The 57,671-nt window shown below is 37.6% G+C and carries 52 protein-coding genes (2 of these 52 only partly in view); 27 read left to right on the top strand and 25 right to left on the bottom strand.

Annotation, left to right across the window (positions count from 1 at the left end; translation table 11 throughout):
- The 3 genes in view from egtB to QGN23_RS09990 are tightly spaced (each overlapping or abutting the next) and all read left to right on the top strand, a layout consistent with a single transcriptional unit that may run on beyond the window.
- A protein-coding gene (egtB, locus tag QGN23_RS10000; RefSeq protein ID WP_282904171.1) for an ergothioneine biosynthesis protein EgtB crosses the window boundary here: on the top strand, positions 1–488 show its final stretch. The gene continues 664 nt to the left of window position 1, outside the view; the window shows 488 of its 1,152 coding nt (coding positions 665–1,152); its start codon lies beyond the left edge, outside the window; it ends in the stop codon at positions 486–488.
- On the top strand, positions 485–1,438 hold the full coding sequence (gene egtD / locus QGN23_RS09995; protein WP_282904170.1) for an L-histidine N(alpha)-methyltransferase: 954 nt from the start codon (positions 485–487) through the stop codon (positions 1,436–1,438). Before egtB ends, egtD begins: the two co-directional genes overlap by 4 nt.
- On the top strand, positions 1,435–2,097 hold the full coding sequence (locus QGN23_RS09990; protein ID WP_282904169.1) for an aspartate/glutamate racemase family protein: 663 nt from the start codon (positions 1,435–1,437) through the stop codon (positions 2,095–2,097). Before egtD ends, QGN23_RS09990 begins: the two co-directional genes overlap by 4 nt.
- Positions 2,098–2,173: 76 nt before the next feature.
- On the opposite strand, the gene QGN23_RS09985 is transcribed toward QGN23_RS09990, so the two are convergent.
- Both QGN23_RS09985 and surE read right to left on the bottom strand, forming a co-directional pair.
- Entirely contained in the window at positions 2,174–3,214 is a 1,041-nt protein-coding gene (locus tag QGN23_RS09985) for a GMP reductase (RefSeq protein WP_282904168.1), read from the bottom strand.
- 57 nt (positions 3,215–3,271) lie between these two features.
- Positions 3,272–4,036 carry a 5'/3'-nucleotidase SurE gene (gene surE, locus QGN23_RS09980; protein ID WP_282904167.1) on the bottom strand — a complete coding sequence of 255 codons (765 nt, stop codon included), beginning with the start codon at positions 4,034–4,036 and terminating at the stop codon, positions 3,272–3,274.
- A gap of 218 nt (positions 4,037–4,254) precedes the next feature.
- On the opposite strand from surE, the gene QGN23_RS09975 reads away from it, so the two are divergent.
- The 7 genes from QGN23_RS09975 to QGN23_RS09945 all read left to right on the top strand — a co-directional run bounded on the left by QGN23_RS09975 (position 4,255) and on the right by QGN23_RS09945 (position 13,386).
- Positions 4,255–6,537, top strand: a complete 2,283-nt coding sequence (locus tag QGN23_RS09975; protein WP_282904166.1) for a DUF5686 family protein — start codon at positions 4,255–4,257, stop codon at positions 6,535–6,537.
- Between the two features lie 160 nt (positions 6,538–6,697).
- Positions 6,698–8,818, top strand: a complete 2,121-nt coding sequence (locus QGN23_RS09970) for a carboxy terminal-processing peptidase (RefSeq protein WP_282904165.1) — start codon at positions 6,698–6,700, stop codon at positions 8,816–8,818.
- 143 nt (positions 8,819–8,961) lie between these two features.
- Positions 8,962–10,275, top strand: coding sequence for a 2TM domain-containing protein (locus QGN23_RS09965; protein ID WP_282904164.1), 1,314 nt, complete (start codon positions 8,962–8,964; stop codon positions 10,273–10,275).
- Between the two features lie 99 nt (positions 10,276–10,374).
- A complete protein-coding gene (locus QGN23_RS09960) occupies positions 10,375–10,647 on the top strand; it encodes a 2TM domain-containing protein (RefSeq protein WP_282904163.1) in 273 nt (90 codons plus the stop codon).
- Between the two features lie 18 nt (positions 10,648–10,665).
- Positions 10,666–11,226 carry a methyltransferase family protein gene (locus QGN23_RS09955; RefSeq protein ID WP_282904162.1) on the top strand — a complete coding sequence of 187 codons (561 nt, stop codon included), beginning with the start codon at positions 10,666–10,668 and terminating at the stop codon, positions 11,224–11,226.
- 9 nt (positions 11,227–11,235) lie between these two features.
- Entirely contained in the window at positions 11,236–11,979 is a 744-nt protein-coding gene (locus tag QGN23_RS09950; protein WP_282904161.1) for a LytR/AlgR family response regulator transcription factor, read from the top strand.
- Between the two features lie 111 nt (positions 11,980–12,090).
- Positions 12,091–13,386 carry a DEAD/DEAH box helicase gene (locus QGN23_RS09945; protein ID WP_282904160.1) on the top strand — a complete coding sequence of 432 codons (1,296 nt, stop codon included), beginning with the start codon at positions 12,091–12,093 and terminating at the stop codon, positions 13,384–13,386.
- 202 nt (positions 13,387–13,588) lie between these two features.
- On the opposite strand, the gene QGN23_RS09940 is transcribed toward QGN23_RS09945, so the two are convergent.
- The 3 genes from QGN23_RS09940 to mnmA all read right to left on the bottom strand — a co-directional run bounded on the left by QGN23_RS09940 (position 13,589) and on the right by mnmA (position 15,587).
- Positions 13,589–13,888, bottom strand: coding sequence for a type II toxin-antitoxin system RelE/ParE family toxin (locus tag QGN23_RS09940; protein WP_282904159.1), 300 nt, complete (start codon positions 13,886–13,888; stop codon positions 13,589–13,591).
- Positions 13,881–14,129 carry a type II toxin-antitoxin system ParD family antitoxin gene (locus tag QGN23_RS09935; protein WP_282904158.1) on the bottom strand — a complete coding sequence of 83 codons (249 nt, stop codon included), beginning with the start codon at positions 14,127–14,129 and terminating at the stop codon, positions 13,881–13,883. Before QGN23_RS09935 ends, QGN23_RS09940 begins: the two co-directional genes overlap by 8 nt.
- A gap of 270 nt (positions 14,130–14,399) precedes the next feature.
- Complete coding sequence (mnmA, locus tag QGN23_RS09930; protein WP_282904157.1) at positions 14,400–15,587, bottom strand: tRNA 2-thiouridine(34) synthase MnmA; 1,188 nt, start codon at positions 15,585–15,587, stop codon at positions 14,400–14,402.
- A gap of 306 nt (positions 15,588–15,893) precedes the next feature.
- Here mnmA and QGN23_RS09925 point away from each other — a divergent pair, with 306 nt between their 5' ends.
- Positions 15,894–16,433 (top strand): hypothetical protein, encoded by a 540-nt coding sequence (locus QGN23_RS09925; protein ID WP_282904156.1) that lies wholly within the window; start codon positions 15,894–15,896, stop codon positions 16,431–16,433.
- A 296-nt stretch (positions 16,434–16,729) separates the two neighbouring features.
- Here the strand turns inward: QGN23_RS09925 and QGN23_RS09920 are convergent, their stop codons facing one another.
- The gene (locus tag QGN23_RS09920; protein WP_282904155.1) at positions 16,730–18,844 is read right to left on the bottom strand and encodes a prolyl oligopeptidase family serine peptidase; all 2,115 of its coding nucleotides are present in this window, start codon (positions 18,842–18,844) and stop codon (positions 16,730–16,732) included.
- A gap of 323 nt (positions 18,845–19,167) precedes the next feature.
- Here QGN23_RS09920 and QGN23_RS09915 point away from each other — a divergent pair, with 323 nt between their 5' ends.
- The 8 genes from QGN23_RS09915 to QGN23_RS09880 all read left to right on the top strand — a co-directional run bounded on the left by QGN23_RS09915 (position 19,168) and on the right by QGN23_RS09880 (position 27,081).
- Positions 19,168–19,362, top strand: coding sequence for a hypothetical protein (locus QGN23_RS09915; protein ID WP_282904154.1), 195 nt, complete (start codon positions 19,168–19,170; stop codon positions 19,360–19,362).
- Between the two features lie 323 nt (positions 19,363–19,685).
- On the top strand, positions 19,686–21,089 hold the full coding sequence (locus QGN23_RS09910; RefSeq protein WP_282904153.1) for a nucleoside recognition domain-containing protein: 1,404 nt from the start codon (positions 19,686–19,688) through the stop codon (positions 21,087–21,089).
- Positions 21,090–21,190: 101 nt separating this feature from the next.
- A complete protein-coding gene (locus QGN23_RS09905; RefSeq protein WP_282904152.1) occupies positions 21,191–21,562 on the top strand; it encodes a four helix bundle protein in 372 nt (123 codons plus the stop codon).
- 82 nt (positions 21,563–21,644) lie between these two features.
- Entirely contained in the window at positions 21,645–22,031 is a 387-nt protein-coding gene (locus tag QGN23_RS09900; RefSeq protein WP_282904151.1) for a hypothetical protein, read from the top strand.
- 6 nt (positions 22,032–22,037) lie between these two features.
- A complete protein-coding gene (locus tag QGN23_RS09895; protein WP_282904150.1) occupies positions 22,038–23,825 on the top strand; it encodes a MutS-related protein in 1,788 nt (595 codons plus the stop codon).
- Between the two features lie 156 nt (positions 23,826–23,981).
- Positions 23,982–25,331, top strand: a complete 1,350-nt coding sequence (locus QGN23_RS09890; RefSeq protein WP_282904149.1) for a TolC family protein — start codon at positions 23,982–23,984, stop codon at positions 25,329–25,331.
- A 74-nt stretch (positions 25,332–25,405) separates the two neighbouring features.
- Complete coding sequence (locus tag QGN23_RS09885; RefSeq protein WP_282904148.1) at positions 25,406–25,996, top strand: SprT-like domain-containing protein; 591 nt, start codon at positions 25,406–25,408, stop codon at positions 25,994–25,996.
- 2 nt (positions 25,997–25,998) lie between these two features.
- The gene (locus QGN23_RS09880; RefSeq protein WP_282904147.1) at positions 25,999–27,081 is read left to right on the top strand and encodes a mannose-1-phosphate guanylyltransferase; all 1,083 of its coding nucleotides are present in this window, start codon (positions 25,999–26,001) and stop codon (positions 27,079–27,081) included.
- Positions 27,082–27,133: 52 nt separating this feature from the next.
- On the opposite strand, the gene QGN23_RS09875 is transcribed toward QGN23_RS09880, so the two are convergent.
- From QGN23_RS09875 to QGN23_RS09860, 4 genes are read right to left on the bottom strand one after another with little or no spacing between them, the layout of a single operon-like run.
- Complete coding sequence (locus QGN23_RS09875; RefSeq protein ID WP_282906387.1) at positions 27,134–28,096, bottom strand: glycosyltransferase family 9 protein; 963 nt, start codon at positions 28,094–28,096, stop codon at positions 27,134–27,136.
- On the bottom strand, positions 28,096–28,515 hold the full coding sequence (locus QGN23_RS09870; protein WP_282904146.1) for a SufE family protein: 420 nt from the start codon (positions 28,513–28,515) through the stop codon (positions 28,096–28,098). Before QGN23_RS09870 ends, QGN23_RS09875 begins: the two co-directional genes overlap by 1 nt.
- 38 nt (positions 28,516–28,553) lie before the next feature.
- On the bottom strand, positions 28,554–29,651 hold the full coding sequence (locus QGN23_RS09865) for a glycosyltransferase (protein WP_282904145.1): 1,098 nt from the start codon (positions 29,649–29,651) through the stop codon (positions 28,554–28,556).
- A 9-nt stretch (positions 29,652–29,660) separates the two neighbouring features.
- Positions 29,661–29,879, bottom strand: a complete 219-nt coding sequence (locus QGN23_RS09860) for a uroporphyrinogen decarboxylase (RefSeq protein WP_282904144.1) — start codon at positions 29,877–29,879, stop codon at positions 29,661–29,663.
- Between the two features lie 159 nt (positions 29,880–30,038).
- On the opposite strand from QGN23_RS09860, the gene QGN23_RS09855 reads away from it, so the two are divergent.
- Positions 30,039–32,558, top strand: coding sequence for an ATP-dependent Clp protease ATP-binding subunit (locus QGN23_RS09855; protein ID WP_282904143.1), 2,520 nt, complete (start codon positions 30,039–30,041; stop codon positions 32,556–32,558).
- A gap of 84 nt (positions 32,559–32,642) precedes the next feature.
- Here QGN23_RS09855 and QGN23_RS09850 read toward each other — a convergent pair whose 3' ends face one another.
- Entirely contained in the window at positions 32,643–33,146 is a 504-nt protein-coding gene (locus QGN23_RS09850; RefSeq protein WP_282904142.1) for a superoxide dismutase family protein, read from the bottom strand.
- Positions 33,147–33,181: 35 nt separating this feature from the next.
- Here QGN23_RS09850 and QGN23_RS09845 point away from each other — a divergent pair, with 35 nt between their 5' ends.
- The 7 genes from QGN23_RS09845 (at position 33,182) to QGN23_RS09815 (ending at position 40,617) form a co-directional block, all read left to right on the top strand.
- Positions 33,182–35,518: a TonB-dependent receptor gene (locus QGN23_RS09845; protein WP_317622301.1), complete on the top strand. Its 2,337-nt coding sequence runs from the start codon at positions 33,182–33,184 to the stop codon at positions 35,516–35,518.
- 108 nt (positions 35,519–35,626) lie between these two features.
- On the top strand, positions 35,627–36,268 hold the full coding sequence (locus QGN23_RS09840) for a hypothetical protein (RefSeq protein WP_282904141.1): 642 nt from the start codon (positions 35,627–35,629) through the stop codon (positions 36,266–36,268).
- A gap of 204 nt (positions 36,269–36,472) precedes the next feature.
- Positions 36,473–38,233, top strand: coding sequence for a DNA mismatch repair endonuclease MutL (gene mutL, locus QGN23_RS09835; RefSeq protein ID WP_282904140.1), 1,761 nt, complete (start codon positions 36,473–36,475; stop codon positions 38,231–38,233).
- A gap of 3 nt (positions 38,234–38,236) precedes the next feature.
- Positions 38,237–38,878 (top strand): rhomboid family intramembrane serine protease, encoded by a 642-nt coding sequence (locus QGN23_RS09830; RefSeq protein WP_282904139.1) that lies wholly within the window; start codon positions 38,237–38,239, stop codon positions 38,876–38,878.
- A 10-nt stretch (positions 38,879–38,888) separates the two neighbouring features.
- Positions 38,889–39,869, top strand: a complete 981-nt coding sequence (locus QGN23_RS09825) for an endonuclease/exonuclease/phosphatase family protein (RefSeq protein ID WP_282904138.1) — start codon at positions 38,889–38,891, stop codon at positions 39,867–39,869.
- Between the two features lie 4 nt (positions 39,870–39,873).
- Complete coding sequence (locus tag QGN23_RS09820) at positions 39,874–40,233, top strand: hypothetical protein (protein WP_282904137.1); 360 nt, start codon at positions 39,874–39,876, stop codon at positions 40,231–40,233.
- 39 nt (positions 40,234–40,272) lie between these two features.
- Positions 40,273–40,617: a hypothetical protein gene (locus QGN23_RS09815; RefSeq protein ID WP_282904136.1), complete on the top strand. Its 345-nt coding sequence runs from the start codon at positions 40,273–40,275 to the stop codon at positions 40,615–40,617.
- A gap of 30 nt (positions 40,618–40,647) precedes the next feature.
- Here QGN23_RS09815 and QGN23_RS09810 read toward each other — a convergent pair whose 3' ends face one another.
- The 14 genes from QGN23_RS09810 to QGN23_RS09745 form a co-directional block, all read right to left on the bottom strand.
- Positions 40,648–42,162: a GH3 auxin-responsive promoter family protein gene (locus QGN23_RS09810; protein ID WP_282904135.1), complete on the bottom strand. Its 1,515-nt coding sequence runs from the start codon at positions 42,160–42,162 to the stop codon at positions 40,648–40,650.
- A gap of 101 nt (positions 42,163–42,263) precedes the next feature.
- Positions 42,264–42,674 (bottom strand): BrxA/BrxB family bacilliredoxin, encoded by a 411-nt coding sequence (locus tag QGN23_RS09805; RefSeq protein WP_282904134.1) that lies wholly within the window; start codon positions 42,672–42,674, stop codon positions 42,264–42,266.
- Between the two features lie 206 nt (positions 42,675–42,880).
- Positions 42,881–43,327, bottom strand: coding sequence for a GatB/YqeY domain-containing protein (locus QGN23_RS09800; RefSeq protein WP_282904133.1), 447 nt, complete (start codon positions 43,325–43,327; stop codon positions 42,881–42,883).
- Positions 43,328–43,433: 106 nt separating this feature from the next.
- Positions 43,434–45,272 carry a cell division protein FtsZ gene (ftsZ, locus tag QGN23_RS09795; RefSeq protein ID WP_282904132.1) on the bottom strand — a complete coding sequence of 613 codons (1,839 nt, stop codon included), beginning with the start codon at positions 45,270–45,272 and terminating at the stop codon, positions 43,434–43,436.
- Positions 45,273–45,289: 17 nt separating this feature from the next.
- Positions 45,290–46,663 (bottom strand): cell division protein FtsA, encoded by a 1,374-nt coding sequence (ftsA, locus tag QGN23_RS09790; protein ID WP_282904131.1) that lies wholly within the window; start codon positions 46,661–46,663, stop codon positions 45,290–45,292.
- A 113-nt stretch (positions 46,664–46,776) separates the two neighbouring features.
- Positions 46,777–47,613: a cell division protein FtsQ/DivIB gene (locus QGN23_RS09785; RefSeq protein WP_282904130.1), complete on the bottom strand. Its 837-nt coding sequence runs from the start codon at positions 47,611–47,613 to the stop codon at positions 46,777–46,779.
- On the bottom strand, positions 47,613–48,971 hold the full coding sequence (murC, locus tag QGN23_RS09780; RefSeq protein ID WP_282904129.1) for a UDP-N-acetylmuramate--L-alanine ligase: 1,359 nt from the start codon (positions 48,969–48,971) through the stop codon (positions 47,613–47,615). Before murC ends, QGN23_RS09785 begins: the two co-directional genes overlap by 1 nt.
- A 1-nt stretch (position 48,972) precedes the next feature.
- Positions 48,973–50,061: an undecaprenyldiphospho-muramoylpentapeptide beta-N-acetylglucosaminyltransferase gene (murG, locus tag QGN23_RS09775; RefSeq protein ID WP_282906385.1), complete on the bottom strand. Its 1,089-nt coding sequence runs from the start codon at positions 50,059–50,061 to the stop codon at positions 48,973–48,975.
- An 81-nt stretch (positions 50,062–50,142) separates the two neighbouring features.
- Positions 50,143–51,366: an FtsW/RodA/SpoVE family cell cycle protein gene (locus tag QGN23_RS09770; protein WP_282904128.1), complete on the bottom strand. Its 1,224-nt coding sequence runs from the start codon at positions 51,364–51,366 to the stop codon at positions 50,143–50,145.
- Positions 51,367–51,378: 12 nt separating this feature from the next.
- Complete coding sequence (murD, locus tag QGN23_RS09765) at positions 51,379–52,716, bottom strand: UDP-N-acetylmuramoyl-L-alanine--D-glutamate ligase (RefSeq protein WP_282904127.1); 1,338 nt, start codon at positions 52,714–52,716, stop codon at positions 51,379–51,381.
- Between the two features lie 71 nt (positions 52,717–52,787).
- Entirely contained in the window at positions 52,788–54,029 is a 1,242-nt protein-coding gene (gene mraY / locus QGN23_RS09760) for a phospho-N-acetylmuramoyl-pentapeptide-transferase (protein ID WP_282904126.1), read from the bottom strand.
- 28 nt (positions 54,030–54,057) lie between these two features.
- On the bottom strand, positions 54,058–55,518 hold the full coding sequence (locus tag QGN23_RS09755) for a UDP-N-acetylmuramoyl-L-alanyl-D-glutamate--2,6-diaminopimelate ligase (protein ID WP_282904125.1): 1,461 nt from the start codon (positions 55,516–55,518) through the stop codon (positions 54,058–54,060).
- Between the two features lie 67 nt (positions 55,519–55,585).
- Positions 55,586–57,577 carry a penicillin-binding transpeptidase domain-containing protein gene (locus QGN23_RS09750; protein WP_282904124.1) on the bottom strand — a complete coding sequence of 664 codons (1,992 nt, stop codon included), beginning with the start codon at positions 57,575–57,577 and terminating at the stop codon, positions 55,586–55,588.
- Positions 57,561–57,671 carry the 3' end of an FtsL-like putative cell division protein gene (locus QGN23_RS09745; protein ID WP_282904123.1) on the bottom strand. Its footprint extends 255 nt past the window's final position, so the window shows 111 of its 366 coding nt (coding positions 256–366); its start codon lies beyond the right edge, outside the window; it ends in the stop codon at positions 57,561–57,563. Before QGN23_RS09745 ends, QGN23_RS09750 begins: the two co-directional genes overlap by 17 nt.

Genomic DNA, 57,671 nt, shown 5'->3' with positions numbered 1-57,671 from the left:
TGGAAGCCGGCGGGTATGAAAACTTTAGATTCTGGCTCGATGAAGGTTGGTCTTGGGTGAACGAAAATCAAGTAAAATCGCCACTTTACTGGAAACAAATTGAAGGAAAATGGTTTTCGTACACTTTAGAAGGATTAAAACCCATTGAGCCCAATCATATTTTGGCGCACATTTCTTTCTACGAAGCTCAAGCTTTCGCAACCTGGAAAGACCTCAGATTACCGACCGAATTTGAATGGGAAGCTGCCGAAGACCAGCTGGATTGGGGAAAACGCTGGGAATGGACGTATTCTGCTTACCTTCCTTACCCTAATTTCCGGATTGCAGAAGGAGCGGTCGGCGAATACAACGGCAAATTTATGGTCAGTCAAATGGTTTTGCGGGGAGCTTCAACGGCAACACCCAAAGGTCATGAAAGGAAAACCTACAGAAACTTTTTTCACCCAAAACACCGTTGGCAAGTCACCGGAATAAGATTAGCAAAATGAAAAAAAACGACCCATTTTTAAGAGATATTAAGGCTGGTCTCAGCCAAAATCCCAAATACATTTCTTCGCATTATTTCTACGATAAAGCAGGAGATGAGCTTTTCCAGCAAATTATGGAAATGCCGGAATATTATCTGACCAGTGCTGAAATGGAGATTTTCAGTCAACAAAGCGAGGCCATCATCCAGTCTTTTGAAATCAGTAATACTGAAGAATTTGAATTGATCGAATTGGGAGCCGGCGACGGAAAGAAAACACAATACCTGTTGAAAACGTTACTCGACAAGAACTTTAAGTTTAAATATATTCCGGTTGATATTTCGAAAAACAGCCTTTCTGTAATTACCGAAAGAATGCAGAACTTATTTCCCAACTTAAAATCTGATCCAAAGCAAGGTGATTATTTTCAGGTTTTAGACCAGCTTTTTTCGTCGGATAAACCGAAAGTCATTTTATTTATCGGGTCCAGTTTAGGGAACATGCCGGACGGAATTGCAGCTCAATTTTTACACAAGATTGCAGCTCATTTAAAAAATAATGAAAAACTGCTTCTGGGATTAGATCTTTTAAAATCAAAAGACATCGTTCTCCCAGCGTATAATGACGCTTCCGGAATTACCAGCGCCTTTAATTTAAATTTATTAAAAAGAATTAATAAAGAACTGGGTGCCGATTTTGATCTCGAAAATTTTGAACATGCTCCCGAATATACTGAAAAAGAAGGTATTGCAAAAAGTTATTTGAGAAGCAAAAAAAAGCATTCTGTTTACATCAAAGAACTGGAACAGTCTTTTGACTTTGAAGAAAATGAAACGATTCACACCGAGATTTCCCGAAAATACACCGATGAAATTTTACAGAATTTACTCAAGGATTCCGGATTGGAAATCACCCGCAAATTTTTGGATTCAAAGCGTTTTTTTGCGGATTATATTCTTACTAAAAAATGAAAGCAGATCTGGCCCGTCGTGGAATTTTAGGATTAGGTTCAGCTTCCACCGAATATTATCTTAACCAAATACACCGGAAATACCGGGAATGTAATTCTAAGTTTTCAACATGTCCGTTGCTGTTGTATCAAATTGATTTTCAGGAGATAAACCCGTTTTTGCCTAATAATTTTAAAGTCTTGATTCCGAAACTGAAAATTATCCTGAGGGAGATTTCAGATCTTGGAATTACAAAATTGCTGATTCCAAATATCACGCTGCACGAAACACTGGATCAAATAAAAAGCCCTTTTGAAATCTGTCATCCTGTGCAGTTAACTTTGGATTATCTAACTCAAAACAGAATTTCGAAGATTTTCCTCTTTGGAACTTTATATACTGTGAATTCTGAATATTTAGCGAAGAAATTTTCTGAAAAAGGAATTGTTATTTTAAAACCCACCTCAGAAGATCAAATTTGGATGGATGATTTCAGAAAAGAAGTTTACCAAAATACAGCATCTTCCGCACAGCAGTCATTTTTTAAAAATTTAATAAAAAAATATTCGGCTCAAAATCCTGTTGTAATCGCATGTACAGAGCTGTCGATTTTCGCTTTAAAAAATGAAAAAGCTTGCATCGATATGGCTGAATTGCAGATTGAAAAATGGTTGGAATAAAAAACCGTTCTTCTTTCAAAAAAAAATAATGCCCTGAAAAATCAGAGCATTATCGATTATAATTCAATTCCGTATTTTAACTTCCAAAAACCTGATTTTCCTGTTCTGCTACCCGGATAAAAGTCGTTCTTTTTGAAAGTTCCCGCAATTGAGAAGCACCAACATAAGTACAGGTTGACCGCACGCCGCCTAAAATATCTTTCACGGTTTCAGCAACGGCGCCTTTGTATGTAACTTTCACGGTTTTTCCTTCAGAAGCACGGTATTCTGCAACGCCGCCAGAATGTTTATCCATCGCAGTTTGGGAACTCATTCCGTAAAAAAGGCGGTATTTCTTGCCGTTTTCTTCTACGATTTCACCACCACTTTCGTCGTGTCCGGCAAACATTCCGCCCAACATCACGAAATCTGCGCCGCCGCCGAAGGCTTTTGCCACATCGCCTGGAACTTTACAGCCGCCATCCGAAATGATATGTCCGCCAAGTCCATGAGCGGCATCCGCACATTCTACAATCGCAGAAAGTTGTGGATAACCAACACCGGTTTTTATTCTCGTCGTACAAACCGAACCGGGCCCGATCCCGACTTTGATGATATCGGCACCCGCCAGGATCAGTTCTTCTACCATTTCACCGGTCACTACATTTCCTGCGATGATTGTTTTATCAGGAAAAATCTGACGCATTTTTTTTACAAAGCTGACGAAATGTTCAGAGTACCCATTGGCCACATCAATGCATAAAAAATTAATCTTTGGATGTGCCTGCACAATTTGCTGGATTTTTTCCTCATCCGCTTTGCTAATTCCTGTGCTCAAAGCGATATAATCGTAAATGGAATCTTCTTGGTTTTCAAGAAAATCCGACCATTCACTTAAAGTATAATGTTTGTGAATCGCAGTGATAATTTGATCTTTTGCCAGTGCTTCTGCCATTTCAAAAGTTCCAACGGTATCCATATTGGCTGCAATAATGGGAACACCGGTCCATTTTTTCTGTGAGTTTCTGAAGGTGAATATTCTTTCTAAACTTACTTGTGACCGGGATTTAAGAGTCGACCTTTTCGGACGGATCATCACGTCTTTAAATCCTAATTTGAGTTCGGTTTCTATGCGCATTTTTTAAATTTTAAAAATTAAAGAAAGGATAAGAGTTTAAGAATAATACTGCTGATATTATTCCAATATATTCCGCAAGTGCAGCAAATGTTCATGAGCAGTCATATCAAATTTTACGGGAACGATGGAGATATAACCATCAGCCAGAGCTGTTTCATCAGCATCATGACCATCATCCATATTGTTGAAATAACCGGTGAGCCAGAAATATTTTTTGCCATGTGGATTAATTCTTTCATCGAAATTTTCTTCCCATTTGGCATTGGCTTGGCGGCAGACTTTTAATCCTTTTATTTCTTCTTTCGCTAATTTAGGAATATTGACGTTGAGAACAATTCCTTTCGGCAAAGGATTTTCTAATACTTTTTTCACAATATTCTGAATGTGTTCTTTGGCATGGGAGAAATCTGCATCCCAGGAAAAATCCAGGAGAGAGAAACCAATTGCCTGCAAACCTTCTACACCTGCTTCTACCGCGGCACTCATTGTCCCGGAATAGATCACATTGATGGATGAGTTCGCGCCGTGATTGATTCCTGAAACCACAAGGTCGGGTCTTCTGGTCAAAATTTTATCCAGTGCAAACTTTACACAATCCACCGGCGTTCCGCTTAGGGAATAATCTTTCTGCGGACCTTCTAAATTGATTTCTTCAAAAGTTAAAGTTGAGTCGATGGTGATGGCATGACCTTTTCCGGATTGTGGCGAATTGGGAGCAACCACGATGACCTCGCCAATTTCGTTCATAAATTTCACAAGATTTCTAATTCCGGGAGCGGTAATTCCGTCGTCATTGGTGACTAATATTAAGGGTTTTTCCATGAATGTAAGATGATTTTCTACAAAAATAATTCTTTAAAAAGACAATCCGGGCATTCTTAATAAAGTTTAATATTTTTTGGCACTGTAATAGAAGTAAAGCTTTGAATACTACTTTTTTTATTAAGAAGTTGGAGATTACAGGACAACGTGAATTTTTATATTACTTTTGCCAGTTGTCTGAGACGTAAATTTTAAACGATTTTTGACCGCATTTATTTATGAAATATTTTAGAATTATTTTTCTGCTTCTTATTTTAGCTTCTGTATTTGCATTTTCTCAGGTGAGAGAAACCAATATCGATGAAGTGCAAATTAAAGTTTCTAAGAAAATTAAAAAGAAAGATAATCCGGCATACGCTATTTTACAGGAAGTCTGGAAACGGAAGAAAAGCAACGGCCTATCTCAGTTCCATGATTATCAGTACGAAGAATATGAGAAAATCGAGCTGGATCTCGCCAATCTGGATTCTACTTTTACCCGGAAAAAGATCTTCAACAAAGTCGGTTTTATTTTTAAATACGCAGATACTTTAGATCAGGCCAATCAACTGTCATTGCCGGTTTACTTTAATGAAACCCTTTATAAAAATTACGGAAGAAACGAACCTGACAGAAAAGAAAAGCGGGAAATTTTGGCCAATAAAACATCGGGACTTTCGAGCAGTGATGCGATGGCCAATACGGCGAAAAATCTTTATAAAGAAATCGATATTTATGATAATGTCCTCAATTTCTTCAACATCGGATTTACCAGCCCCATTGCCACAGATGGTTTTTCGGCGTACGATTATCAGCTTTTAGGCGAAGAAAGTATCAACGGTAATGATTGTTACCGGATTACCTATTCACCCAAAAGAAAAGATGTATTGTCGATGTACGGCGTACTATATATTTCAAAAGAAAATTATGCGGTCGTAAAAGCGACTTTAAAATCAACAAAAAGCATTAATGTAAACTTTGTAAACAGTTTTTATTACGATTTAGAATTTGACAATCCGAATGATGCTGTTTTTTTACCAAAGAAAAAGTACCAGGAAATTCAAATGTCGGTTTTCGGCAAGAAAGAAAATTCGAAAAGTATTACTGCTAAGAAAACGGTGATTTTCTCTGATTATCTTTTTAACCAAAAATTGAGCGACACGGTTTTTGAGACTAAAGCAACTTCTTTAACGGATGCGGAATATATCAAAGACGAAGCTTATTGGAAGGAAAACAGGAAAGAAGAATTATCAAAGTCTGAAGCGAATGTTTATGCCATGATGGATGAACTTCAGGATGTTCCTCAGTTTAAAAAAGCAGTCAAAATATACGAAGTCGTTTCATCCGGTTATTACAATGCTTTTAAAGCGATCGATTTTGGAGATATTTATTCCATAATCGGATTTAATGAAGTGGAAGGTTTCCGGTTGCGAGTCGGTGCAAGAACGTATTTTTCTGCGAATGACACTTGGCGGGCAGCTTTTTATACCGCGTATGGATTTAAGGATCATCAGCTAAAATACGGACTCGAATTTAGAAAAATGTTTAACCGCGATAATCGGTTTACATTGGGTGTTGGAACCCGTCGGGATATTTTACAGTTAGGAGCGCAACTGACTGGTGACGAAGGAATCATGACGCGTTCTTTCGCTTCGTCAGGAGTTTTGAGTTCCGGCGATAATTTTTATTTAAGTTCTGTAAATCAGGTAAGTGCGTTTGCGGCAATCGATCCTTTTAAAAATTTTACCGTCCGATTAGATGCCACAAACCAGACGACGAAATCGGCACTTCCGGAAAAGTTTTCTTTAGATTTTTATAAAAATAGTCAGCGGTATTCTGAACTGAATGATTCGAAGTTAGTGTTAAGTGTTACTGCGAGACCTGGCGCAGTATTTTCACAATATGGTGTTGACCGTTATGAACACAGCACTTTGGCGCCAACGGTTATGTTGAAATATACGCAGGGGTTGGAAGGAGTTCTCGGTTCAGATTTTAATTACAGCAAACTGCAGCTCTACTATTTTCAACCGATTCTTTTAAAAAGCTTCGGAAGATTAATGCTGAATGTAGAGGCCGGCAAAAACTTTAATAAACTGCCGTTGGCTTTGCAGAATATTATTCCCGGAAACCAGTCTTATAACCTGATGCCCAATACTTTTGCCTTGCTGAATTACTACGAGTTTGTGGCGGATCAATATGTAACTTTTCAGGCAGAACATCATTTTAACGGAAAAATCCTGTCTTATATTCCTTTGATTAAAAAATTAAAATTAAGAGAAGTTGCTTTTTACAGAACTGCGATGGGAAGCTTAATGGAACGTTCTGTTCTAATGAATGCAGGAAATCAGAATCTGTCAGCGCCGGAAGAAAAACCGTATTATGAATATGGTTTTGGAATCGAAAATATCGGGTTTGGAAACGTTCGGATTCTAAGAGTAGATTTCAACTGGCGGGGAAACTATCTCGAAAATCCAGACGCTAAAAAATTCGGAATTAAGTTTGGCTTCCAATTTTATTTCTGAAAAAATGCTTTTTTTTGGTATAAAAATGAATGAATTCTGTAAATTGTTTTAAAAATCTTACTTTATATTAAATAAGGTATTAATTTTGATACATTGAAAAATCCTGTAACAATTATGGATTAGTTTCAACAAATTATATATTACATTATTTAACAACTATATGTTCAAAAAATTTAACCTCAATAGATTACTGCTTTTCATTCCGTTGACGAGTCTGGTGTTTTGTTTTAACACCCCGAAAAATGACGACGAGAAAATGTCGACCATTATGATCAGCGTGAAAAACACGCTCAGTTATTTGCACTATTCGCCAAAACCTATTAATGATGCTTATTCACAGGAAGTTTATAAGCATTATTTTGAAATGGTAGATAACTCAAAAAGATACTTTCTGCAGTCAGATATGGCAGAATTTGCGCAGCATACTACAAAACTCGATGATTATCTTAACCAGGGAGATCTAAGGTTTTATAAATTAACCATCGATCGGCTGTATCAGAGAGTTGATGAAATAGATAAGATCACTCAGGATATTTTAAGCAAACCGATAAATTTAGATGAAGATGAAACGCTTGTTTTAGAACCGAAGAAAAAGAATAATCCTGCCAACCAAGCCGAACTTGCTGCAGAGTGGAAGAAATATATCAAATATAATATTCTGCAGGAAATGGAATCTTTAACAGCAAAAGAAGAAATGCAGAAGGAGAAAAAAGATTCTGTGCAGAAATTTAATTTGAAAGATACCATTAAACTTGAAATTTTAACTCCGGAAGCTAAAAGAATTAAAGCCACCGAAGAAGTAAAAGATCTGGTAACAGACACTTTCCGTAGGTTTAAGAAGAGAAATAAAATGGACTGGTTTACGGTTTATATGAACGCGTATACCGAAGTTTTTGACCCCCATACCAATTATTATTCACCGAAAAATAAAGAAGATTTCGATACCCAGTTTAAAGGGAAAGTCATCGGGATTGGTGCTGTTATTCAGGAGAAGAAAGGATTTTTATATTTAGGTGAATTGACCATCGGTGCACCTGCCTGGAAATCGAAACAGCTTTCAGCGGGAGATAAAATCTTAAAAGTAAGATCCAGCCCCGATCAGGATGCCGTGAGTGTCGTGGGAATGCTGGTAGATGAAGCGGTAAGATTAATTCGTGGTAAAGAAGGAACTAAGGTGGTTTTGACCGTGGAAAAGAAAGATAAGTCAATCAAAGAAGTAACCATGACCCGCGAAGAAGTAGCCATTGAGGATACTTTTGCCAGAAGTATTGTTGTGAATGCGCCGGATGGTAAAAAATATGGGTTTATTAATCTGCCAAGTTTCAACGCCGATTTTGAAGACTCGAAAGGAAGAAATGCTTCTGATGATATAAAAAATGAACTTGTTAAATTAAAAGCCCAAAATGTTCAGGGAATCGTTCTTGATCTCAGAAATAATGGCGGCGGAAGTTTAACTGAAGTCGGCGATATCATGGGCTTGTTTATGAACACCGGCGCTTATGTTCAGGTGAAAGACGGTAACGGAAAAATTCAAACGCTTAAAAACAAATCAAATGCTCCGGTTTGGACCGGTCCACTGGTGATTATGCAAAATGAACTTTCTGCGTCAGCATCGGAGATTTTGGCCGGAGCAATGCAGGATTACGGTCGTGGATTAATCCTCGGTTCGCCGCAGTCTTTCGGAAAAGGAACGGTTCAGACTTTTGTTGATCTGAACAGATTCCTGAATACGACCGATGATTTCGGATCTTTAAAACTGACCATTCAAAAATTTTATAGAATTTCTGGAGAATCCAACCAGAGAAAAGGAATCGTTTCTGATATTCAAATGAAAGATTTCTATACTTATGCGGAGATTGGTGAGCGCTACGACGAGTATGCGTTGGCCTGGGATAAAATTCCTGCCGCAGAATATCAGCCTGTCAACTATTTCTCAGTAACCGCTTTAAAAAAAGGAGTTGAAGAAAGATTGAAAAACAACAAAACCTACCAATTGATACAGGAATCTGCACAATGGAAAGAAAATCTGGATAAAGAGGAAACGATTTCACTGAATCAAAAGAAATTCAATGAAGTCATGCAGACCAGAAAATCACAGATCAAAAAGTTTAGAGGTTTAGAAAAATTCAATAATGGATTGAAATTTAGCTTAAATCCAGATGAAGCAATTCGTGAAAAAACCGACGAAGCTTTCACCAAAAAAACAGAAAACTGGACTAAGAATCTTCAGCGGGATTTATACCTTCAGGAAGCGATCAACGTGATTTCAGAAATGAAATAGATTGCTAAAATTAATGATACAGCAACCATCGGATTATCCGGTGGTTGTTTTTTTTGCCCTTCAGTGACCAAAATTTACCGTTCAGCAAAACAATATTTTATTTACCTTTAATCACGCATACATTTGTACCAACAATTTAGATCATGAACAGAAAGAGTTTAATCACGATATCCTGGATTACGTTTTTTATCGGAACGCTCACTTTTGTGTTTTTTACCCGTGAAAAAACGCCGGAACTTTATCTTTTAAACATTGTGATTGCAGCTATATACAGCTTTACAATCTCTATCGGAAACGGCTTGGTTAATGATTTTCTGAACAGAAAATACTCTTGGGTGGAAGATACCCGCACGAGAACTGTTCTGGGAATTTTAGGAACACTGCTGGTGAATGTCGTCTTGGTTCTTTTCTGTAATTATGTAAATTTTATTATTTTTCAGAAACAAAATACGTCTGAATTTTTCTCAGGAACAATGGGTTTTGTGAATTGGTTTACCATTAATATCGCCTTGCTGATTTCTGCAGTTTTACATGCAAAAGGATTTATAGAAGCCTGGAAAAGTTCGACCAGACAGGAAGTCGTACAGCAGAAACTCATCGCAAAATCTGCCAATGCTCAGTTTGAAAGTTTAAAGAATCAGCTTGATCCTCATTTTTTATTTAATTCTTTAAATGTATTAAGTGCTTTAATTGACGAGAATTCTGAGCAGGCACAGCGGTTTACATCGTCGATGTCGAAGATTTACCGCTACGTTTTGGAACAGAAAGACAAAGAATTAGTTACCGTAGAAGAAGAAATAGAATTTGCCAGAACGTACTGTGATTTATTAAAAACGAGATTTGAAGACAGCGTAACTTTTGATTTTAATGTTAATGAAAGAGATCTGAAATCGTACGTCGTTCCATTATCGCTGCAGTTGCTTTTAGAAAATTGTATCAAACATAATTTTGCTACTTCCGGCAAACCATTAAATATTAAAATTTATTCGGAAAACGGTTATCTTTTTATCGAAAATAATTTACAGCAAAGAGAACAGGTGAAAGAAAGTGCCGGAATTGGACTTTCCAATATTGTTCAGCGTTACGCTTTACTTACAAAACAAAATGTTTTCATCGAAAAATCAAGTGATTTTTTCAGAGTGAAAATCCCAATACTTACCCAAAAAACAACAGCAATGAATACACCGCTTTCACAAGAGTCGATTGCCTATCAAAAAGCATCGAAAAGAGTAAAAGAACTGAAAGGTTTCTACGGAAATCTCATCTCGTATTGTTTGGTCATTCCTTTTCTGATTTTTATAAACCTACGAACTTCATCCGACTACCACTGGTTTTGGTGGCCGATGTTGGGTTGGGGACTTGGTTTAAGTTTAAACGCGGTCAAAGTGTTTGGAATCAGCAGCAACTGGGAAGAAAAACAAATCCAGAAAATTTTAGATAAAGAAAATTCAAAATAATGGAAAATTTAACCAAGCAAGAAATAGATTATTCTATCGCACTTTAATTCAAACTGTGGGAAAAGAAAATGATGAACAAGGAACTCAATCAATAATACTATGGAAAATTATAGCGAAAACGACCTTCGGTATATCAGAGCGAAAGAACGCGTGAAAAAGATCAGGGGATTTTATATCCACGCTACTGTCTTTGTATTGGTGAATTTATTTATCATCGCCGGCAACAGGCAGTCGGGTGAAACGCTTGCTGATATGGATAATTACTGGACAGCGATCATCTGGGGAATCGTTCTCACCGCTCATGGAGTCACGGTTTTTTTTCTTAATATCTTTCTGGAAAAAGATTGGGAAGAAAAAAAATTAAAAAATTAATGGATCAATACAAATAGCATGAATACAATAACAAACAGTATTTTGGTTCTGTGGGGGCTTTCAGAAATTTATCTGCTCCTGAGAATGAGATCTGGAAGTGCTGATGCGAAAGGGAAAGACCAAAAGTCACTTTCACGTTTATGGCTGGTCATCGGTTTCAGCATCTTTTTCGGGATTTTTGTTGCTAAGGCTACGGTTTTCCCTTTTTATCAAAGGGACGGAATACAATTGTTAGGTTTGGCTTTTCTGATCCTGGGCGTTGTATTGAGGTTAATGGTCATTAATGATTTAGGGAAATATTTCACGGTAGATGTCACGATCAGAGAAGACCATCAGTTAAAAACGAATGGATTTTACAAATATGTGAGGCATCCTTCGTATTCCTTTTCCCTGCTCACTTTTTTGGGCTTGGCGATCGTTTTAAACAATTATATTTCTGCAATTATTCTGGTGGTTCCTGTTTTTCTAATGTTTCTTAATCGGATTAAAATAGAAGAACAGGTTTTAACGGAACAGTTCGGGAAACAGTACACCGATTATATGAAGAAAACCAAAAGACTTATTCCTTTTATTTATTAATTTTAGAAAATGATAAAAACCGTCATCATTGAAGATGAAAAACCTGCCGCCCGAAAACTTGAAAGATTAATCAGTTTATTCACTGATTTAGAATTAGTTGCGACGCTTAATTCTGTGGAAGAAGGTTTGGATTGGTTTCAAAATAATCGACACCCGGATTTGATATTTTCAGACATTGTTTTAGGCGACGGATTGTCTTTTGATATTTTTGAAAAAGTTCCGACCAGAAGTTTTATGATTTATACAACAGCTTTTGACCAATATACTTTGAAAGCTTTCAAGCTGAATTCCATTGATTATCTTTTAAAACCGATTATGGAAGAAGATCTGGAAAAAGCCATCAATAAATTTAAAAGTTTTTTACCTTCAGATTCGTCCAATAATTCATTGGAAATCAAGTCTTTAATTAAAGAAGAGAAACAGAAATTATCCCGTATTTTAGTCAAGATCGGCTATAATTTAAAGATTGTTCAAACCGATGAGGTATCTTGTTTTTACAGTGAAAATAAAATCGTTTACCTTCAGACGAAAGAGAGAACTTATCCCACCGATTTTACTTTAGATGAATTACAGGAAGTTTTGGAGGAGAAGAAATTTTTCAGAGTAAACCGACAGTTCATTATCAATTCTAGTTTCATTAAAAACATTCATACATCGCCTTATTATAAAGTGGAAATGGAGTTTCAGCCCGAAGAAGAAATCACCGTGAGCCGCGACCGGGTAAAGGATTTTAAAGACTGGCTGTCTAATTAATGAAGTGGTTTTACTTTATAAATCAGCTGCGGAATCTTTATTTTCGGAGTTTTTATAACACAAGATCAGCTAATTCACGAAAACTGTGGTTATCTTTGTAAAAAAATAAGCATGTCCAGACTGATATCCGACTTAGGAATAATTCATCCACTTCAAAAAGCCTTAACTGATTTAGAAATAACGGTTGCGACCGATATTCAGGATCAGGTTATTCCGGTGATTCTCGGTCAGAATGAAGATCTGGTTGCATTGGCCAAAACCGGAACAGGTAAAACTGCCGCTTTCGGACTGCCGCTGATACAGTTGGTCGATGTTGAAAATAAGAATATTCAAACCGTTATTTTAGCACCTACCAGAGAACTGAGCCAGCAGATCTTTAATAATCTTAAAGATTTTGCCAAATATATTCCTGAGGTTTCCATCGTCTTGCTGACGGGAGGAAATACGGTGAAATCACAAATAGAAGAGTTGAAAAATCCGACTCATATTGTAGTGGCAACCCCAGGTCGTTTTTTAGATCTGTTGGAAAAAGGAGCACTGGACATTAAATCCCTGAAAAACTTAGTTTTAGATGAAGCTGATGAAATGTTTCAGGCTTTAAAAGAAGACCTGATGCCGATTTTGAAAGCGATGCCTAAAAACCGCCGCACTTATTTATTCAGCGCAACCCTACCGGGAGAACTGAAAGATATTGTTCATAATTACATGTCGAGAAATGCGGTTTCTATTAATTCTGAAATGGCGACGGTCGGACATCAAGGTATTGATCATCAATATATTGTCGTAGAGCCGATTGAGAAATTAGATGTGCTTTTACACTTTTTAAACTCGCAGGAAGGAGGCAGAGGAATTATTTTCTGTAAAACCAAAGCAGCGGTCAATAAACTGGCGAAAAATCTGGCCATCCGTAAAATCTCCTCTGGTGCTTTGCACGGAAGTTTAACGCAGGGAATCCGGGACCGTATTATGGATCAGTTCCGCGAAGGATATATCGATATTTTGGTGGCTACCGATTTGGTCGCAAGAGGAATCGATGTCAAAGAATTAGCCTATGTCGTGAATTATCATTTGCCGGACACGCACGAAGCCTATGTGCATCGCAGCGGCAGAACGGGTAGAGCAGGAGCAAACGGACTTTCGATGACGATAATTCAGCAGGAAGAAGTGAAAGAAATTGCCGGTTTTGAACAAGAATTGGGAATTAAATTCAAAGAGATAAAAAAAGCCGATGCCGAAGCGATAGAATGGAACAATACTTTGGTTTGGGCGAAAAAAGTCTTCAAAACAAAACCCAACCGCGAGATTCCAGATGAGGTCAGACAGCAGGTTAAAACCATTTTTCATCATTTGACGAAAGAAGAATTGATGGATAAAGTGCTTTCAAATTATCTGGCAGAAAACAATTAAAAAATCGGCAGAAACCGGCTGAATTAAGCTGGTAATTTCATTGAGGATTTGTGCGGCAGGAATAGAAAATTGTAAATGTTTCCTAAAATAAAATTTTATTAATGCAAGAATAGATGCATCCTGTCCATCAGGAAGATGAAGATTTCTGGGATTTTATTTAGCCGGTTTGGCGAAACGAAAGTTTAGTAATTGATGAAAGTTTTTATTCATTTATCTTCGTTTTCAAATCCATTCTTTCGTGTAATATTCTAATTATCTCTAATTGATCTTCAGAAATTTGATGATAAAATATAATGTGTTTTCCTGATTTAAATCCGCGTAAATTTTCACTTATTTCAGTGTAAATTTTACCAAGATCTGGATTTTCGCCGATATGTTTACAGGCAGATTTTATTGCATCATAATATTTATCAGCCTGATTTTCGGACCATTCTTCAAATGTATAATCCCAAATGTCTGTTAAATCATTTATTGCTTCTTGCCTCCATATAACTTTACCCATTTTTTGTTTTTTCAGATTTTAATTTGGCTAAATGTTCATCTAAATCAAAATCTTCAATTCTTGGACTGTTCAAACCATTTTGAATTGCACTTTTTAAAGCAATAATTTTACTTTCTTCATTTTCTAAAAGTCTAAGCCCCGCACGAATAACTTCACTGACATTTTTATATCGTCCGCCAGATACTTGGCTGCTAACGAACTGATCAAAATAATTTCCGAGTGATACTGATGTGTTTTTCATTTTCAATATTTCCGTAAAGTTACCAAAAATTGGTAAATACTGAAAATAAATGATATTGCCGTTTTTTAAAGGTTTTTATATCTGATAATATCTTGTATTATTGCTGAGTTGTGATGTTGAAATCTTCATTAGTCAATCCAAAATTCTTCGCTGAATCTTCGGTTTCTTGTCTTGCAGAAAACAAAAGGTTAGTGATCGTCTGACGTAATTTTTATAATTCCCTTTTTATTTGAGCAGTTTTCCAACTTTGAAAATTCTACGCTAAGCTTACTAAGCGATTACACCGCTTCCCACCAATTCATCGTCCAGATACCACGCCGCAAACTGTCCTTCTGCAATGGCAGATTGTGGGTTTTCAAATTCGATATAAAATCCTTCTTCGAACTGGTAAAGCGTAGCTTCTTCCAAAGTCTGTCGGTACCGGATTCTGGCCTGTACTTTCATCGATTCTCCATTTTGCAGACGCAGATCGTCACGAACCCAGTGAACTTCGGAATTTTCGATTTTTAAAGCTTTACGGAATAATCCCGGGAAATTTTTCCCTTCGCCCACAAAAATCGTGTTGGTTTCCATATCGCGGGAAATGATGAAACAGGATTCCGCATGTCCGCCAATGCCCAAACCTTTGCTTTGTCCGATCGTGAAATAATGTGCACCCTGATGTTTGCCAATCACTTTTCCGTCTGATTTTTCGTATTTTATTTTCTTGGAAAGAAACTGTAATTCTTCTAGTTTTGATAAAAATGCCGGTATTTCTTGATGAAAATCACCGAAATCTTTAAAAATCTCTACAATTTCACCTTCTTTTGGTTCAAGCTGTTGTTGTAGAAATATCGGTAAACTCACTTTTCCGATGAAGCACAATCCTTGTGAGTCTTTCTTATCTGCCGTCACCAAATCCATTTCTCTGGCGATTTCCCGGACTTCAGGTTTCGTTAATCCACCAATCGGAAACAGCGATTTCGACAGCTGATCCTGACTCAATTGACACAGGAAATACGACTGATCTTTATTGTTATCTGCTCCGGCTAAAAGATGAAAAATTTCCTTGCCGTTTTCGTCAAAAGTAGAGTTCACCTGAGCGTAATGTCCCGTTGCAACTTTCTCAGCGCCAAGTGATAAGGCTGTTTTCATGAACACGTCAAACTTCACTTCACGGTTGCACAAAACATCAGGATTCGGCGTTCGGCCCATTTTGTATTCATCGAACATATAATCCACGATTTTTTCCTTATACAGTTCGCTCATATCGATGACCTGATAAGGAATCCCAAGTTTTTGGGCCACCATCAGAGCATCATTACTGTCCTCGATCCACGGACATTCATCTTCCAAAGTTACCGATGCATCATTCCAGTTCCGCATAAAAAGCGCCACCACTTCATGACCTTGTTTTTGCAACAGATACGCTGCAACACTCGAATCTACACCTCCGGAAAGGCCAACTACAATTTTCATATTTTAAGGAAATAAATTTTTGATGATAGGCATCAAAAGTTTTGCAAATTTACGACAATAATTATACAATATCTCAGGAGCTACAAGACCCGCAATAGTTTCGGAAACGCGTCCCACTGTCCGCTGTATCTTTATCTTTTCTGACGAAAAAGATAAAGGATGCCGCTTCCATCGGGGCTAAGAGAAAGACCTTTCATTATTTTGAAAATTTTCAAAAGGTCAATTCTTCATCAGCAAAGTAATTATAGAAATTTTCGATTTCAAAAAAAGGCTTATTTTTGATTATTAATTCTTTAAAAATACAACATGAAAAAACTCCTTCTTCTTTCGGTGATATCCTTTGCCTTTTCATTGCGCGCTCAAATAGGAACAACTAAAACTTTCGGTAATAACGATTCCAAATGGACTTTCGGCGGTTCGGCTGGATTAGGCGGAAGTTTTGGCAACAATAATGGTGGAACATCGGTATATATTTCTCCCAGAATCGGGTATATGCTTACCGAAAGTTTAGAAACGGGTGTCGCTTCTGGCCTCACCTGGACTAATGCGAAATATTATTCATCAAGCACCATCGGCGTCGGTCCTTTTGTGAATTATTATATCGGCCGGAATTTCTTTTTAAGCGGAATGTTTCAGGAATACTTTTTCAACCAGAAAAATAAACTGACCGATGTGAAATATTCGGGTGACGAAGCTGCTCTTTACCTCGGTGGCGGCTATATGCAGAAAATTGGCGACCGCGCTTATATGCAGATTGGTGGAATGTATAACGTTTTATACAAAGAAGACAAATCCGTTTTCGGCAGCGGATTTATTCCAAGTATCGGAGTTGTTTTCGGCTTGTAATCATAACTAATCTGAGATACTCCATAGATGCTTCATGGATAGTTCATGGATACTTCATGAGGAGTTCATGACAATGTTTCTACCAAAACAGAGATGAAATGTATATTTTGAAAAATTCACAGAAGATATTTTTCAACCTCTAAGCAGGTTTTAAAAAAGAAATGAATCTGTATAATCAGTTAAATCAGCGGGAGAATATTTATTATTTCTATTCAGGTGTTCTCGTACGAATTACTAAAAACAAAACTACCCGGGAAATTATTCCCCGGGAAGTTTTTTATTACCATAAGTTTAATTTATTTCTTCAAAGTCTTAAAGCCCATTTCATAAAGCGCAAAACTCAAGATATCAGCGTTTTCGCCAATAACCTGTTCTGTACTTCTTCCTGCGCCGTGTCCCGCATTGGTTTCGATTCTTACCAAAACCGGATTACTGCACGATTGTTTTTCCTGCAGTTCCGCACCGAATTTAAATGAGTGTGCCGGAACAACTCTGTCATCGTGATCGCTTGTGATAATCATGGTTGACGGGTAGCAAACTCCTTTTTTAACCTGATGAACCGGTGAATAAGATTTTAAATAATCGAACATTTCTTTGCTGTCTTCGGCAGTTCCGTAATCGTAACTCCAGCCCGCTCCAGCTGTGAATTTATTGTAACGCAACATGTCCAAAACACCCACTCCGGGGAAAGCTACTTTTGCCAGATCAGGTCTCATAGTCATGGTTGCTCCAACGAGAAGTCCACCGTTTGATCGGCCGGAAAGCGCCATGTGCTCTTTTGAAGTATATCCGTTTTTCTGCAAATATTCGCCGGCTGCGATGAAATCTTCGAATACATTTTTCTTCTGCATTTTCGTTCCCGCATCATGCCATTTTTTGCCGTACTCACCTCCGCCACGAATATTCGGAACCGCGTAAATTCCGCCGTTTTCCATCCAAATCGCATTCACTACGGAGAAAGAAGGCAGCAAACTGATGTTGAATCCGCCGTAAGAATAAAGAATGGTCGGGTTCTTTCCGTCCCGTTTCAATCCTTTTTTATAATTGATCATCATCGGAATTTTAGTTCCGTCTTTTGAAGTAAAAAATATTTGTTCTGAAACGTAATCTTCAGGGTTAAATTTCACCTTTGGTTTTTGATAAACTTCAGCTTTTCCGGTCTCCGCATTGAATTTATAAATGGTTGGCGGAGTAATGTAGTTGGTGAAAGAAAAATACAGGTCTTTCTCTTTTTCTTTTCCACTGAAACCTCCTGCGGTTCCGATTCCTGGCAAATCGATCGTACGGATTAATTTACCGTTATAATCAAACTGCTTCATCGAGGTTACCGCATCTTTCATATACTTTGCGAATAGATATCCTCCGCCTGTCGAAACGCTAAGCACGTTTTCGGTTTCAGGAATCACATCAGTCCAAACTGTTGGCTGATTGATATTGAATTTTACCAAACGCATATTTGGCGCATTTTTGTCGGTTAAGGCGTAAATGAAATCGCCTTTCGAATCGACCACATTGGTATTAAAATCGTATCCTTTTTGAACAGGAATGAAATCTGTTTTATTTTGTAAATCTTTAATATACAGTTCGTTGCCATTGGTTGCTTCAGATGCTCTTAAAATCTCGTAGCGTTCATCATCAGAAACTCCAACGCTCATATAGCGTCTTTTGAAATTTTCGCCACCGATAATTAATTGATCGGCACTTTGTTTCGTTCCTAATTTATGGAAATAAACTTTGTGCATATCGGTTTTGGCAGAGAGTTCGCTCCCTTTTGGTTTATCGTAACTTGAATAAAAGAAACCTTCATCACCCAGCCAGGACGCTCCGGAAAACTTCACATCAACAATGGTTTCATCAATCTTTTCTTTGGTTAAAGCATTGATAATGATTATTTTATTCCAGTCGCTTCCGCCTTCGGAAATAGAATAAGCAACCAGATTTCCTTTTTTATTAAAAGAAATTCCTGCTAAAGAAGTCGTTCCTTTTTCCGAGAATTTATTAGGATCCAGAAAAACTTCGGTCTTGCCGTTTTTATCGGTTCGGTATAAAATGGATTGCGCTTGAAGTCCGTCATTTTTATAAAAATAAGTAAAATCTCCTTCTTTAAAAGGGGCACCAATTTTCTCGTAATTCCAGATGTCATTCAGTTGTGCACGAATCTCTTCACGGAAAGGAATTTTTGCCAGATAATCATTCGTAAAAGCGACTTCTCTCTGAACCCAGTCTTTGGTGTCTTCCGCGCGGTCATCTTCTAACCATCGGTATGGATCCTGAACTTTGGTCCCGAAATACTCATCGGTATGTTCAACTTTTTTCGTTTCGGGATAGTTCAAATTTTTGGTCATTTTTTGAGGAGCGCAAGATGCGAGCATTATTCCTGCTGCACCAAGAGCAAATGTTTTAACATTCATATATTAAGGATTTTCTCAAAAGTAAGATTTTTTACCGGAAGAAAAAAAACAGGAAATACGAAAAACCTATATCCGATGCTCATTTTGTTAATAAAAATCCGTTTTTTTTATTGCCTGCGTAATCTTTAGTCCTTTTTGGTTTTTAATACATAAATGTATTTTTTAAGGGCCGGAATCCTCAGTAAATCTCTGGGAAATAAAAGGCTCTTTAAGTTATAGTTAAACCTTTTTAATATTCATGCCCCCAACTTTAACAAACTTTAAAACAATTCATGATCCAAAAGGAATACAATTTGCTTAATTTTATACTCATAATTAAAGACATGAGAAAAGAAACAGGAATTATATTAGCGGGAAGTGTAGGCGTTCTAATCGGCCTTACTTTATTTGGTGTAAAGAAATTTTTATTAAAAAAAAGTAAAGAATATGATGAATATTATGCGGATTTTCATCGCCATTTTGAACGTAAAAACAAAGACGAATCAAATGACGGTGTTGAGTTTTTAGCCGTGCGGTAAGTTATTTAAAAGTGTAATCAAATTCTGTTTTCATTGAAAGCAGAATTTTTTTATGGCTGTTTTTGAAGTTCTTTCTATATCATTAGTGGCAAATAATTTCGTGCTTAGAATTATTTTGCCACTAATGCACGAATTGAATGAGAATACCTCTTTTTTTATGAATGAATATCTACATATCTGACTGAATTTTTGTTTTGAATCCAGGAGAAAAATTAGTGCATTTGTGGCTTTTATCATGCATAAAGACTTTGTCGCAATAATTTGCTGTCCTAAGTCTCTTAAAAAATAAACTTTTTAGTTACTTTTACTCAAATTTTTAATTCATGGTTTTAAGCAGAATTTGGAGCGCATTTATTATTGTCGCCATTATCGTCGGAAGTATAAAGTATCTGTTTTCGGATTCCTATAAAGCGATTTATAACGATATGGTCGTCGGTAAAAGTGGTGATACCGTGCAAATTGCAACTCAAAATATCAATGAATTAAATCCTGAAATTAAAAATGCCTTATTGCTGAAACCCGCTTTTGAACAACATAGAATTCATTATAAAACGGATTCCGCTAAATCTCAGGTTGCCGTTTATCGCGTTCAGCAAACTGATGGGGTAATAGGTACTTCTGAAACTGCCGTTAAAATCTGTTTAGGCCTAATCGGGATTATGACGCTCTTCATGGGGTTCATGAGTATTGCCGAAAAAGCCGGCGGAATCAATCTTTTATCCCGAATGATTCAGCCCTTTTTCTCTAAGCTTTTCCCCGAGATTCCCAAAAACCATCCGTCTTTCGGGCATATGTTACTGAATTTTTCTGCCAACCTTTTAGGTTTAGATAATGCCGCAACACCGTTCGGACTCAAGGCGATGGAAAGTTTACAAACCTTAAATCCCGACAAAGACAACGCAAGTAATTCGCAAATTATGTTTCTCTGTCTGCATGCCGGCGGATTAACCTTAATTCCGGTTTCGATTATTGCAATCCGCGCTTCGATGGGTTCTCATACGCCGACCGACATTTTTCTGCCTTGTATGATCGCGACTTTCGCAGCGACTTTGGCAGCGATGATTGTGGTTTCTCTTTATCAAAAAATCAATTTATTGCAACCGGTTGTCATCGCTTATGTTGGAGGGATTTCCGCGATTATTGGTTTATTGGTGGTTTATTTAGTAAGTTTAAGCAAAGATGGACTTGATAATTTCAGCATGTTATTGAGCAACGGAATTATCCTTTTGATTTTCTTCGCTATTGTTTTAGGAGCGCTTTATAAAAAAATTAATGTCTTCGATGCTTTTATTGACGGGGCAAAAGAAGGTTTCTGGACCTGTGTGAAAATCATTCCTTATTTAGTCGGAATGCTCATCGCAATTTCTTTGTTAAGAACTTCCGGTGTTTTCGATGTTTTGATCGATGGAATGAAATGGGTCGCTCAAGTCGTTGGTTTTGATACCCGTTTTGTTGATGGTTTACCGACTGCTTTGATCAAACCACTTTCCGGTTCAGGAGCACGGGGAATGATGGTTGACACGATGCAGACTTTTGGTGCAGACAGTTTCCAGGGAAGATTAGCAGCGGTTTTGCAGGGAAGTTCAGACACGACTTTTTACGTGATTGCGATTTATTTCGGTGCGGTAGGAATTAAAAACACAAGATATACGGTGACCGCAATGCTTTTAGCAGATTTGGTGGGGATTATTACTTCGGTAATTTTGGCGTATATTTTCTTTGCTTAAATTGGTACAATTGGTACATGGGTGCAATGGTGCAATTGATGCAAAATAGGTGCAAAAAGAATGAAATTTGATTGATTTATTCTATTTTTTAAAATAATAAAATGAGCTACGAGAATCTTGATATTTATAAAATTTCATTTGATTTATTCATTGAAACTCATCGGAAATCACTAAAATTCCCCAAACATGAACTGTATGAGTTAGGAAGTCAAATCCGGCGTTCTTCAGATTCTGTAAACTCAAACATTGTGGAAGGATACGGAAGAAGAGTTTATAAAAATGATTATCTGAGATTTTTGAGGTTTTCTCACAGCAGTTGCGATGAAACCTTGAATCATATTAAAAAAATCATTCGTATCTATCCTGATCTTTCCTCTGAATTAGAACTTGAAAAGTTGGTAGGAAATTATCGGACTTTAAGTATAAAAATTCACAATTATATTGAATATGTACAAAGCAACTGGCGCACCTAATAAACCACCTTTTATTCCTAATGCACCCATTGCACCTTTTTTGCAACATGAAAACTTTAAACTTGTACCAAAATAAATTAATATGATCCACGACAAAGATTACATCATCAGAATAGTAAAACAATTTTCAGAATTTCTTTCTAAAATGATTTTGGGAGGTAGCAATGGCGACCTTTCAGAGCTTCAAAGGATTTTCGATACCAATATGAATGATACGTTCAAAATGGATTTTGAAACATTAGCTTCGAAATCTGTCGATGAAATTGTTCAATTGATTAATGACAAAGACAAAAGCCATCATATTCCATATTTTGAACTGTTGGGGAATTTGTTCTACTTTAAAAATAAGGAAAATCCTAATCCCGATTTTGCGGCAAAAGCCATCGTTTTCTATGAAAAATATTTACAGACAAGCGGTGTTTTTTCCATGCCGGTTGTAAGCAGAATTGGCGAGCTGAAAAAAGGGTAAAACGGAATGGAAGAATTACATGAGCTCCTTGCTGCAAAAAAGGAAACCTTACAGAAATTACAGAAAAAGCTGACGGTTTTAGGCTGGATCAGAGTTGCGACATTCCTTTCCATTGCTTACTTTTTATTAAAATATTTCATCTTTGAAAGTGGTTTGCAAAGTCATTTGTATTTGGGGTTTTTTTTCACGGTTTTATTTTTCATTTTGGGATTTTTCCTTTTAAATGTAAAACAGGAACTGCAATTTTATAAAGATTACATTCATATTGGAAATCAGATAATTACCAAAACAGAATTCGATACAGGACTTGATTTTGAGGAGGATATTGATAATCATCCTTTTGCTAAAGACCTGGATATTGTGGGCAAAAACTCACTTTTCAGTTACATTAGCTACTGCGAAACGGTTTTAGGTAAAAACAAACTCAAAGATTTTCTTTTAAATTTAAGGGTAGAAAAAGAGAAAATAATCGCCAAGCAAAAGTCAATCGATGAGCTTTCGCAAAAAACTGAATGGAATATTCATTTCCTCACTTTAGCGAAATCGCTGGATATCAATGGAAAAATTAAACATCCAGAGCTTAAGGAATCTGTTTTTAAAAACGCCGTTTTAGCAAAAATTGCGGTCATTGTAATTCCTGTTTTAACTTTCGGCGTTTTGCTTTCTTTGGTTTTTATCAGTATTCCCTCTCTATATCTGATTTTAATTTTCGCTGGCATTTTTGCCTGTTCCCGATTTATTTTAATGTTTTATGGTAAAAAAATGGAGTATATTTCCGGGACTTTATCTTTTAATTCTGAACAGTATGAGCAGTTTTTAGCCATATTTTCTCACATCGAAAAAGAACAATTCAAAGAGGAATTGAATCAACAGCTTCAGAAGAAATTTATTTCGGGGAAAAGCAAATCGTCACGAAAAGAAATTGAAAAGCTCGCGCGTCTCCTTAGGAATTATGAAAATGGACAAAGTAATATCGGAGTCATTCTGAATAATTTCTTCCTCTGGAAACTGAACTTTGCGCTGAAAATTGAAAATCAGATTAAAAATATTGAGCAGGATTTACCGCAATGGTTTGATGCTTTTTCAGAGTTTGAAGCTTTGATTTCTTTGGGGATTTTCCGCTTCAAAAATCCTCAATATCACTATCCGGAAATTTCTAATTCTGGCGAAAAACTGAAAGCAGAACAAATAATTCATCCCCTTTTATTTCAGCCAGAAGTGGTTTCTAATGATTTTCAGATAGCGCAAAACACAGAGATCTCCATCATCACAGGAGCAAATATGACGGGAAAATCTACATTTTTGCGAACGGTGGGAATTAATTTAGTGCTCGCTATGAACGGTTGTCCCGTTGCTGCAAGGGAATTTACATTTATTCCGATGAAACTTTTTACTTCAATGCGGACGAGTGATTCTTTAAACGATGGAACTTCTTATTTCAATGCAGAGATTCTTCGCCTCAGAAGTCTGGTCGAAAATTTAGATAAAGGAATTCCGCAATTCATTATTTTAGATGAGATTTTAAAAGGCACCAATTCCCAGGATAAACTCACTGGTTCCGAATTATTCTTGGAAAAATTAATGAAAAGCAAAACCCTTTTTTCCTGCCTCATTGCCACCCACGATTTGGAACTCACCAAAATCGAAGAAAAATTTCCTGCTGAGATTAAAAACTACTGCTTTGAATTAGAGCAAAAAAATGGGGAATTAGAAACCGATTACAAACTTCAAAACGGCGTTACCAAAAGCATGAACGCAATTTATCTGATGAAGAAATTTGGGATTATTGATTAACATTATTTGAATTTTAACTTATAAGTTGGGACTTATGTGTTTAAAATAAATTTAATCTGAAGTTTTTAGATTTTGATGCTGATTTTAATTTAAACAAGCTCTAAAGAAATTTGTAACAAATCACCAAAAACTTCGTCTTATTCTATAAATTAATCAATGAAGAAATCTGCTGTTTTTTTTCTGAGTTTGCTGTCCACTTTTGTTTTTTCTCAAAAAGTATGGACGTTGCAGGAATGTGTGAATTACGCTGTAGAAAACAATTTACAAGTTATTCAGAACACTTATAACAAGAAACTTCAGGATAATTCTTTACAAATTGCCAAACGGCAATATTTACCAGGCGTTTCTGGGACGATCAACAATAATGTCAGTTTCGGACAAGGTATTGATGTTTTTGGAACCACCAACCGAAATGATAATTTCAGCAATAGAGCGAGCGTTGGCGCAGATATTTTGATTTATAATAATGGCAGATTAGAGAAGAACATTAGAAAAACAGAGTTCGATGTTCAGGCCAGCAATTTTGATATCGAAAAGATTAAAAATGATATTTCACTTCAAATTGCACAACAATATCTTTCCATTTTACTGAACCGAGAAATTACTAAAATTTCGGAAAGCGCTTTGGATAATGCAGACAAACTCTACAAAAGAGCTAAAATTACTACGGAAGTCGGAACCACACCGCAAACGATTTTAGCAGAAGCAGAAGCGGCTTTGGCAAGAGAAAAACAAAATGTAAAAACCGCACAAATTAATACGGAACGAAGTTTATTCGCTCTGGCGATGCTGTTGCAACTTCCTGACTATAAAAACTTTGACATACAGAATGTCAATATTCAAAGTGAGATCCAGGCGCCATTATTTTCCGCAGACCAAATTATTGATAAAGCATTTGAAAACCAACCTCAGATAAAATCTGCAGAAGTAAGAATAAAATCTGCCGAGGCACAAACTGAAATTACAGAAACTGCTTTTTGGCCGACGGTCACCGCAAGCGCAGGAATCGGAACTTCCTATTTTAATTCTCTGGTGACCAATTATGCAGGGCGTGATATCAACGGAAACCCGATTAAAGAAAGCGGTTTTTTCAAACAGTACAAAGATAATTTCGGACAACAGCTCGGACTTTCTGCCAACATTCCGATTTTCAATAAAGGCATTACCAGATTAAATGTTGAGCAGTCGAAAATTAATGAAGATATCGCTAAAACCGCTTTGCTTCAACAAAAGCAGCAGGTTTTACAAAATGTTCAGCAAGCCCAGTTTGATGCAGAAAGTAATTACGAATCATATCTCGCGGCTTCACAAGCAGAGAAAAGCTCGAAGCTCGCGCTGGATTTTGCTGAGAAAAGCTATAATGCCGGAAAAACGACGATTTATGATTTAAATATTGCCAGAAATAATTACGCTAATGCTCAGGGAAGTGTTGAACAATCGAAGTTTAATTATTTGTTTAGTTTGAAACTGTTGAATTTCTATGCGGGGATTCCCTTATCTTTATAAAAATTTTTGGAGAAATTCTTAATCCTGTAAAAATGGGAAAAAAGTATTTCTTAGTTTTAAACGGAAGATAAAAAATGTCGATTTCGCTTTTAGAAAAATATTTACCGAACCACTGTTTACCGCATCTCAAGAAATGGTTTGGCGATTCTCCCATTCATATCAAAATCACCAGAGGCAGAAATTCCAAACTCGGCGATTATCGGAAAATGCCGGACAAATCGCATCAGATCACCATCAATTCAACCTTACAGCCGCAGCTTTTTTTCTTTGTTCTGACCCATGAACTGGCGCACTTATTGGCATTTGAAAATTTCGGTCACCGTATTTCACCACACGGAGCAGAGTGGAAACATACCTTCAGAACAATGCTTTTAGAAAGCATTCCGGTGTATGATGAAGATTTAAAACCCATTATTTTAAAATTTTTAAAGTCTCCCAAAGCCAATTTTATGTCGAGTCCGGATCTGGTAAGATACTTCCACATCGAGGATTATGAAGATGAAACTTCGTATATCGAAGATCTGGAAATTAAAGACCGGTTCATTTACAGAAAGCAGATTTATATCATTGAAGAAAAACGTAAAAAAAACTATCTTTGTACACAGCTCGATACCGATAAAAAATATATTTTTAAACCCTTGGCGCGAGTAGAAAAAATAAGTTAAATATGTCTATGTCAAATAATTACTGTGTGATAATGGCAGGAGGAATCGGAAGTCGGTTCTGGCCAATGAGCACTCAACAATACCCGAAACAGTTTCAGGATATTTTAGGAACAGGCCGAACGATGATTCAGCAAACCTACGATAGAATTAAAAAAATTGTACCCGTCGATAACATTTACGTTATCACCAATAAGGAATATATTTCGCTCACGGCCGAACAATTGCCCGAAATTAATCCGGAAAATATTGTGGGTGAACCGATGATGAAAAATACGGCCGCATGTAATATTTATATGGCCAAAAAAATCGCCGATAAAGATGCAGATGCCAATATCATTGTCCTTCCTGCAGATCATTTAATTTTAAAGGAAGATACCTTTTTGCAAAAAGTAGAACTCGCCTTTAGGTTGGCACAGGAAAATGATTATCTGATCACTTTGGGAATTAATCCAACGCGTCCTGATACCGGTTATGGATACATTCAGTTCGTTGAAAACCATAATTCTGAATATTTTAAAGTTAAAACATTTACCGAAAAACCGGATTTGGAAATTGCCAAAACCTTCCTGGAAAGTGGTGATTTCTTATGGAATGCCGGGATTTTTGTCTGGAATGTAAAATCGATTCTCTCTGCGTTTGACAGTTATTTGCCGGAAATGACCCAAAATTTTGAAAGCTGCGAGTACAATTCAAAAGATGAAGAACGGTGTATTGACTTGATTTATCCTAAAGTAAATAAAGTCTCGATTGACAACGGGATTTTGGAAAAAGCAAAAAACGTGTACGTTATTCCTGCAGATTTGGGCTGGAGCGATTTAGGAACCTGGACTTCAATTTATGAAAATGCCGAAAAAGGGGAGAATGAAAACTCCGTCAATACGAAACATGTGGTCACTTACAACTCAAAAGGGAATTTGATTAAGTTAAAAAATGTGAATAAGGCAGTTGTCATCGATGGATTAGAAAATTACATCGTGGTGGATACCGAAAAAGCACTGCTGATTTGCCCAAGAGAAAATGACCAGCTCATCAAAGATTATGTGCATGATCTGAAAACTTTGAAAAAAGGAGAGAAATTTATGTAAAAAAAGGTCATGAAAAAAAAATTCCTTTCATTGAGTTGAAAGGAATTTTTTTTTATACCAGATTGATAATCCTCTGAATATTAATTTCTTCTAAACAGGCCCAGTCGCCGCGATAACATTCTTTATCACCAAAAACAGAGCAGGGTCTGCAGGTTAAATCTTTTACCTGAACGATATCGTTTTCACTTTGTCCGTAGCCTAAAAATCCGGCGTAAGGATGGGTAGAACCCCAAACGGAAATGCATCGGGTTCCCATTAAACTTGCCAAATGCATATTGGCTGAATCCATTGAAATCATGACCTCCAGTTCTGCGATTTTTTGTAATTCTTCTTTTAGATTCAGTTTTCCTGCTAAATTTTCGGTATTGGGTATTTGTCGTTGCCAGCCGTCGAGAATGGTGATTTCATTTTTTCCACCGCCAAAAAAATAGACGTTATGGTTTTGTGCAAGGATTTTTACCACCTCAAAGGTTTTTTCTAAAGGGAGCATTTTTCCTTTGTGTTGGGCGAAAGGTGCAATTCCAATTCCTTTTTTGGTGATGTTTTTCTGTGAGTATTGATGAGAAAGTTCAAGTTTGAAATTCATTGCACGAAAGACATCTGCATACCGTTCGCTGGTCGGTTTCAGCTTTTTCTTATCTAAATTCCAGATATCTGTAAGATGTTCCTTTTCTTCTTTCTCTTTGTTGATTTTAAAGACTTTAAAACCATTTTTAATAAAAAATAAATCGAGGGTTTTTGTTCGGATAACATCGTGTAAATCAGCAATATAATCAGGTCTGTATTCTTTTAATAAAGTTCTGCCTAATTTTCTCAGCCCAAAAAAACCTTTGTAATCATCGACATCAATTCCCCTGAAAATAAGATTAGGAATGCCTTCAAATAAATCTTTGAAGTTGTCCCTGGAAACCATGACCACTTCTACGTCGGGATTCTGCTGAAGAAACTCGGTGAAAACGGGAACGGTCATCGCGACGTCTCCGAAAGCAGAAAAACGATATGCTAATATTCTGATCAAGACTTTAATTGAAATGCGACTGCGTAAAACTTAATTTGTTTGGTCATCGCCATCAAACCGTTGGCTCGTGACGGTGACAGGAATTCCTGCAGTCCGATTTCTTCAATGAATTTAAAATCAGACGCTAATATTTCCTGCGTGGTATGACCGCTGTAAATCGAGACTAAAAGCGAAATGATTCCTTTGGGTAAAATGCCGTCGGAATCAGCATTGAAGTAAAGTTTTCCCTCTTTGAATTCTGCATCAATCCATACTTTTGACTGACAGCCTTTAATTAAATTGTCATCTGTTTTCTTCTCCTCAGGCAGTCCTTTCAGTTCTTTCCCAAGATCGATAATGTACTCGTATTTCTGTTCCCAATCTTCCATAAACGCAAATGCGTCTACGGTTTCCTGCTGTTTTTCTTTGATGGTCATTGCTCAGTTCAATTTGTGCAAAGATAAGAAATTCGGTCTTAGAAATTTTCTTCAACAACCTGTCTGAATAAGGCGAGGATTTTGGGTTCTTCCTTTTCCCAACACAGCTCCTGTGCAGCTCTTTCCAATTCAGGCTGATAGAATTCCCGTCCTTTTTCAATAACTGTTTTTATTTTTTCGGCAAGGTTGAGTGGATCGTGATTTTCAACAATTTCTCCCACTTTAAACTCATTATAGACCCGCATCATTTCTGGAAAATTGATTAAAACCAATGGAACCCTTGCCTGAATACAATCGGAAACTTTATTAGGTAATGAATAAAGATAACTGACGCCACCGTTTTCTTCAATGCTTAAAGCGACATCCGCCGTTTTCGTAAGTTTTCTAAGTTCAGTTGGAATTAACTTTCCTAAAAACTCAACTTTATTTTCCAATCCCTCTTTTTTTACAAGCGCTTCGTATTCCGCTCTTTTTGGACCGTCGCCAGCAATTTTAAAAATAACATTGTCTAAATGTTTAGTTGCTAAAATAGCTTGAGAAATTCCCCTCGACTGGTTAATAATTCCTTGATAGAGCAGGATTTTTGGATTATTTTTCGGGATATCAAATGGCTCTGAAATTCGCCTTGGAATATTTCTTACAACCACAGGATTTACGCCATATTGATCAGCGAACCATTCTGCATAGCTGTAACTTTCCGTCATCATATATTTGATGTTGGGCACCAGTTTTTGCTCTAAAAATCTCCATATTTTTTGCGAAAATTTACCTTGAATGGCAGGCATTTCAGTAAAGATTTCATGACTGTCAAATAGTAGTGGAATATTTAATTTTTTAGAAATCAGTGTATTGGGCAACAGCGCATCCAAATCATTGGCGAGAAGGATGGTGTTTTTATCGGCATTCTTTTTAAGTTCTTTATAAAGTTTCCAGTTAAATTCGGCGTAGGCGGTTTTTAACGAAGATGAAAAATGTTTTATCCGAAGGAACTTATAAGGACGGTGCATTGCTCCTGCGCCTCCCCAATCATTCCCTATTAACAGTACTTCATATCCATTTTTATGCAAAGTTTCGCACACCTTTTCAATTCTTTGGTCGGTATACAAACTGCTAAATGCTGAAACAATAACTTTCATAATGCGTATTTACGATTTTTTCACCAGATGATAAGCCTGAATAGCGCAAAGCACAGCGTTGGGAATAATAATCGGCCATAGATAATTGCTGTAAATACCATATAATACAAACAGGACACAACCGATAAGATTGATAATTCTGATTTTCTTGATGTCCTTCAGCGCAAAACTCAAAACGATAAAAAAAGAGGCAGCGTAACCGATGTAATTGGTAATTTCGGGAGTCATAGTATTCTTTTTTGAGAGACAAACGTAATGATTTTCACTGAAATGAGAAAATCATTTCTGCCATTTAGTCTTGAATTGATTTTGGTAAAGAATTTGTAACTTACATATAGAATTTAAAGATTTTTATCTATCTTCAATTAACAGACGAGAAACAATAATATGGATAGTCAATTTTCAAACGGTTTGAACCAAGTTTTCAAACACAGTAAAGACGAAGCAAGACGCTTGCACAGCGAGTTTCTTAATACAGAGCATTTCATTTTAGGAATGATTAAAACAGACAACTCTGCCAAAGAAATCATGAATAATTTGGGAGCCGATTTAACTCAAATCAAAAGAAAAATCGAAACCATGTCCGTGGCCAGCTTAAACCCATTTTCTGCAGAAAGTGAAAAGATATCTTTTACCAAAATGGCTGACCAAGCGGTGAAAAGGTCTGAGTTAGAATGCAGGCAGTACCAAAGTTCTGAAGTGAATACCGTTCATTTGTTACTCGGTATTCTTTATAAATCAGAGGATCCTACGACCAGTATTTTAAGTTCGTACGATATCGATTATGAAAGAGTGACCAAGGAATATCAGACGATGTTGAAAAACTCGGGACAAAGTCCTAAAATGAGCGCTTACGACGATGACGAAGAACGGGAGGAATTCGGTCAAATGAGAAGGCCTACCGGCAATATTGGCACCGGCAAAAGCAAAACACCCACTTTGGATAATTTCGGAAGAGATCTTACTACGCTTGCCCGGGAAGGAAAACTGGATCCGGTAATCGGTCGTGAAAAAGAAATCGAAAGAGTTTCACAGATTTTATCGAGACGGAAAAAGAATAATCCTCTTTTAATAGGGGAGCCTGGTGTTGGTAAATCAGCAATAGCGGAAGGTCTAGCTTTACGGATTCAACAGAAGAAAGTTTCCCGTGTTCTTTACGGAAAACGCGTGATTACTTTGGATCTGGCAAGTTTAGTTGCGGGAACAAAATACCGTGGTCAGTTCGAAGAAAGAATGAAAGCCATCATGACCGAACTGGAAAAAAACCGGGATGTCATTTTGTTTATCGATGAATTGCACACGATTGTCGGAGCGGGAAGTTCAACCGGAAGTTTAGATGCTTCCAATATGTTCAAACCTGCGCTGGCAAGGGGCGAAATTCAATGTATTGGTGCCACTACTCTTGACGAATACAGACAGTATATCGAGAAAGATGGTGCTTTAGAAAGACGTTTTCAAAAGGTGATGGTAGAACCAACTACCGTGGAGGAAACCGTACAGATTTTAAATCAAATTAAAGACAAATACGAAGATCACCACAATGTAACTTATACTGATGAGGCGATTCTGGCTTGTGTGAATTTAACCGCGAGATATATTACAGACCGGTTTTTGCCGGATAAAGCGATCGATGCGATGGATGAAGCAGGTTCCAGAGTGTATATTAAAAATATGAAAGTTCCTACCGAAATCATCGAGCACGAAAAAAGCATCGAAGAAATTAAAGAACTGAAACAGGCGGCAGTTAAAAAGCAGGATTACCTTGAAGCACGAAAACTAAAAGATGAAGAAGAACGCTTGCAGATGGAATTAAATGCAGCTCAGGAACAGTGGGATAAAGATGTCAAAGAGAAAAAAGAAATTGTAGACGAGGAAAGTGTCGCGGAGGTGGTTTCCATGATGAGTGGGATTCCGGTAACCAAAGTCGGTAAAAACGAACTCGATAAACTGGCACAGATGGAAACGATACTTAGCGGAAAAGTAATTGGTCAGGCAGATGCGGTGAAAAAAGTGGTCAAAGCCATCCAGAGAAACAGAGCCGGACTGAAAGATCCAAACCGTCCGATCGGAACATTTATTTTCCTGGGAACAACCGGTGTTGGTAAAACAGAACTCGCAAAAGTAATGGCTCGTGAACTTTTTGATTCCGATGAAGCTTTAATCAGAATCGACATGAGTGAATACATGGAGAAATTTGCAGTTTCCCGATTGGTAGGTGCGCCTCCGGGATATGTGGGTTATGAAGAAGGCGGCCAGTTGACAGAAGCGGTTCGCAGAAAACCTTATGCAGTGGTGCTTTTAGATGAAATTGAAAAAGCCCATCCGGATGTATTCAATATTTTGCTGCAGATTTTAGATGAAGGTTTTGTAACCGATTCTTTAGGCAGAAAAATCGACTTTAGAAATACAATCATCATTTTAACCTCTAATATTGGAACCAGAGATTTAAAAGATTTCGGCGATGGAGTCGGTTTCGGAACCAATGCGAAGAAATCAAATACCGATGCAAGAGCCAGAAGCACCATTGAAAATGCGCTGAAGAAAGCTTTTGCTCCTGAATTCTTAAATAGAATTGATGATATCGTGATCTTTAATAACCTAGAAAAAGAAGATATTTCTAAAATTATCGATCTGGAATTGGCTAAACTCTACAGCCGTCTCGAAAAATTAAACTATAAAGTTGAACTGACAGACGATGCCAAAGAATTTATCGCTGAAAAAGGCTGGGACAAAGACTTTGGAGCCAGACCTTTAAAACGTGCCATCCAGAAATACATCGAAGATCTGTTGGCAGAAATGCTGGTGAACAAGCTGCTGACCGAAGGCGGAACGGTAGTCTTGAAACTGAATGAAGCCAAAGACGGTTTAGAAGGTGAACCTGTTAAAGCTAAAGCAACTGTAAAATAATTTTTCAGTAAACCTATAAAAAAATCCGTCCTGTCATTATTTTGACAGGACGGATTTTTATTTTAATAAAAGCAGACTGTGCATTTATTTAATTTCTATACATCCAACTCTGCCACCTGCATTTCCCGTCGGCTGGGTATGAAAATCATCTGCACCTGCATGAATGATGATTGATTTTCCGATGATATTTTTGGTGTCATCCTTACACCCCAAACACCAGTTGTCGGTTTTGAAAACCAGTCTCGCAGTTCCATCTTTGTCGGCAACCAGATTCCCGATGTCGCCCATGTGAAATTCGCCATGTTCCCATTTTCCGTGTTTTTCTGCCGTGGGATTCCAGTGTCCGCCTGCAGAACTTCCGTCCGCCGCCGAGCAGTCTCCTTTTTCATGAATATGTACGGCGTGGATCCCTGGAGTTAATTTGTAAACATTCAGGTCCATTTCCACATTTTTACCCGTTTGAGAAAATGCAGCCGTTCCCTGAGTGGCGGTTCCGCTTTTAGAATTGATGACATAAGACTTTGTGGTGGTGCAGGATACAGCAACAATTGCGCTGCATAGCAACATAGAAAATGAAGCGATTTTCATAATATTTATTTTGAGGTTAATGTAAATAATTGTTTTTGAATAAGCTAAAAGATAATTTAAAATACCATTCGGTTTACAAATTTAACCATTCGGTAGATTATATTTTCATCAAAAGCCATTCCGTAATAGATTTGCGGTATAAAATTCTCATCATGCAGCCTTTCATTATTTCTAAAGTTCTCCTTCTTGTGTTTTTTTTAGCAGGCATTTTTTCCAATGCGCAGATTACGGTGTCGGGGAAAATTAATTTTAAGAATAAAGGGGTCAAAGATATTTCAGTCACTTTAAAAGGCACGTACGACGGTGCAACAACTGACGAAAATGGAAACTATTCTTTTGAAACCTCTGAAAAAGGAACGCAGGTCTTGGTTTTTTCAAATTCTAAATTTGTCGAAGTTGAGAAACCAATTCTGATCGGAATGGAAAATATTACCGTTAATTCTGATCTAAAAGAGCAGATTTCTGAAATCGATGCTGTTGTTATTTCTGCCGGTTCCATTGAAGCGAGTGATAAAAAAAGAGCGACGGCACTGCTTACTCCAATTGATATTTACACCACTGCGGGTGCAAACGGACAAATTTCTGCCGCTTTGGAAACGCTTCCCGGAGTTCAGAAAATCGGTGAGATCGAAGGTTTATTTGTCCGCGGCGGAACGGGCGAGGAAACTAAATTTTTTATGGATGGAAATTTAGTCAACAATTTTTTCGGAAATTCAGTTCCCGGGATCAAAGCGATGGATCGGTTAAATACTTCTTTATTTAAAGGGAATGTGTTTTCCAGCGGCGGATATTCTGCCGTTTACGGACAGGCATTATCTTCAGTTTTGGTCTTGGAAAGTATCGATTTCCCGGAAAAGAATTCAATTGATTTAGGGATTTCTCCTCTATTTATAACCGCGGGATTTCAAAATGTAAACGGAGAAAAATCGAAGTCATTTGGTGTTTTTGGCTCTTATTCTAATCTGGGATTAATGACGAAATTAATTAAATTCAATAATGATTTTACCAAAGCTCCCGCAAGTTTTGGGACGAATTTCAACTTTAGATTTAAAAATAAAAAAGGAGGAATCCTGAAATATTACGGAAGTTTTGACACCAATACAATCGGATTACAGGCAGAAAGTTTAGAGCCGAATATCGATTTTGATCAGACTTCTTTAAAAGGGAAAAACACTTTTCATAACTTATCTTTCAGGCAGAAATTGGGCGAATATGTGGTGAATTTAGGAAGTTCTTATACTTTTAATTCCAGTTTTATTCACCTTAGCAATACGTATGAAAATGCAGAAATTAATCCAAATTCAATAGAGATTAAAGGGAATTATTTCAATGCGAAAGGAACCTTAGAAAGAAAGATTAATAGAATTTCGGCAATCAGAGGTGGAATTGAATTTAATCAAGCTAAAGAAAAAACCGATGTAGCAATTTCACAAACTGCTTATATTTCTAATGATCAGATTACTTCCGTTTTCGCTGAAACTGATTTAGGATTCAGTAATAATTTATCCGCAAAAGTTGGATTAAGATCTGAATATTCATCTGAAATTAATCAATGGAATCTCGCTCCTAGATTAGCAATGGCTTATCGGATTTCAAAAAACTGGACTAGTTCTTTAGCGTATGGAATTTTCTACCAAAATCCGGAGCAGAAATATTTTGGAAGCAGTCCTTTAAACTATCAAAAAGCGGAACATTATATTTTACAAATACAAAAATCAGAAGAAGGAAGAAGTTTTCGGCTCGAAGCTTTTTATAAAAATTACAGCGATCTCATTAAAATAAAAGTTTTAGATTATCGACCAATTGCCATTAATAATAACGGAAGTGGTTTTGCCAAAGGTTTCGAAATTTTCTGGCGGGATAAAAAATCGATCAAAAATATCGACTACTGGATTTCCTATTCTTATCTGGATTCCAGGCGTAATTTCCTGAATTATGACCAAAGTTTATTTCCCAATTTTGCGGCAAAACAAACACTTTCTGTCGTGGCTAAAAAATTTGTCACCGACTGGAAAACCGGTTTTAATCTTTCTTATTCTTACGCTTCCGGAAGACCGTTTTATAATTTTCAAACACAAGAAAATGGAGAGTACTATTTGAACAGTCAAGGAAAATTAAAAGATTTTAATGCTTTGAATTTCAGTTTGAATTATCTGCCAAATCTTGGTAAAAAAGAAGTTAAAGTATTTACAGTATTGGTATTGTCTGTGAATAATATTTTGGGACAAAAGAATATTTACGGCTACCAATTTTCAAATGACGGCTTAAGAAGTAAACCGGTTTTACCATCTGCCAGTACTTTTGTTTTTATCGGAGCTTTCATCAATTTTGGTATTGACAGAACGCAGGATGCAATAAATAACAATCTTTAATACGGTTCAGAAAATAAAATGAACCCTTCGGAGAGAAAAATTTTCATCCGGCTTTTACCTCAATTACCTTTGACTTATCAAAAACATAATCATCAAAAATTTAAAACAATGAAAAAATTAGTATTAATAATGCTTGTCGTTTGCTCAGCAAGCTTTTTTGCCCAAACTACTTTCGAAAAAGTAATGACTGAAAAAATAGCAAAATTAGAACAATCTAAAACGGCGGAAGATTTTACTGCGGTTTCAAATGATTTTGTAAGAATCGGTGATAAAGAAAAAACACTGTGGCTACCTTATTATTACGCGGCTCATGCCTCGATTGAAAAAGGCAGAAATTTAATGCGTGCGGGAAAACTTTCAGAACTGGACGCGGTTGCGGCAGAAGCACAAACATCTTTGGACAAAGCATATTCACTGAGTAAAGATAATGCAGAAGTCCTGATTTTACAGAAAATGATTCACGGTTTAAAAATGATGGTCGACCCGCAGTCGAGATTTATGAGCGAAGGATTGTTGGGCGCAGATGCTTTAGGAAAAGCAGAAAAACTGGATTCCGGAAACCCCAGAATTACTTTATTGAAAGCAGAAGATACTTATTATACGCCGGAACAGTTTGGTGGCAGCAAAACAAAAGGGTTGGAATTATTTCAAAAATCACTGGACCAGTTCAAAGTTTACCAACCAAAATCAGCATTAGATCCGACTTGGGGGAAAGGCGAGGCGGAATATTTTCTGGCGAGCAAACCGTAATTGAATTTAATTTGCCCTAAAACCTCTGGAATTTCCAGGGGTTATTTTTGTTTGAAGCAAAAAATAAATCGCTATTTTTACCCGTTGAAAAAATGAACGGGAATTTCTTTTAACATCGGACTTTCTCGGCAATTCATTTAATGAAAAATAATGCAGTTGCAATAATGAATAACTGCCAAAAACAGATTAGACCCTTTTATTAAAATGTCGGATATTATAAAACTTTTACCAGATCATGTTGCCAACCAAATCGCCGCCGGTGAAGTGGTGCAGCGGCCTGCTTCTATCGTAAAAGAATTAGTGGAAAATTCCATCGACGCTGGTGCCACAAAAATAGAACTGATTATTCGGGATGCCGGGCGTAACTTAATTCAAGTTGTAGATAACGGAAGCGGCATGAGCGAAACCGATGCGCGGCTGGCGTTCGAAAGACACGCAACTTCAAAGATCAGTACGACCGAAGATATCTTTAGAATTTCTACCAAAGGCTTTCGTGGTGAAGCTTTGGCTTCGATTGCCGCCGTGGCAGAAGTAGAGTTGAAAACCAAAACCAAAGATGCTAAAATAGGCACCAATATTTATATTGAAGGTGGAGGATTCCAATTTCAGGAACCTATTCAAACAGCGGAAGGTTCCAATTTTTCGGTGAAGAATTTGTTTTATAATGTTCCTGCCAGAAGAAAATTTCTGAAAAACAACAATATCGAATTCCGTCATATTATTGATGAATTTCAAAGGGTTGCTTTGGCTCACGAAAACCTGGATTTCGAGCTTTTTCACAATGATGATATTGTTTTCAGACTGCGCAAAGGCAGTTTGTTGCAGAGGATTGTAGATGTCTTTGGCCGAAAATTACAACCACTTCTTATTCCTATTAAAGAAGATTTGGGCTGGATTCAACTCAACGGTTTTGTCGCAAAACCGGAAGGCGCTAAAAAGACAAGAGGCGAACAGTTTTTCTTTGTTAATGGGAGGTATTTCAGAAGTCCTTACTTTAATAAAGCGGTTCAGGAAGCATTCGAAGGTTTGCTTTTGCCGGGGTATATTCCGACTTTTTTCCTGTTTCTGGAACTGGATCCGCAGAAAGTTGATGTCAACATTCATCCTCAAAAAACGGAAGTTAAATTTGAAGACGATAATTTGATTTTCGCTCTGATCCGTTCTACGATCAAGCGATCTTTGGGGATTTACAATGTTTCGCCAAGTTTGGATTTTGAACGTGATTCTGGAATGGATGCTTTTTTAAATCAGCCTAAAACCAGTGGAAGTTTCAAAGCACCTGAAATCGTGGTCGACCGTGATTACAATCCTTTCCGGGAAGAAACCGTTTCGCCGGGTGAAAAAGTGGCGATGGCTGAAATGTATCAGCAAAATATACAGGCAGAACCTTCGAAAATTAATTTATTTGAAGAAGAAGATTTCGATGAGGATTTAATGCGTCTTCCGAATGGATATTGGCTTTTTAATAAGAACGGAAAAACATTAATGCTCGACTTGGGCAGAATGCACCGCCTGATCGTGAGTGAAAGAAATGCAAAAAAGAAACGCAGTACTGAAAAACACACGCTTCTTTTTTCGATGGAATATCATATGAATGAAACGGAAAAAAATAAGTTTCGGTCCATCAAAAAGTATCTTCCGGAACTGGGTTTTGAAATGATTATTGCGAATGATAATGTGTTGCGGATCGATGCGGTGCCGCAAGGATTAAAGGAAACCCAGGTGATGAAATTCCTCGAAAATATTTTTGAAATATTAGAATACCGGACGGAAGAGGAATTCCTGGATTTTTATAACAGCCAATGGAATAAAATCCAGAGCAAATCACGTTTTGATTTCTTATATAAAATGGATGCCGAACAGGTGATAAAAGATTTCACAGCACTGGGTTTTCCAGAATATTTACCATCGGGGAAAAGATGTTTTACCGAAGTTCCATTAGATGAATTAAAAAATAAATTTTAAATTATGTTTCCAAGACTCACACCGATCACCAAAAACATCATCATTCTGAATGTCATATTTTATTTGGCGTCGAATTTCATTATGTTTCCAAAACTGTATGAAATGTTTTCGGTGTATTATATCGCTTCTCCTTATTTCAAGGTTTGGCAGATCATTACGCACATGTTTATGCATGCACCGTTGCAAAGCGGGATGGGGATTACTCATATTCTTTTTAATATGTTGACATTAATGAGTTTCGGACCGGTTTTGGAGCAGGTTGTAGGGGACAGAAAATACATTATTCTTTATTTTGCCAGCGGTATCGGAGCGTATGCTTTAAACTGTGGCTGGAATTATTTTGAGCTCAGCCAGGGCGCAAATCCAGCAGATATCTATGCTATTCCAATGATGGGCGCCTCGGGTGCGATTTTTGGTGTTGTTGCTGCGTTTTCGACCATGTTTCCGGATTCCAAGCTTTACTTTATGTTTATTCCGTTCGGTATTAAAGCCAAATATTTATTACCCGCAATCATTGTAATTTCACTCTATTTAGGATTCAGCGGATCGATGGCGGGAGTTGCCCATTTTGCGCATATTGGTGGTGCCGTCGTCGGATATCTCCTGGCAAAGAGATGGAAAGACAATCAGTACAGAATTAATTAAAATTGAACTGGTGAAAATTTTAAGGTTTGGTTTAATTCTCATTCATCTCTTCATCATTGTTTTGCTGGGCGGGACGGTATTGAACGGTTACGTTTCACCCAAAGTATTTCCGTACTTAAATCTGCTTTCTTTAGCATTTCCAGTATTGATGATTTTGAATATCATCCTTTGTGTTTTCTGGATTTTTCTGTGGAAGAAACGGGCGCTGTTTTTCATCGCAATCACATTAATGATTATCATGCCTATTCGAAGATGGGTTAACTGGACCGAAAAAGTTGCAGAAAAACCAAATCTTAAAATTGTTACCTTGAATATTAAGGGCGGAGCGATAGGAGGGCATAAAAAGATCGGTGAGTATTTAGAAAAAACCAATGCTGATATTATCTTTGGTCAGGAATATGGAAGTGAATTTAACGTCCCTAATTATCCCTACCAAAGCGATAAATACGAGATTGTTGCTCTTAATTCAAAGACCGAAATCGTGAAACAGGGAAAGATAGCCACCACCGGAAACGGCAACGCTTTTTTCGCAGATATTAAGTTTAACGGTAAAATAATCCGGGTGATCAATGTGTATCTGAATCCTTTTTCCTTTGACAAACAGATGGTAAAACCGGTAGAAGATCTGCAGAAAAATAAAACTAAAATAAAAGACATTATCAAAAAATTGGTGCCGACCTTTAAAATACATCAGAAGGAAATTGTAGATATCCGTAAAGCCATCGATGATTCTCCTTATCCGGTCATTCTTGCAGGCGATTTTAATTCGGTTCCTAATTCGTACGAATATTATGAGTTGGGTAGAGGTTTGAAAGATGCTTTTGCAGAAGTGGGAAGAGGAAGTTCAACCAGTTTTCATGATTATAAATTCCCGATCAGAATTGATTATATCTTTACCTCGAAAGAAATAAAACCCATCAGTTATCACGTCGATCGGTCGGTTAAACTTTCGGATCATTTTCCGGTTATTGCTGAATTTAAAATTGATTAAAAAAATGAGAAGTTCATCTATTATAATTCTTTTATTCTTTATATCCTGTGGAAAGGAAACTGCCAGACAAAAGGTGATCCCGCAGGAAAGCAACTCTGTTCCGCCTTATGACACCATCGCCATCGATTCGTTCTCGCAAGGGGCGACATCTGTTGATATTGCAAGAAAGATTAAAATATCTTCGGTAAAATATCAGGATTCTTTAAAACAGATTAAAATGAAGAACGAAGAGGAGCAACTGCTGAAAAAAGCAAAAGAAGAAAAATTGAATGCTGAGAAAAAAATGGCAGAAGCGCTAAAGAAAACAGACCTTGGTAAATCTAAAGAAAAACCACAGGTTACGCAGGAGACTGTTAATCCGTAATTTTGTTTTACATTTGAAATTCAATTAAGTACATACACTATGAAAAATTATTTTTTAATTGCGGCAGTTATTTCTTTAGGACTGATGAGCTGTAAAAAGTCAGAAACAAAAGTTGAAACCACAGAAAATCCTGACGGTACGGTAACCACTACCACGACAGAAAGTGAGCATTCTACCACCGTTGATTCTGCAAAAATTAATGCGACCGTTGATCAGGCAAAGGAAAAACTGGATGAAGCCGGACATAAAATTGATGCTGCGGCAGACAAAGGCCTTCATCAACTGAAGAAAGCAGGCGAAGACGTAAAAGATGCCGCGGCCAGAGGTGCTGAAAAAGTAGAAAAAGGCGCCGGAAAGGTAAAAGAAGATCTGAAAAAAAAATAAGAAAATCTGCTGTTGATTCAGCAGATTTTTTTATTCATTCATCTTTAATAACGGCTCGATATATTCGCGGTCATTACTCAACCGCGGGACTTTGTTCTGGCCGCCGAGTTTTCCTCTTTCAGACATCCAGTTGTAGAAAAGATGAGGTTTGGCAACGTGAATAATCGGTTTTTTCAACGTTATATTGTTATACCTTTTCGCTTCGTAATCTGAGTTTACGGATTTTAAATGATTATCGAAAACTTCGCTGAATCTTTCTAAATCAGCAGGCTGTTGGGTGAATTCGAAAATCCATTCGTGTGCGCCACTTTCGCCCTGCTGCATAAAAACCGGGGCGCCGGTAAAATCCAGAATTGAGGAGTCTGTTGCTTCACATGCTTTTGAAAGTGCCGTTTCTACATTGTCGATCATCAGTTCTTCCCCAAAAGCATTGATGTAATGTTTAGTTCTTCCGGAAACTTTAATCCTGAAAGGCTGCAATGACGTGAACCGAACGGTATCGCCAATTAAATATCGCCAAAGTCCGCTGTTCGTGGTAATAACTATCGCGTAATTTTTGCCGATTTCTACTTCCTCTAAAGGAATTGCCTGCAAATTTTCCGGGTCGAACTGATCCATTGGAATAAATTCATAGAAAATCCCGTAATCCAACATGAGCAGCATTTCTTCGCTTCCGTACTGATCCTGAATGGCAAAGAATCCTTCTGAAGCATTATAAATTTCGTAGTAATTAATGTCTTTTCCAATGATCTTTTTGTACTGTTCGCGGTAAGGTTTGAAACTGATTCCGCCGTGGAAAAAGACTTCCAGATTCGGCCATAATGCGGAAATGTTTTCTTTACCGGTTTCTTTTAAAATCCTTTGCAACAAAACCATCATCCAACTTGGTACGCCGGTCAGACTTCCTACATCTTCATTGGTCACTTCAGAAACGATGGCGTTTAATTTGGTTTCCCATTCCGACATCAGCGACACTTTTTTGCTCGGCGTGGTCGTAATCTCTACCCAAAACGGAAGATTGTCTATTAAAATGGCAGAAAGATCTCCGAATTTGGTATTGAAGTTTTCGTAGAAATCCGCGCTTCCGCCTAAACGGAGATTTTTATTGGTAAAGAGTTGATTATCCGGGTGATTGTTGGCGTAAATAGAGATGAGGTCTTTGCCTGCTTTCATGTGGCATAATTCTAAACTCTCATCGGTAATAGGAATGAATTTGCTTTTGGCATTGGTTGTTCCCGAAGATTTGGCAAAGTTTTTTACCAAACCCGGCCAGAAAACATCTCTTTTGCCTTGTCTTGCCTGCTCAATGTACGGTTCGAAATCTTCGTAAGTAACGATTGGAACATTAGTCGTAAAGTCCCGATACGTTGAAATAGAACTGAAGCCGTGGATTTTCCCGTAATCGGTATTTTCGGCATAATACAGTTGGGAGAAGAGCACTCCATTTTGAGTTTCAATGGGATTATCCATGAATTTCTGAATCTGGTCAATCCGCTGTCGTATAAACCAATTAACCACCGTATTGAAAAGTGCTTTCGTCGCCATAAGGACAAATATAATATTTTTCTGCGAAATGATATTATGCAGAGGATGACAAAATAAATTCCGCTTATAATTAAGCGGAATTTATTAACTAAAACTTTAGTTTAGCAATATTCTTGGTAAGCTCCCTGTAAATTCGCAGCGATCGCTCCGGCAGGATTTCCTTCGATGTGGTGTCTTTCTAACATGTGAACCAATTCACCGTCTTTGAAAAGAGCAATACATGGGGAGCTTGGCGGGAATGGTGCCAAAAACTTACGTGCTTCCTCAACTGCTTCTTTATCGTAACCAGCGAACACGGTAACAAGATGGTCAGGTTTTTTATCTCCTGTAAGAGAAAAAACCGCGCCTGGTCTTGCTGCACCTGCAGCACAACCACAAACGGAGTTGACCATTAATAACGTTGTACCTTCTTTTTTAATCGCTTGGTTTACTGCTTCGGCAGAGGTTAAGTCTTGGAACCCTTTATCGGTTAGCTCATGCTTCATTGGCATTACTAAATCTTCTGGATACATATTGTATTTTTTTTAAATTGTACTTTTATTTAGAACTGTTCTGATTTGCAAATTTAAGTATTATTAATCAGACTGCTTCAATTGTATTTTCATCAAAACCATTCCATCTTCTAAAGTACGACTTTTTGTCCGCAAAAAACCCGAAACATAAATGCTCCGGGTTTCAATCAAATCGATATGCAAAGGTTGAATATCCTAACTGTACCTTAAGAAAGTAATTTTTTCGCCATCTCGGAAATACTTTTTCCATCGCTCTTTCCGGCAAGAGATTTACTTGCCATTCCCATTACTTTTCCTAAATCTTTGGCGCTGGCTGCGCCGGTTTCTGCGATGATTTCTTTTATCGCTGCCTCCAGTTCTTCGCTGGTCATTTGCTGCGGCAAATACTCCTCAATGACTTTGCTCTGTGCTTCTTCAACTTCGGCAAGATCGCCTCTGTTTTGTGCCATAAACTGGTCATAAGAATCTTTGCGCTGCTTTATCATTCTTTGTAAAATTGCAATTTCCTGCTCGGCAGAAACTTCCGCTCCTTTTGCTTCTGTTTTCAACAACAGGATTTGGGATTTTACTGCACGCAAAGCGTCCAGAGCAACTTTATCTTTTGCGCGCATCGCGTCTTTAATCGCGTCGCTGATGATGATTTCTAAACTCATATTTTTTTATAATGTAACAATGAAACAATGTATCAATTTACTATTTTGTGACGCCTTTTTCCCAATTTGTCATATTGGTGAACCAATACATTGTTACATTAAATTATTAATCTACGTCTTTATTTAAAAAACGGTTTTCTCTAACCTGCATTTTTCCGTCACTTTCGGTCAGGAAATTACTGATTTTTTGTGCCGAAGCATTTTCCTGTCCGATTGAAATGTTTTTTCTGCGGAAAGCAGGGATGCTCTCAAAATCATTTTCCGGTTCGAAGTTCTGATATCTTGAATTGAATTCCTTCAACTTATTCCTTCTTTCTAAAACTTTATCACTGTTTGTAGTTTTATTAATGAAAGTAAAATCTTCCTGAACTTCTAAAATCGGTTTCTCTACTGTTTTTTGCTCTACAATCTTTTCTTCCACCTTAGGTTCTGATCTTTGAACCGGTTCTTCCTTGATGATTGCTTTGGGTTGCGGTGTTTCAACTTTTGGCTCCTCAATCGGTTCGTTTACGAAAAAACTGAATTCCATTGGCTTTTCTTCGTCAAATGGGTTTCGTCTTTCAACTGGTTTTTGCGGTTTTTTATGTTCAGTTTCAAAACTGAAAGATTGTGAAAGCGGCTCTTCGGTGAGATCATCATCGTAAGAGAAAAGATCAAATTCCGGCGTTTCTTCTTCTTGATGAAAGCTTTGTGAAGGATGATTGTCATCCACAAAACGATTGATTTCGGTCGGAGTTTCTTTTTCGGTCACTCTGCTTTGCTCAACTGTTTTTACCTGAAATTCATTGGAAGGGAAATCATCTTCATCATCTAAAATAAACAGATTTTTAGAAGACGGATAACCTGTTGGTGCCTGCTGATTTTCCGGAGTAGCTTTAAAAGCGGTTTCTCTTTTCTTTGCCGGTTCCATAGAATCTGCCAAAGTAAACTTCACCTTTTCTGTGACGCCTGATTTTTTTTGATGGTCTTTGGAAAATCCAGTCGCAATAACCAATACGCTGACCGCATCTCCTAATTCTTCATCAGTTCCAACTCCGAAAATAATATCTGCAGTATGTCCGGCTTCTTGTTGGATATGGTCCATAATTACACCGATTTCGTCCATGGTTACTTCTTCAGAACCACTTCTGATGAGCAACAGTACATTTTTCGCTCCGGTAATTTTATTGTCGTTTAATAATGGGGAGTCTAATGCTTTTTTCACGGCTTCTTCCGCTTTGTTTTCACCGGAAGCAACACCGTTTGACATTAGGGCCGTTCCGGAATTTGCCAGGACAGATTTCGCATCACGGAAGTCGATATTCACATCGAAATATCCGGTAATAACTTCTGCCATTCCCTTTGCAGCGTTGGTTAACACTTCATCCGCTTTGGAGAATCCTGATTTAAAACCCAGGTTACCAAACTGCTGACGTAATTTATCATTATTAATGACAATCAGTGAATCCACATTATTTCTTAGTTTGTCCAAACCTAATTCTGCCTGATCCAGTCTTCTTTTTCCTTCAAAACTAAAAGGTACGGTGACGATTCCCACGGTAAGGATTCCCATATCTTTGGCCACTTTTGCAATAACAGGAGCAGCACCGGTTCCGGTACCACCGCCCATTCCGGCAGTAATGAAAACCATTTTGGTATTCTGTCCCATAGCCGCTTTAATATCTTCGATACTTTCGATCGCTGCTTTTTCACCAACTTCGGGATCAGCTCCTGCGCCCAGTCCTTCGGTGATGGTTAATCCCAACTGCACTTTGTTCGCAACAGGATTGTTATCTAAGGTTTGTGAATCGGTGTTACAGATTACGAAATCGACACCATAGATTCCACGTTCGTACATGTGTTTCAGTGCATTGTTTCCGCCGCCGCCTACGCCGATTACTTTAATTATTGATGAATTTCCTTTTGGTAGATCAAATGAAAATCCAGGGGTGTTTATATTTTCCATAGTCTTGGTTTTTTTAGTTATTCAACTTCTTCAAAGAATTTTTTTACGCTTTCCATTATTTTTTGTCCGATAGTCAGTTTGTTCCGTCGTTTTTCTGCTGCCTGTTCCACAAAAGCCTCTTTAATAATAAATTCGTCCTGATTTAAGATTTCATCTGCGGTTAACTTGGCGCTTGGTGTGGCTGCAACTTCAACTTTCTCTTCAACATTTTCGGGAGCAGTTTTCTTGTCGCGGATTTTCAGACTTTCCATTAACAGACCAATGGCAGTTGCATATTCCGGTCCTTTTAAATGCTGGCTTTTATCGTTGGTCACATATTCATTGGCAAAACCAATTCTGCTGTCGAAACCGGTAGTATAATTGGCCAACTGTCGCAGATGACGGAGATTAGAACCGCCTCCGGTTAAAACGATGCCCGCGATTAATTTTTTCTTTTGTTCAAAAGCGCCGTATGCTTTTAATTCTGTATTCACCATTTCTAAAATTTCTTCTACTCTGGCGCTCACGATTTGTGCTAAAGTTTTTAAGGAAATTTCTTTATCGGGTCTGCCGTGTAATCCTGGGATGGTAACAAAAGTAGTATCTTTCTCTAAATCCGGAACTGCGGAACCAAAATTCACTTTCAGTTTTTCTGCATGCTTTTCAATAATTGAACAGCCTTCTTTAATATCATCGGTAATAATTCCGCCACCATAAGGAATGACGCAAGTGTGGCGAATAATATTATCTTTAAAAATAGCGATATCTGTCGTTCCTCCACCGATGTCTACGATTGCCACTCCGGCTTCTTTTTCTTCTTTGGTTAAAACAGCTTCAGAAGAGGCTAAAGGTTCAAGAGTCAGTGCTTCCATTTCTAAACCTGCCTCGCGAACGCATCTGGCGATATTTCTGATGCTTCCCATCTGACCAACTACGACATGAAAGTTTGCCTCGAGACGGGTTCCGTGCATTCCGACCGGTTCCTGGATTTCTCCCTGAGAATCCACTTTGTATTCCTGAGGAAGTACATGAATGATTTCTTCACCAGGCAGCATCACCAACTGTTTCACTTGGTCTTTTAATTTATCGATATCGTCATCCGTAATATATTGATCCGGGTTTTCCCGCATAATATAATCTGAATGCTGCAGCGAACGAATATGTTTGCCTGCAATCCCGACAGTTACTTTTTGAATCGGTACGCCAGAACTTGATTGGGCCTGCGCTACCGCTGCTTTGATGGACTGAATAGTTTGGGAGATATTGTTGACAATACCTTTGTGAACGCCTAAACTTTTTGCCGTTCCTACGCCAAGAACTTCAATTTTTCCGTGGGCGTTTCGTCGTCCGACAATGGCCACAATCTTGGTGGTACCGATGTCGAGGCCTACTGAATACTCGTGATTTTCCATTATATGTCGATTTGATTTTTTATCGTTTCAAGGATTTGCATCCTCTGTTTTCTTATTTTTTACTCTTTAGATTGTCATTCTGTGACTTTCTGTTTTACTGTTCTTTCTTGCCATTAATTAGAATTTGTTTTAGCTGCTGTTTTTTGAGCATCTATTTTTTTCTGATTAATAACCGGCAACTTTGCCAGTTCCTTTTTGCCAACTGCAATTATGCTGTCATTTTCTTGAAAATTGGGATTCAGCGTTGTTACAATCTGGTTATCGTATTTCAAAGAAACTTTCGTATATTTTTCTGGCTGCTGATGAATCAGATATTTTTCTACAAAAGCTTTAAATCCTTTTACCTTCAGGTCTATCTTTTCTAAGTCACCAATTTCAACTTTGAAATTTCCTTCGCTGGTCAATAATTCATAATTTTCTTTCTTTTTAGAAATACCGATGAAATAGTTTCTGCTGAAATCATCACGGTTAATTTTTGCGATGAGTTCGGCCAGCTTTACATATTCCGACTGTTTTACATTTCCTGTAACCAACATACATGGGAACGAATAATTTTTTGAAATCGGGAATTCGACCCCTTTTTCATCGACATAAAAATCGCGGTCATCTTTCTTCAGCCGGAAAGCCGGCACCCGTTGCTTGATATCCAGGTTTAAGTTTCCATTCAGGTTCAGATAAACATTTGCGCTGTCAACCTCCGGGAGTTGGTTTAATTTTTTTTCTAAATCAGGAATATTAATGTCGCCGATTTTTTTTGTAGGATTAGATTTTTTCACCAATTCCTTGATGTCTTTTTCATCGATGAAATAAACCGGATCTTTGGTTGTCGTCAATTTTACGGTGACTTTTTCCATCGGTTTTTCGTTGAATCTTTTCAGCGAGAAACTCAGCAGAAACCCAAACAGGATTACGGTAACAAAAATTTTTAATATTCTGAATTTGTTTTTCATTATTTATCGGAGAGCCATTCTACAATTCCGTCATACAAAGTGTCGATACTTCCGGCACCTACGGTTAACAATACATCGAAGTCTTTTTCTTTTATTTTAGCAAAGGCGTCGTCCAAAGTGGAAACTTCCTTTTTTTCTGATTTTACTTTTTCTAATAACCATTTTGAAGTGATGCCTTCAAAGTTTTCCTGTAATTCTCTTGCCGGATAGATATCGAGAAGGATTAATTCGTCAGCTTTATCTAAACTTTCTGCGAATCCGTCAGCGAAATCTTTTGTTCTGCTGAAGAGATGCGGCTGAAAAACCACCAATAATTTCTTCTTCGGATAAAAAGTTTTAATGGAACCGATTACGGCATTCAATTCCGTTGGATGATGGGCATAATCGTCAATATAAATCTTTCCGCTTTCGAAATTATGTTTGGTGTAACGTCTTTTAATTCCTTTAAAACTTGCAATTCCTTTTTTTAAAGTTTCGAAATCGACGCCGAAATTATTTAACAAAGCAATCGCAGCCGTAGCATTTTCAACATTGTGAATTCCCGGAATTTCCCATACAAAATCATCAAACTCCTCAGTCGGAGTGTGGAAATCAAAATGTATTTTATCGCCGATTTCTCTGATGTTATCGGAGTAATAATCAGCCTCTTCATTCACCGCATACGTTTTTGCGTCGCGCCCAATCTGAATTCCTTTTCGGACAAAAAGTTGCTGACTTTCCGGAATCAAATCTGCAAAATCCTGAAATCCTTTTTGAATGGTGGCATTGTCACCGTAAATATCCAAATGATCGGCATCTGTGGACGTAATCACGGCCCAATCCGGAGAGAGCGTTAGGAAACTTCTGTCGTATTCATCAGCTTCAACAACGGATATGTCTTTTCCATTAAAATGAAAATTAGATTTAAAGTTTTCGGCTATTCCGCCTAAAAAGCACGAGAAAGGAAGGTTTGCTTCTTCGCACAAATGAGCGACCAAAGAAGAGGTTGTGGTTTTTCCATGCGTTCCTGCAATCGCGATACAATCGGTGTTTTCGGTAATCATTCCGAGCACTTTTGCTCTTTTTAAAACATCGAATTTTTGATCATTAAAATAAGTGAGAATATCCAGTTTTTTAATTGCCGGTGTAAAAATCACCAAAGTGTTTTCCGGTGTTAAATTCTTGATTTTATCATTAACAAGATCTTCGAACTGAATATCAATTCCTTCTTCCACCAAAGCTTTTGTCAGCTTGGTGTGCATTTTATCATAACCCAGAACGGTTTTTCCCGACGCATTGAAATAACGCGCCAAACCACTCATTCCGATGCCGCCGATTCCTACGAAGTAGAAGTTCTGATATGTTGTTAAAGCTTTCATCTTATGCTTTGATATTTAATGATAATAAAATTTCATCTACAATTTGTTCTGTGGCCAGAGGTTTTGCGAAGAATTTTAAATTTTCGCTCATCTCTTTTCTTAGATTTTCGTTTTCACAGATTTCCATTAAAGTCGTCCAGAATTTTTCTTTCATTTCGGTGTCTTTCACCATTCTTGCTGCATTTTTTTCAACTAAGGTCATCGCATTTTTGGTTTGATGATCTTCTGCTGCGAACGGAAACGGAACCAAAAGCACCGGTTTCTGTGCCATCGCCAATTCCGAAATTGCGATTGCTCCGGCGCGCGAAACAATAACATCGGCTGCGGAATAGGCTAAAGCCATATCGGCAATAAATTCTTTTAACTGAATTTGAGATTGATCTGAAATTTTCGAATCTTCATTCAAACTTTTATAATCCAGTTTTCCGGTCTGCCAGATCAGTTGGAAATCTTTTTCTATTAATTTTTCTATATTTTCTTTCCAGCCGTTGTTCAATGTTCTTGATCCTAAAGATCCACCGACAGAAAGTATTGTTAATTTATTGTTGTCTAATCCTAATTTCTCCTTCGCTAAATCCTTTTCGATTAAATCTGTAATAATATTTTTGCGGACAGGATTTCCTAAAAACAGGGTTTTTGTTTTCGGGAAGAAATGATCCATATTCGGGTAAGCGGTGAAAACTGCTTTTGCTTTTTTCGCCAGAAACGTATTGGTTTTTCCGGGCAATGAATTTTGCTCCTGAACAAAAATTGGAACGCCTAAATTGGCCGCCATAAAAAGCGCAGGTCCACTTGCGAAACCTCCGGTTCCGATGGCGAAATCCGGTTGGAATTCTTTAATTGCTTTTCTGGCTGTTGTAATACTCGAAAGTAATTTAAATGGTAATCTTAAATTTTTCAATACGTTACCACGGTCGAATCCTGCGATATTTAAACCGATAATTTTGAATCCGGCTTGTGGAACTTTTTCCATTTCCATTTTACCGTTGGCTCCGATGAACAAAAATTCTGCCTGCGGAAATCTCTTTTGGATTTCCTGCGCAATCGCAATCGCCGGGAAGATATGTCCTCCGGTTCCGCCGCCGCTCATTAGAATTTTTATTTTATTGTTCACTTTTTTTGATTTTAATAGGTTTTCACCTATGCTTGATTAAACCGTTTCACCGGGATTTTATGCAATGTCATTTATTTCTTCGATACTTTGTTTTTTGCCCATTCCTTCTTCATCATAAACCTGAATTCTCGAACTTACATTTAAGATAATTCCTAATTGAATATAGGTTACCAGCATCGAAGTTCCACCGTAACTGATAAGCGGTAACGGCTGTCCCGTCACAGGAATGAGATTTATGGCGACCGCAATGTTCACGGTGAGTTGCATAAAAATCATGGTCCCGAGACTTAAGACCAGTAAACTCCCAAAGAAGGCAGGCATTTTACTGGCAATCATTACGATCCGGATAATCATGATGAGGTAAAGTGCTATCAAAACCGTAGCTCCAATAAAACCGTATTCTTCAACAATAATGGCGAAAATAAAATCCGAGGCAGACTGAGGAAGCATTTGTTTCAAGGCGCTTTTACCAGGACCCATTCCGGTGATTCCACCATGAACGATTGCGGCTTTTGCCTGCATGACCTGATAATTTTTTGCTTTATCTGCTTCGTCTTCAATTTGATTTTCTTTTTTGGTAAAAGTTTCTACACGGCTCATCCAGGTATGAACCCGGTTGCTTCCGATGAGGTCGGTCTTTAAGGCGAGAAACATGAAAATCCCGATCATTACTGATGAAAGACCTACAAACCCAAAGATGTATTTTTTATCTAACTGACCGATGAGCATTACAATTAATGAAACCATTAATATCATTAAAGCCGTCGACCCATTATCTTTTGCGACCAAACCAAAGACCAGTAAAACCGGGCCAAAGATGTAAAATATGTTTTCAATCGGAAGACGTTCTCTTTTGATTTTCTTTGTTAAATACCTGCAGAGATAAATAATCAACATTAAATAAGCAAAAGAAGAAGGCTGGAAGGAAATGGGTGTTCCCGGTATTTTTAACCAACGAGAGGCCGAAGCACCATCGATGGTTTGTCCGGAAAACATGGTTAAACCTAAGAGCGCAATGGTAAATACCAAAAGGTAGCTGCTCAGTTTGCCGATATGTTCATATTTAAAATAACCGACACCGCGCATGATTGCCAGACCAAGCACTACGAAAAAAGAATGCTTGATGAGGTGCGAAGTGGTGGTTCCGCTGTTGACGATATATTCCAAATTAGAACTTGCAGAATAAACGGGGAATACCGAGAAGAACGAAATCAGTAAGATTACGCTCCACAGCACTTTGTCGCCTTTTAACAGCTCGAATTTGTTTTCTCTTTCCTGCATTTTAATCTACGGTTAGTCGATGGCTTTTTTTAAAACCTGATTTTTAAACTGGTGTCCGCGGTCTTCATAATTGTCGAATAAATCGAAACTTGCACAACATGGCGAAAGCAAAACGGTATCACCTTTTTCTGCCAGTGATTTGGAGACTCTTACCGCTTCTTCCATACTTGAAGTGCTGTAAATAGCATCTTTTTTATCTTTAAAGAAGTCGATGATTTTCTGATTGTCAATTCCTAAGCAGACAATTGCCTTTACTTTTCTTTTAACCAAATTTTCTATTTCGGTATAATCATTCCCTTTGTCAACGCCGCCTACGATCCAGATGGTTGGCTGGTTCATGCTTTCCAAAGCGAAATATGTTGCATTCACGTTCGTGGCTTTGCTGTCATTAATAAAAGTAACTCCATTAATTTGGGCAACCTGTTCCAAGCGGTGCTCAACTGCCTGAAAGGTCATCAATGAATTTCGAATGCTTTCATTGCTTATTTTTAATATTTTACTGGCGATGGAAGCGGCCAGACTGTTGGCAATATTATGATTTCCAACTAAAGAAAGTTCTGCAATTTTCATTGAAAACTCATCTTCGATCTTCACCACTATTTTATCATTATTGATAAAACCGCCCTCATTTAAATTGTCTTTTGTGGAAAACGGAATCTTCTTCGCTCTGATGGCAAGCTGTTCCAGAAGGTTCATGCTCATTTCATCATCTTTGTTATAGATAAAGAAATTATCGTTCTCCTGATTTTCTGCAATCCTGAATTTTGCCAGCGCATAATCTTCATAATTGTAATTGTACTGGTCAAGATGATCCTGACTTAAATTCAATAACAAAGAAATATAAGGCCGGAAACTTTGAATATCATCCAGCTGGAAAGAGCTCACTTCTAAGACATAGTAGTCGAAATTTTCGTCTGCCACCTGTCTTGCGAAGCTTTTTCCGATATTTCCGGCTAAACCCACTTTCAGATGATCATTCTTTAAAATATGATAGATTAATGAGGTCGTTGTTGTTTTTCCGTTACTTCCGGTAATGGCTATAATTTTGGCCTGGGTAAATTCAGCGGCAAATTCAATTTCTGAAGAGAGGCGAATTCCCTTTTGGTTGATTTTAAAGATAATATCAGCTTTCTTCGGGATTCCGGGAGATTTGATCACCCAGTCTGCTTCAAGAATTCGGGCTTCGTCATGCTGTCCTTCTTCAAACTCGATTCCGGCTTCAATCAGCTGTTTTTTATAATCGTCTTTTATCGCACCTTTATCCGAAAGAAAAACATTCAAGCCTTTCTTCTTTGCTAAATAAGCTGCACCTACGCCGCTTTCTCCGCCACCTAAAACAACTATTTTCATATTCTGTTTTTTAATTTAACAGGAACAATTTCCTGTCTAAAAATATCGGTCGTTCCTACTGAACGGTCTGGTTATCTGACTTTTAAAGTGATTAAACAAATAATGGCAAACAAAACCCCGATGATGATCATTCGGTTGACGATTTTGCTTTCGTGATATCCTTCTTTTTGATAATGATGATGAAGAGGAGACATTTTGAACAGTCTGTTGTTTTGCGCGTACTCCAATCCGTATTTTCTTTTTCTGTATTTAAAGACTCCTACCTGCAGTACGACTGAAAGATTTTCAATTAAGAAAATTCCACATAAAACAGGAATCAGTAATTCTTTTCTGAGGATAATTGCTAAAACTGCGATAACACCTCCTAACATTAAACTTCCGGTATCACCCATGAATACTTGAGCGGGATAAGTATTGTACCAGAAAAAACCGATAACAGCACCCACCAGAGCGAGCGCAAAAATGGTGGTTTCACCCATATTCGGCAGGAACATAATATTGAGATAATCCGCAAAAATAATATTCCCGGAGAGGTAGGCAAAAAGTGAAAGTGTAAGCAAAATAACGACACTCGTGCCTGCGGCCAGTCCGTCAATTCCGTCGGCAATATTGGCACCATTGGAAACGGCAGTGACGATGAAAATTACTATTGGGATGAAAACAATCCAAGCCCATTCATGAGCATCTTCAGGGCTCATCCAAAATAAAAGACCGCTGTAGTCGAACTCATTATTTTTTACAAACGGGACCGTAGAAACGGTAGATTTTTCCGTCTTCATAAAATTGGCTTCTACGTTATTTCGGTTGACTTCTTTGGCATCTGCATATTTTCTTTTCACAGTAATATCGGGATGGAAATACATGGTGACTCCTACAATTAAACCGAGACCAACCTGACCGATCACTTTGAATTTACCGCTGAGCCCGTCCTTATTTTTCTTGATTTTCTTTAAATAGTCGTCGATAAACCCGATCACACCCATCCAAACCACAGATACGATAAGTAAAACAATATAAACATTCATAATTCTGGTGAAAAGTAAGACCGGAATTAAAGTTGCCAAAATGATAATTAAACCACCCATCGTTGGCGTGCCTTCCTTTTGCTTTTGACCTTCTAAACCTAAATCGCGTACCAATTCACCCATCTGTTTATTTCGCAGATAGTTGATGATTTTTTTACCGAAAACCAATGCAATAAGCAGGGAAAACAAAACAGCCATTCCTGCACGGAAAGAGATGAATTTAAACATTCCCATTCCAGGAACGTGAATTCCGTGGCTGCTTAGATATTCGAAGAGGTAATATAACATAACGTTTTATTTAATCTTTCAGTTTTAATTATTTAGACATGAGTCTTGCTAACTCAATAATGGTTTCCTTATCATCAAAGTGGTTTTTTACGCCATTGATTTCCTGATAAGTTTCGTGTCCTTTGCCGGCTACTACGACAATATCTTTCGGTTCTGCAAATTTAATTGCCATTTTAATCGCTTCTCTCCGGTCAGGAATTGAAGTGTATTTGCTGAAGTTTTGTGGTTCTACGCCTGCTTCAATTTGTTTAATGATTTCTGCAGGATCTTCTGTTCTTGGATTATCGGAAGTGATGATGGCCAGCGTAGATTTTCTCGTTGCGATTTTTCCCATTTCAGGACGCTTCGCATGATCCCTGTCTCCGCCGCAACCAAATACGGTGATCAGTCTTTCGTTTTTGGTTCGGATATCGTTGATGGAATCCAATACATTTTCTAAAGCATCGGGAGTATGTGCATAATCGACAACGAAGAAAATTCCGCCGTCAGATTTTAAAGTTTCAAACCTGCCGTTCACTCTTTTTAATTGTGAAATCGCCGGTAAAATATCATCTTCATGAAAACCGCATTCAATTGCAACTGCATACGCAAGAAGCAAGTTGTAAGCGTTGAATTTTCCGGTCAAAGTGGTCCAGAATTCTTTTCCATTAAAGTTGAGAAGCATTCCATTAAAATCAATTTCTGTGATTTTACCATGGAAATCTGCCATTGTTTTCAAAGCGTAAGTTTTCTTTTTCGCTTTGGTGTTTTGCAACATTACGTTTCCGTTTTTGTCATCAACGTTCGTAATGGCAATTGTATCTGAACTCAACTCATCAAAAAATCTTTTTTTCGTTTTTAGATATTCTTCAAACGTTTTGTGGTAATCAAGATGATCATGCGTTATATTGGTAAATCCTGCGATTTTAAAATGTAAACCTTCGGTTCTGTGCTGATGGATTCCGTGCGAAGAAACTTCCATGAAAGCATACTCACAACCTTCTTCAACCGCTTTTGCCAGAATTTGGTTCAAACGGACCACGTCAGGAGTTGTGTGCGTAGAAGGAATAATTTCGTCAGCGATTCGATATTCCACAGTAGAAATCAACGCCGATTTAAAACCTAATATTTTAAAAATATCAAATAAAAGGGTAGTGGTAGAAGTTTTTCCGTTGGTTCCTGTAATCCCGATGAGGTTTAGTTTCGAAGAAGGATTTCCGTAAAAATTAGAAGCAAGGTGACCCAAGGTTCTTGCGGCATCTTTTACTTTTATATAGGTAATTTCTGCTTTGATTTCATTTGGAATATTTTCGCAGACAATTACAGTCGCTCCTTTTTCAACAGAAGAACTGATGAAATCATGGCCGTCAGATTCCGTTCCTTTGACTGCCACATAAAGGGAATCCTCAACTGCTTTTCGGCTGTCGAAAATTATTGCTGAAATTTCACGGTCTTGATTTCCGATGATTTCCAGAACCGGGATTCTGCTTAAGATTTCTTCTAATTTCATTTTATTTATATATGATAGAAATTTTTCCTATCCTCTGTTAATTGTCCCTTTCAGAACTGGTGTTATTTTAATTCTGCAACTGCAGGTAAATTCTTTGGTTTTTGTTAATGACAGTTCCTTCCAGAGGGAACTGTTCTTTTATTTTTCCGACTCCTTTATAATCCACCCGGTAGCCTTGGTTTTCTAACTGAGGAATAATATTCTTTCCGATTAAACCGGTAACGTTGGGCATTTTTCTGTCTTTTACCGCCACTTTCACATTGGGTTCAGTCATTTTGCTGAGATCCACTTTTTTATCGACCAACATTTCTTTCTCAATGTTTTGAGGTGTTTTCAGGAATGTTTTTCCGGCAATTTCTTTAAATACAGGTGCTGCAACTGTTGAACCATAAAAGCTTTTTGAATTGTCGGGCTCACTAATCATCACATAACAAGTGTATTTCGGATTGTCTGCCGGATAGAATCCTGCAAATGAAGCTTTGTATTTCATCGGACCTGGTTTCCAGTATTCAAATCGTGCGGTTCCGGTTTTTCCGGCCATTTTTAAGTTCGGTGTAAAAATACTTTTTGCCGTTCCTTTCTCCACCGCTTGCGTTAAAGCGCCTGTCATCATCCTGATTGCATTTTCAGAAGCCATTTTATTGACCATTACTTTGGGTTTCGCTTCATAAAGTATTCTGCCGTCTTTCGCTATTTTTTCAATAAAAAGAGGTTCGAGCATTTTACCTTTATTAGCAATACCATTGTAAAAAGTAGTTAACTGCAAAAGGTTAATATTGGTTGCGTACCCGTAAGAAATCGACGCCAGTGTCGCAGCATTCCAGGTGGTGCTTTTCGGTGTTAAAATTCTTGGTTTTGTAATTCCCGGAAGTTCAATATCCATTTTATCAAAGAGTTTCCAGCGGCGCAGGTGATCTAAGAAAACCTGAGGTTTATCTGCATAATATTGGGTGATCAACTTTGCGGTTCCTACGTTGCTCGATTTGGCCAAAACATCTGAAATCTCATAAATTCCTCCACCGTGACCATCAGAAATTCTTTGTTTTGCATAAGTCCAAACGCCATTTCCAACATCCACGGTTGTTTTTTCATTAATGAATCCATCATCCATGGCCGCCAATAATGAAATTGTTTTAAAGGTAGATCCCGGTTCAATATTGTCTTTTATTGCATAGTTGTAAGCGTCAACGTAAATTCCCGGTTCTGTTCTGCGAAGATTTACCATGGCTTTAATTTTTCCAGTCGCGACTTCCATGACCAAAACGGTACCGTGTTCCCCGTCGAATTTCACCAGTTGTTTTTCCAAAGCGGAATGAACAATATCCTGAATCCGGATATCAATAGTGGTATAAACGTCCTGACCATCGATGGGTTCATTCACTTTCCAATAATCAATAGGTTTCCATTGGCTGGAATTAACGCGTTGTTCGAGTCGTGTTCCGTCGGTTCCGGTCAGAAACTTAGAAAAAGCACCTTCCAGCCCGGATTTGGAAATGGCATTATCCATGCCGATGGTTCCTGCTCCAATTTGTGTGGTTGCCAATTCCCGTTTATAATTTCTGTCAACGATAAATCCACCTCTGTTTTTACCTTTTTTGAAAATAGGAAACTGGCGAATGCGGTCATAATCATCAAAATCAAGTCCTTTAACCAAAGAATAATATTGATTTCTGGTTTTTTTCTGCTGATCAAAGCGGTCTCTGAAATAGCTTCTCGGCTTTCCGAACATTTTAGATAAAGAATCGGTTAGAGCTCCGATGTTGTTGGAATAAACCGTGTCTTTAATTATTTTAAAATCAATATAAACGTCATACCGCATAACCGTAGTGGCGAGGATTGAACCATCAGAAGCGTAGAGATTTCCGCGGGCAGCTTTTAAAGTGGCCTCACGATAGTTTTTATTGATGTAATCATCTTTAATTTCCTGAACATTAGTGTTTTGTAAAAACAGAATTCTCCCAAGAAACACCACAAACAAAATAAAGGCAAACCCCGCAAAAAGGTAGCCCCATCTCAATGTGTTTGAGCGTTTTTTTTCAAATTCATTTTGTACTGCCATCTAAACTGTCTATTTTTATCAGGATTTTATGGGGATGATTCTCTAATGATAGCAAAGAATCCTGCACCATTTCTTTTCCTAATTCTGATTCTAA

Source organism: Chryseobacterium gotjawalense, assembly GCF_030012525.1.
Lineage (GTDB): Bacteria > Bacteroidota > Bacteroidia > Flavobacteriales > Weeksellaceae > Kaistella > Kaistella gotjawalense.
The sequence above is the reverse complement of the archived record's forward strand: the minus strand, read 5'-3'. Positions and strand labels throughout refer to the sequence as shown.

Coding starts and splice junctions, on each gene's coding strand:
- egtD (WP_282904170.1), top strand. CDS start 485: ATGAAAAAAAACGACCCATTTTTAAGAGATATTAAGGCTGGTCTCAGC.
- QGN23_RS09990 (WP_282904169.1), top strand. CDS start 1,435: ATGAAAGCAGATCTGGCCCGTCGTGGAATTTTAGGATTAGGTTCAGCT.
- QGN23_RS09985 (WP_282904168.1), bottom strand. CDS start 3,214: ATGCGCATAGAAACCGAACTCAAATTAGGATTTAAAGACGTGATGATC.
- surE (WP_282904167.1), bottom strand. CDS start 4,036: ATGGAAAAACCCTTAATATTAGTCACCAATGACGACGGAATTACCGCT.
- QGN23_RS09975 (WP_282904166.1), top strand. CDS start 4,255: ATGAAATATTTTAGAATTATTTTTCTGCTTCTTATTTTAGCTTCTGTA.
- QGN23_RS09970 (WP_282904165.1), top strand. CDS start 6,698: ATGTTCAAAAAATTTAACCTCAATAGATTACTGCTTTTCATTCCGTTG.
- QGN23_RS09965 (WP_282904164.1), top strand. CDS start 8,962: ATGAACAGAAAGAGTTTAATCACGATATCCTGGATTACGTTTTTTATC.
- QGN23_RS09960 (WP_282904163.1), top strand. CDS start 10,375: ATGGAAAATTATAGCGAAAACGACCTTCGGTATATCAGAGCGAAAGAA.
- QGN23_RS09955 (WP_282904162.1), top strand. CDS start 10,666: ATGAATACAATAACAAACAGTATTTTGGTTCTGTGGGGGCTTTCAGAA.
- QGN23_RS09950 (WP_282904161.1), top strand. CDS start 11,236: ATGATAAAAACCGTCATCATTGAAGATGAAAAACCTGCCGCCCGAAAA.
- QGN23_RS09945 (WP_282904160.1), top strand. CDS start 12,091: ATGTCCAGACTGATATCCGACTTAGGAATAATTCATCCACTTCAAAAA.
- QGN23_RS09940 (WP_282904159.1), bottom strand. CDS start 13,888: ATGGGTAAAGTTATATGGAGGCAAGAAGCAATAAATGATTTAACAGAC.
- QGN23_RS09935 (WP_282904158.1), bottom strand. CDS start 14,129: ATGAAAAACACATCAGTATCACTCGGAAATTATTTTGATCAGTTCGTT.
- mnmA (WP_282904157.1), bottom strand. CDS start 15,587: ATGAAAATTGTAGTTGGCCTTTCCGGAGGTGTAGATTCGAGTGTTGCA.
- QGN23_RS09925 (WP_282904156.1), top strand. CDS start 15,894: ATGAAAAAACTCCTTCTTCTTTCGGTGATATCCTTTGCCTTTTCATTG.
- QGN23_RS09920 (WP_282904155.1), bottom strand. CDS start 18,844: ATGAATGTTAAAACATTTGCTCTTGGTGCAGCAGGAATAATGCTCGCA.
- QGN23_RS09915 (WP_282904154.1), top strand. CDS start 19,168: ATGAGAAAAGAAACAGGAATTATATTAGCGGGAAGTGTAGGCGTTCTA.
- QGN23_RS09910 (WP_282904153.1), top strand. CDS start 19,686: ATGGTTTTAAGCAGAATTTGGAGCGCATTTATTATTGTCGCCATTATC.
- QGN23_RS09905 (WP_282904152.1), top strand. CDS start 21,191: ATGAGCTACGAGAATCTTGATATTTATAAAATTTCATTTGATTTATTC.
- QGN23_RS09900 (WP_282904151.1), top strand. CDS start 21,645: ATGATCCACGACAAAGATTACATCATCAGAATAGTAAAACAATTTTCA.
- QGN23_RS09895 (WP_282904150.1), top strand. CDS start 22,038: ATGGAAGAATTACATGAGCTCCTTGCTGCAAAAAAGGAAACCTTACAG.
- QGN23_RS09890 (WP_282904149.1), top strand. CDS start 23,982: ATGAAGAAATCTGCTGTTTTTTTTCTGAGTTTGCTGTCCACTTTTGTT.
- QGN23_RS09885 (WP_282904148.1), top strand. CDS start 25,406: ATGTCGATTTCGCTTTTAGAAAAATATTTACCGAACCACTGTTTACCG.
- QGN23_RS09880 (WP_282904147.1), top strand. CDS start 25,999: ATGTCTATGTCAAATAATTACTGTGTGATAATGGCAGGAGGAATCGGA.
- QGN23_RS09870 (WP_282904146.1), bottom strand. CDS start 28,515: ATGACCATCAAAGAAAAACAGCAGGAAACCGTAGACGCATTTGCGTTT.
- QGN23_RS09865 (WP_282904145.1), bottom strand. CDS start 29,651: ATGAAAGTTATTGTTTCAGCATTTAGCAGTTTGTATACCGACCAAAGA.
- QGN23_RS09860 (WP_282904144.1), bottom strand. CDS start 29,879: ATGACTCCCGAAATTACCAATTACATCGGTTACGCTGCCTCTTTTTTT.
- QGN23_RS09855 (WP_282904143.1), top strand. CDS start 30,039: ATGGATAGTCAATTTTCAAACGGTTTGAACCAAGTTTTCAAACACAGT.
- QGN23_RS09850 (WP_282904142.1), bottom strand. CDS start 33,146: ATGAAAATCGCTTCATTTTCTATGTTGCTATGCAGCGCAATTGTTGCT.
- QGN23_RS09840 (WP_282904141.1), top strand. CDS start 35,627: ATGAAAAAATTAGTATTAATAATGCTTGTCGTTTGCTCAGCAAGCTTT.
- mutL (WP_282904140.1), top strand. CDS start 36,473: ATGTCGGATATTATAAAACTTTTACCAGATCATGTTGCCAACCAAATC.
- QGN23_RS09830 (WP_282904139.1), top strand. CDS start 38,237: ATGTTTCCAAGACTCACACCGATCACCAAAAACATCATCATTCTGAAT.
- QGN23_RS09820 (WP_282904137.1), top strand. CDS start 39,874: ATGAGAAGTTCATCTATTATAATTCTTTTATTCTTTATATCCTGTGGA.
- QGN23_RS09815 (WP_282904136.1), top strand. CDS start 40,273: ATGAAAAATTATTTTTTAATTGCGGCAGTTATTTCTTTAGGACTGATG.
- QGN23_RS09810 (WP_282904135.1), bottom strand. CDS start 42,162: ATGGCGACGAAAGCACTTTTCAATACGGTGGTTAATTGGTTTATACGA.
- QGN23_RS09805 (WP_282904134.1), bottom strand. CDS start 42,674: ATGTATCCAGAAGATTTAGTAATGCCAATGAAGCATGAGCTAACCGAT.
- QGN23_RS09800 (WP_282904133.1), bottom strand. CDS start 43,327: ATGAGTTTAGAAATCATCATCAGCGACGCGATTAAAGACGCGATGCGC.
- ftsZ (WP_282904132.1), bottom strand. CDS start 45,272: ATGGAAAATATAAACACCCCTGGATTTTCATTTGATCTACCAAAAGGA.
- ftsA (WP_282904131.1), bottom strand. CDS start 46,663: ATGGAAAATCACGAGTATTCAGTAGGCCTCGACATCGGTACCACCAAG.
- QGN23_RS09785 (WP_282904130.1), bottom strand. CDS start 47,613: ATGAAAAACAAATTCAGAATATTAAAAATTTTTGTTACCGTAATCCTG.
- murC (WP_282904129.1), bottom strand. CDS start 48,971: ATGAAAGCTTTAACAACATATCAGAACTTCTACTTCGTAGGAATCGGC.
- murG (WP_282906385.1), bottom strand. CDS start 50,061: ATGAGCGGCGGCGGAACCGGAGGACATATCTTCCCGGCGATTGCGATT.
- QGN23_RS09770 (WP_282904128.1), bottom strand. CDS start 51,366: ATGCAGGAAAGAGAAAACAAATTCGAGCTGTTAAAAGGCGACAAAGTG.
- murD (WP_282904127.1), bottom strand. CDS start 52,716: ATGAAAATAGTTGTTTTAGGTGGCGGAGAAAGCGGCGTAGGTGCAGCT.
- mraY (WP_282904126.1), bottom strand. CDS start 54,029: ATGTTATATTACCTCTTCGAATATCTAAGCAGCCACGGAATTCACGTT.
- QGN23_RS09755 (WP_282904125.1), bottom strand. CDS start 55,518: ATGAAATTAGAAGAAATCTTAAGCAGAATCCCGGTTCTGGAAATCATC.
- QGN23_RS09750 (WP_282904124.1), bottom strand. CDS start 57,577: ATGGCAGTACAAAATGAATTTGAAAAAAAACGCTCAAACACATTGAGA.